Source organism: Pseudomonas sp. B21-012, from assembly GCF_024749305.1.
Lineage (GTDB): Bacteria > Pseudomonadota > Gammaproteobacteria > Pseudomonadales > Pseudomonadaceae > Aquipseudomonas.
This window is the reverse complement of sequence record NZ_CP087197.1, coordinates 759,388-817,058: the sequence shown is the minus strand read 5'-3', so window position 1 is coordinate 817,058 and position 57,671 is coordinate 759,388. Positions and strand designations below refer to the sequence as shown.

General features: G+C 62.8%; 46 protein-coding genes (2 of these 46 only partly in view). 17 read left to right on the top strand and 29 right to left on the bottom strand.

The genetic code is table 11. The features are described from left to right. Nucleotides 1-571 carry the 5' end (the start) of a Lon protease family protein gene (locus LOY37_RS03575; RefSeq protein ID WP_258716318.1) on the bottom strand. 1,868 nt of this gene lie to the left of the window's left edge, so only the first 571 of its 2,439 coding nucleotides appear in the window; it begins with the start codon at nt 569-571; the stop codon falls past the left edge of the window. A 277-nt stretch (nt 572-848) separates the two neighbouring features. Between LOY37_RS03575 and LOY37_RS03570 the strand changes: the two genes are divergently transcribed. The 3 genes from LOY37_RS03570 to LOY37_RS03560 all read left to right on the top strand — a co-directional run bounded on the left by LOY37_RS03570 (nt 849) and on the right by LOY37_RS03560 (nt 3,713). Next, nucleotides 849-1,337: a DUF3015 domain-containing protein gene (locus LOY37_RS03570; RefSeq protein ID WP_093387889.1), complete on the top strand. Its 489-nt coding sequence runs from the start codon at nt 849-851 to the stop codon at nt 1,335-1,337. A 77-nt stretch (nt 1,338-1,414) separates the two neighbouring features. Further along, nucleotides 1,415-3,268 (top strand): DUF4105 domain-containing protein, encoded by a 1,854-nt coding sequence (locus LOY37_RS03565; RefSeq protein WP_258716317.1) that lies wholly within the window; start codon nt 1,415-1,417, stop codon nt 3,266-3,268. Between the two features lie 88 nt (nt 3,269-3,356). After that, on the top strand, nt 3,357-3,713 hold the full coding sequence (locus LOY37_RS03560) for a lipoprotein (protein WP_045195929.1): 357 nt from the start codon (nt 3,357-3,359) through the stop codon (nt 3,711-3,713). A 39-nt stretch (nt 3,714-3,752) separates the two neighbouring features. Here the strand turns inward: LOY37_RS03560 and gdhA are convergent, their stop codons facing one another. Both gdhA and ettA read right to left on the bottom strand, forming a co-directional pair. Continuing rightward, a complete protein-coding gene (gene gdhA, locus LOY37_RS03555) occupies nt 3,753-5,090 on the bottom strand; it encodes an NADP-specific glutamate dehydrogenase (protein ID WP_045196574.1) in 1,338 nt (445 codons plus the stop codon). Between the two features lie 232 nt (nt 5,091-5,322). Then, nucleotides 5,323-6,987: an energy-dependent translational throttle protein EttA gene (gene ettA / locus LOY37_RS03550; protein ID WP_045195926.1), complete on the bottom strand. Its 1,665-nt coding sequence runs from the start codon at nt 6,985-6,987 to the stop codon at nt 5,323-5,325. Between the two features lie 267 nt (nt 6,988-7,254). On the opposite strand from ettA, the gene LOY37_RS03545 reads away from it, so the two are divergent. After that, a complete protein-coding gene (locus LOY37_RS03545) occupies nt 7,255-11,085 on the top strand; it encodes an EAL domain-containing protein (protein ID WP_093387881.1) in 3,831 nt (1,276 codons plus the stop codon). A 358-nt stretch (nt 11,086-11,443) separates the two neighbouring features. Beyond that, complete coding sequence (gene glyA / locus LOY37_RS03540; protein WP_093387878.1) at nt 11,444-12,697, top strand: serine hydroxymethyltransferase; 1,254 nt, start codon at nt 11,444-11,446, stop codon at nt 12,695-12,697. A 118-nt stretch (nt 12,698-12,815) separates the two neighbouring features. Here glyA and yjiA read toward each other — a convergent pair whose 3' ends face one another. The 3 genes from yjiA to LOY37_RS03525 all read right to left on the bottom strand — a co-directional run bounded on the left by yjiA (nt 12,816) and on the right by LOY37_RS03525 (nt 16,145). Then, complete coding sequence (yjiA, locus tag LOY37_RS03535; RefSeq protein ID WP_093387875.1) at nt 12,816-13,772, bottom strand: GTPase; 957 nt, start codon at nt 13,770-13,772, stop codon at nt 12,816-12,818. Nucleotides 13,773-13,862: 90 nt separating this feature from the next. Further along, entirely contained in the window at nt 13,863-14,060 is a 198-nt protein-coding gene (locus LOY37_RS03530; protein ID WP_010226397.1) for a YbdD/YjiX family protein, read from the bottom strand. Between the two features lie 18 nt (nt 14,061-14,078). Then, nucleotides 14,079-16,145 (bottom strand): carbon starvation CstA family protein, encoded by a 2,067-nt coding sequence (locus tag LOY37_RS03525; protein WP_045195915.1) that lies wholly within the window; start codon nt 16,143-16,145, stop codon nt 14,079-14,081. Nucleotides 16,146-16,327: 182 nt separating this feature from the next. Between LOY37_RS03525 and LOY37_RS03520 the strand changes: the two genes are divergently transcribed. Together LOY37_RS03520 and LOY37_RS03515 are read left to right on the top strand one after the other, a co-directional pair. After that, a complete protein-coding gene (locus tag LOY37_RS03520) occupies nt 16,328-16,693 on the top strand; it encodes a PilZ domain-containing protein (protein WP_045195914.1) in 366 nt (121 codons plus the stop codon). Nucleotides 16,694-16,956: 263 nt separating this feature from the next. Then, nucleotides 16,957-18,477: a nucleobase:cation symporter-2 family protein gene (locus LOY37_RS03515; RefSeq protein ID WP_045195912.1), complete on the top strand. Its 1,521-nt coding sequence runs from the start codon at nt 16,957-16,959 to the stop codon at nt 18,475-18,477. Nucleotides 18,478-18,538: 61 nt separating this feature from the next. Here the strand turns inward: LOY37_RS03515 and LOY37_RS03510 are convergent, their stop codons facing one another. The 10 genes from LOY37_RS03510 to radA form a co-directional block, all read right to left on the bottom strand. Further along, entirely contained in the window at nt 18,539-19,705 is a 1,167-nt protein-coding gene (locus LOY37_RS03510) for a Fic family protein (RefSeq protein ID WP_258716316.1), read from the bottom strand. Nucleotides 19,706-19,866: 161 nt separating this feature from the next. After that, nucleotides 19,867-21,213 (bottom strand): TolC family outer membrane protein, encoded by a 1,347-nt coding sequence (locus LOY37_RS03505; RefSeq protein WP_258716315.1) that lies wholly within the window; start codon nt 21,211-21,213, stop codon nt 19,867-19,869. A 5-nt stretch (nt 21,214-21,218) separates the two neighbouring features. Then, nucleotides 21,219-22,553 (bottom strand): HlyD family type I secretion periplasmic adaptor subunit, encoded by a 1,335-nt coding sequence (locus tag LOY37_RS03500; protein ID WP_093387869.1) that lies wholly within the window; start codon nt 22,551-22,553, stop codon nt 21,219-21,221. A 2-nt stretch (nt 22,554-22,555) separates the two neighbouring features. Continuing rightward, on the bottom strand, nt 22,556-24,331 hold the full coding sequence (locus LOY37_RS03495; RefSeq protein WP_258716314.1) for a type I secretion system permease/ATPase: 1,776 nt from the start codon (nt 24,329-24,331) through the stop codon (nt 22,556-22,558). Nucleotides 24,332-24,491: 160 nt separating this feature from the next. Next, nucleotides 24,492-25,109, bottom strand: coding sequence for a heme acquisition protein HasA (locus tag LOY37_RS03490; protein WP_093387863.1), 618 nt, complete (start codon nt 25,107-25,109; stop codon nt 24,492-24,494). Nucleotides 25,110-25,191: 82 nt separating this feature from the next. Then, nucleotides 25,192-27,882 carry a TonB-dependent hemoglobin/transferrin/lactoferrin family receptor gene (locus LOY37_RS03485; RefSeq protein WP_408980720.1) on the bottom strand — a complete coding sequence of 897 codons (2,691 nt, stop codon included), beginning with the start codon at nt 27,880-27,882 and terminating at the stop codon, nt 25,192-25,194. 178 nt (nt 27,883-28,060) lie between these two features. Next, nucleotides 28,061-28,519, bottom strand: a complete 459-nt coding sequence (locus tag LOY37_RS03480; protein WP_258716313.1) for a hypothetical protein — start codon at nt 28,517-28,519, stop codon at nt 28,061-28,063. A 75-nt stretch (nt 28,520-28,594) separates the two neighbouring features. Continuing rightward, the gene (locus tag LOY37_RS03475) at nt 28,595-29,593 is read right to left on the bottom strand and encodes a FecR domain-containing protein (protein WP_258716312.1); all 999 of its coding nucleotides are present in this window, start codon (nt 29,591-29,593) and stop codon (nt 28,595-28,597) included. 68 nt (nt 29,594-29,661) lie between these two features. Beyond that, nucleotides 29,662-30,165, bottom strand: a complete 504-nt coding sequence (locus LOY37_RS03470) for an RNA polymerase sigma factor (RefSeq protein ID WP_045195901.1) — start codon at nt 30,163-30,165, stop codon at nt 29,662-29,664. Nucleotides 30,166-30,268: 103 nt separating this feature from the next. Then, nucleotides 30,269-31,636: a DNA repair protein RadA gene (gene radA / locus LOY37_RS03465; RefSeq protein ID WP_045195900.1), complete on the bottom strand. Its 1,368-nt coding sequence runs from the start codon at nt 31,634-31,636 to the stop codon at nt 30,269-30,271. 175 nt (nt 31,637-31,811) lie between these two features. Here radA and mscL point away from each other — a divergent pair, with 175 nt between their 5' ends. Continuing rightward, entirely contained in the window at nt 31,812-32,225 is a 414-nt protein-coding gene (mscL, locus tag LOY37_RS03460) for a large-conductance mechanosensitive channel protein MscL (RefSeq protein WP_213602487.1), read from the top strand. Between the two features lie 48 nt (nt 32,226-32,273). Here the strand turns inward: mscL and LOY37_RS03455 are convergent, their stop codons facing one another. Beyond that, the gene (locus LOY37_RS03455) at nt 32,274-33,050 is read right to left on the bottom strand and encodes a ferredoxin--NADP reductase (protein ID WP_258716311.1); all 777 of its coding nucleotides are present in this window, start codon (nt 33,048-33,050) and stop codon (nt 32,274-32,276) included. 344 nt (nt 33,051-33,394) lie between these two features. Here LOY37_RS03455 and LOY37_RS03450 point away from each other — a divergent pair, with 344 nt between their 5' ends. Beyond that, a complete protein-coding gene (locus tag LOY37_RS03450) occupies nt 33,395-34,099 on the top strand; it encodes an autoinducer binding domain-containing protein (RefSeq protein ID WP_258716310.1) in 705 nt (234 codons plus the stop codon). A 94-nt stretch (nt 34,100-34,193) separates the two neighbouring features. Further along, nucleotides 34,194-35,318 (top strand): methyltransferase, encoded by a 1,125-nt coding sequence (locus LOY37_RS03445; RefSeq protein ID WP_258716309.1) that lies wholly within the window; start codon nt 34,194-34,196, stop codon nt 35,316-35,318. A 120-nt stretch (nt 35,319-35,438) separates the two neighbouring features. Here the strand turns inward: LOY37_RS03445 and LOY37_RS03440 are convergent, their stop codons facing one another. From LOY37_RS03440 to LOY37_RS03430, 3 genes are read right to left on the bottom strand one after another with little or no spacing between them, the layout of a single operon-like run. Beyond that, entirely contained in the window at nt 35,439-35,594 is a 156-nt protein-coding gene (locus LOY37_RS03440; RefSeq protein ID WP_045195893.1) for a DUF2474 domain-containing protein, read from the bottom strand. Nucleotides 35,595-35,606: 12 nt separating this feature from the next. Then, a complete protein-coding gene (gene cydB / locus LOY37_RS03435; protein ID WP_045195891.1) occupies nt 35,607-36,614 on the bottom strand; it encodes a cytochrome d ubiquinol oxidase subunit II in 1,008 nt (335 codons plus the stop codon). 3 nt (nt 36,615-36,617) lie between these two features. Beyond that, nucleotides 36,618-38,057: a cytochrome ubiquinol oxidase subunit I gene (locus LOY37_RS03430; RefSeq protein ID WP_045195889.1), complete on the bottom strand. Its 1,440-nt coding sequence runs from the start codon at nt 38,055-38,057 to the stop codon at nt 36,618-36,620. Nucleotides 38,058-38,418: 361 nt separating this feature from the next. Here LOY37_RS03430 and LOY37_RS03425 point away from each other — a divergent pair, with 361 nt between their 5' ends. Then, nucleotides 38,419-39,636, top strand: a complete 1,218-nt coding sequence (locus LOY37_RS03425) for an MFS transporter (protein WP_045195887.1) — start codon at nt 38,419-38,421, stop codon at nt 39,634-39,636. A gap of 32 nt (nt 39,637-39,668) precedes the next feature. Here LOY37_RS03425 and LOY37_RS03420 read toward each other — a convergent pair whose 3' ends face one another. Next, complete coding sequence (locus LOY37_RS03420) at nt 39,669-40,217, bottom strand: DJ-1 family glyoxalase III (protein ID WP_045195885.1); 549 nt, start codon at nt 40,215-40,217, stop codon at nt 39,669-39,671. A 39-nt stretch (nt 40,218-40,256) separates the two neighbouring features. After that, nucleotides 40,257-40,736, bottom strand: coding sequence for an N-acetyltransferase (locus LOY37_RS03415; protein ID WP_258716308.1), 480 nt, complete (start codon nt 40,734-40,736; stop codon nt 40,257-40,259). A 208-nt stretch (nt 40,737-40,944) separates the two neighbouring features. On the opposite strand from LOY37_RS03415, the gene LOY37_RS03410 reads away from it, so the two are divergent. Both LOY37_RS03410 and trmA read left to right on the top strand, forming a co-directional pair. After that, nucleotides 40,945-42,240 (top strand): NCS2 family permease, encoded by a 1,296-nt coding sequence (locus LOY37_RS03410; protein WP_045195880.1) that lies wholly within the window; start codon nt 40,945-40,947, stop codon nt 42,238-42,240. Next, nucleotides 42,237-43,322 (top strand): tRNA (uridine(54)-C5)-methyltransferase TrmA, encoded by a 1,086-nt coding sequence (trmA, locus tag LOY37_RS03405; RefSeq protein ID WP_045195878.1) that lies wholly within the window; start codon nt 42,237-42,239, stop codon nt 43,320-43,322. The genes LOY37_RS03410 and trmA overlap by 4 nt, the downstream gene beginning before the upstream one ends. A 68-nt stretch (nt 43,323-43,390) precedes the next feature. On the opposite strand, the gene LOY37_RS03400 is transcribed toward trmA, so the two are convergent. Beyond that, entirely contained in the window at nt 43,391-44,563 is a 1,173-nt protein-coding gene (locus LOY37_RS03400; protein WP_258716307.1) for an alkaline phosphatase family protein, read from the bottom strand. Nucleotides 44,564-44,734: 171 nt separating this feature from the next. On the opposite strand from LOY37_RS03400, the gene LOY37_RS03395 reads away from it, so the two are divergent. Beyond that, nucleotides 44,735-45,595: a shikimate dehydrogenase gene (locus LOY37_RS03395; RefSeq protein ID WP_371128688.1), complete on the top strand. Its 861-nt coding sequence runs from the start codon at nt 44,735-44,737 to the stop codon at nt 45,593-45,595. 58 nt (nt 45,596-45,653) lie between these two features. On the opposite strand, the gene LOY37_RS03390 is transcribed toward LOY37_RS03395, so the two are convergent. Together LOY37_RS03390 and quiC are read right to left on the bottom strand one after the other, a co-directional pair. Then, on the bottom strand, nt 45,654-46,322 hold the full coding sequence (locus LOY37_RS03390) for a TetR/AcrR family transcriptional regulator (RefSeq protein ID WP_045195875.1): 669 nt from the start codon (nt 46,320-46,322) through the stop codon (nt 45,654-45,656). Between the two features lie 77 nt (nt 46,323-46,399). Continuing rightward, nucleotides 46,400-48,310, bottom strand: a complete 1,911-nt coding sequence (gene quiC / locus LOY37_RS03385; protein WP_258716306.1) for a 3-dehydroshikimate dehydratase QuiC — start codon at nt 48,308-48,310, stop codon at nt 46,400-46,402. Between the two features lie 209 nt (nt 48,311-48,519). Between quiC and LOY37_RS03380 the strand changes: the two genes are divergently transcribed. Next, nucleotides 48,520-49,860 carry an MFS transporter gene (locus LOY37_RS03380; RefSeq protein WP_408980553.1) on the top strand — a complete coding sequence of 447 codons (1,341 nt, stop codon included), beginning with the start codon at nt 48,520-48,522 and terminating at the stop codon, nt 49,858-49,860. On the opposite strand, the gene LOY37_RS03375 is transcribed toward LOY37_RS03380, so the two are convergent. The 3 genes from LOY37_RS03375 to LOY37_RS03365 all read right to left on the bottom strand — a co-directional run bounded on the left by LOY37_RS03375 (nt 49,857) and on the right by LOY37_RS03365 (nt 52,448). Further along, nucleotides 49,857-50,735, bottom strand: coding sequence for a DMT family transporter (locus LOY37_RS03375; RefSeq protein WP_045195866.1), 879 nt, complete (start codon nt 50,733-50,735; stop codon nt 49,857-49,859). The genes LOY37_RS03380 and LOY37_RS03375 overlap by 4 nt on opposite strands. An 18-nt stretch (nt 50,736-50,753) precedes the next feature. Next, a complete protein-coding gene (locus LOY37_RS03370) occupies nt 50,754-51,560 on the bottom strand; it encodes a sugar phosphate isomerase/epimerase (protein WP_195885636.1) in 807 nt (268 codons plus the stop codon). A 111-nt stretch (nt 51,561-51,671) separates the two neighbouring features. After that, complete coding sequence (locus LOY37_RS03365; RefSeq protein ID WP_258716305.1) at nt 51,672-52,448, bottom strand: IclR family transcriptional regulator; 777 nt, start codon at nt 52,446-52,448, stop codon at nt 51,672-51,674. Between the two features lie 172 nt (nt 52,449-52,620). Between LOY37_RS03365 and LOY37_RS03360 the strand changes: the two genes are divergently transcribed. Both LOY37_RS03360 and LOY37_RS03355 read left to right on the top strand, forming a co-directional pair. Further along, complete coding sequence (locus tag LOY37_RS03360; protein WP_258716304.1) at nt 52,621-54,333, top strand: FAD-dependent oxidoreductase; 1,713 nt, start codon at nt 52,621-52,623, stop codon at nt 54,331-54,333. A gap of 107 nt (nt 54,334-54,440) precedes the next feature. Next, entirely contained in the window at nt 54,441-57,191 is a 2,751-nt protein-coding gene (locus LOY37_RS03355; RefSeq protein WP_258716303.1) for a beta-eliminating lyase-related protein, read from the top strand. Nucleotides 57,192-57,246: 55 nt separating this feature from the next. On the opposite strand, the gene pcaG is transcribed toward LOY37_RS03355, so the two are convergent. Next, nucleotides 57,247-57,671, bottom strand: the 3' portion of a protein-coding gene (pcaG, locus tag LOY37_RS03350) for a protocatechuate 3,4-dioxygenase subunit alpha (protein WP_258716302.1). 181 nt of this gene lie beyond the right edge of the window; 425 of the gene's 606 nt are visible here — the last part of the coding sequence; its start codon lies beyond the right edge, outside the window — the gene reads right to left on this strand; the stop codon is at nt 57,247-57,249.

Below are 57,671 nucleotides of genomic sequence, written 5' to 3'. Positions count from 1 at the left end.
TGCCGTCAGCCATCGGGGTGAAGGCAACGTTGCTGCTGTCGCGGTACAGGGCCACGTCCTTTTCCAGCGAGGCGCGCTCGATCACATCCAGGGCACGGTCGTATCGCTGGTTGAAGGCGCGGTCGATGGCGCTTTTTTTCTGCTGGTAGGACGGGTGCTCGAACACTGCCGGAAAGGTTGCCAGCAGGTTGTCGATCAGGCCACCGATGTCGCTGATGAACGCACCGGCGCTGCCCGGTGGCAACTCCAGCGCGCGCGGCTCGCGTGGCTCGTCGTAGTTGTTGACATAGACCCAGTCCGACGGCGTTTGCAGGCGCTTGCCTTCGGCCTTGAGGTAGCGTTTGACGAACGAGAAACGACCAGTGCCGGGCTCGCCCATGACGAAGACGTTATACCCGGGACGCGGCATGGCGACGCCGAACTGCAAGGCTTCGACTGCACGCTCCTGGCCAAGCACACCGCGAAAAGGCTCCAGATCATTGGTGGTGGAAAAAGCGAACTGTTCAGCGGAAAACGGCCGGGTCAGGGCTTCGGGCGCAAGACGCAGGCTCGCAGCGACAGGATCGGGCATCGGGCTTCCTTACTTCGGCGGGGCGGATGTCAGCATTCTGGCGCCGTGCGCGTGCACGTTGCAAGGCTCATCGCTGCTAATTGTCGCAGGGGCGAAAAGCCGATCTACGTCAATATTTTCAGGCAATCTTTCGCAATAAATCACGGAACCCTTAGATCGTGCCTAAACTCCAAACTGCGCGGCTGGGTAAATAACCGACCCGCCCTGGCAACTGGTCCTACAGATATGCCAGACAACCCTGACCTTTGGTATGTAATTCTAGAAAGAGAACAATGCTATGAAACGGATTCTTCTGGGTACTCTGTTCACCGCGGTCTCCCTCAATGCCATGGCCCAGGCCCCTGGCGGACCGGATTGCGGCTGGGGCAACATGCTGTTCGAGGGCCAACGCGGCACACCGGCCCACTTCCTTGCATCCACCACCAACGGCACCTCCGGCAACGCCACTTTCGGCATGACCTCGGGCACCAACGGCTGCTCGACCAACGCTGCGCTGACCTATGGCGGTAAATCATGGTTCGCCATGAACGGCATGATGAACGAACTCTCCGAAGACATGGCCAAGGGTCAAGGTGAAGCACTGACCACCTATGCCGTGGTGCTCGGTGTCGCACCGGAAGATCGCGCGCACTTCGCCGCGGTTACCCATCAACACTTCCAGGACATCTTCAAGACCGCCGATGTCACGGCTGAAGATGTACACAGCAACACCCTCGCAGTGCTGAAAAGCGATCCACGCCTGGCCAAGTACGTCACCCAGGCTTAAGCTCGGCCCACCCGCCCCTTCACCGGGGCGGGTTGTTGTCCGCCTCTATCGGCATCATTCAGACTTAGTTGCCCGACATGCTCAAACGCCTTGCCTACCTGGCGCTCTGTGCCTGCGCCCCGCTGCATGCTGCCCCTTCATTCGATGAAGCACGCCTCAAGCAACTGGCGGCCGACCGCTACTGGATCGCCCTCGGCCATTACGAGACGGCCAAGCTGGGCGGCTGGCGCAGCTATGTCGATGACCAACGCTTCTTTCTTGCCCAGGACGGTGCCCATCACCCCGACCAGGAGCTGCGCGCCACCGTCAAGGCGCTGTACGCACCGGCGAGCCTGGGCGACAAACATGCCCAGTGCGTGTTCCCGGCACGTACCCGCTGGCTGCGCGAGCAGTTGCAACTGAACGACCTGCCGAGCCCGGACTGCAAGGACTACACCCAGTGGTTCAAGGACGTCTCGCCGCACAGTGCGGTGATGATCTTCCCGGCCGCCTACCTCAACAGCCCCTCGTCGATGTTCGGCCATACCCTGCTACGCATCGACCAGGCCGACGTGCAGAGCAACGAAACCGCCCTGCTCAGCTACGCGATCAACTTCGGCGCCTATATCGAAGGCAGCGACAACAGCATCCTCTATGCCTGGAAGGGCCTGATGGGCGGCTACCCGGGCCTGTTCGCCCTGGTGCCCTACCAGGAGAAACTCTCCGAGTACCGTAGCCTGGAAAACCGCGACCTGTGGGAATACCGGCTGAACCTGACCCCGGAAGAAACCGGGCGCATGGTCGAGCACGTCTGGGAACTCAAGCAGATCCAGTTCGACTACTTCTTCTTCGACGAAAACTGCTCCTACCGCCTGCTCGAGCTGCTGCAGGTGGCGCGCCCGAGCCTGGACCTGACTTCGCAGTTCCCGCTGACCGCGATCCCCACCGACACGGTCAAGGCGGTCAAGCAGGCCGGCCTGGTCGAGCGTATCGACTACCGGCCGTCGCGCGAGCGCGAACTGCTGGAGCGCGCCAAGCCGCTGGAGGCCGAGGAACAGCAACAGGTGCTGGCCGTCAGTGCCGACACCGCGCAACTGCAAAGCCCCGCGTTCACCGCCCTGCCCCGCGAGCGCCAGGCCCTGGTGCAGGACGCCGCCTACCGCCTGGAACGTTACCGCGCCAACGGTCAGGAGCGCGACCCGGCGCGGACCAAGCGCAGCTTCGAGCTGCTACGGGCAATCAACCGCAACCCGCCGCCGGAGCTTGAGATCGAGCGCCCCGGCTTGCCTGAGGACGGCCACCAGTCACGTACCTGGCAATTGGGCCTGGGCAGCCGCGATGATCGCGCCTACGCCGAATATGGCCTGCGCATGGCCTATCACGACCTCAACGACAACGCCTACGGCTTCCCCCTTGGCGCACAGATCGAGATCCTCCAGCTCAAGCTGCGCCAGTACGAAGGCAACGACTGGCAGGTGCAGCGCCTGGACCTGGCGACCATCCGCTCGCTGACCCCGCGCAACGCCCTGCTGCAACCCTGGTCCTGGCAGGTCGCCGGGGGGCTTGAGCGAGTGCTGGGCAAGCACGGCGACGAGGTGCTGGTCAGCCACGTCAATGGCGGCGCCGGCGCTACCTGGCAGTTGGCCGATGACGTACTGGGCTTTGCCCTGGGCACGGTGCGCGTCGAGCACAACAATGACTTCGCCGGCTTCATTGCGCCGGCTGCAGGCTTCAATACCGGGATGCTGTGGCGCAACCCGCTGGGCAACCTGAGCGTCGAGGCCAAGGCCGACTACTTCACCAATGGCGAGGTGCGCCGTAGCCTGAGTCTGAATCAGCAGTGGGAGCTGTCCCGCGATCTGGGTGTACGTTTGAGTGCCAGCCGCGACTTCAGCAAGCTTGCGTCAGCGCAGAACGAGGTGATGCTGGAGCTCAAGTGGTATCACTATTAGCAAGGCCCCAATACCTTGATCACATCCTTTTGACACGCCGCCGACAATTGCCCGCCTAGACTTTCCCTGGCAAGCGGAGAGTCTGAACATGCGGCGGTACTGGCTGGTAATGGTGGTAATGGGTGTGCTCACAGGTTGCCAGACAACCCATGAGCAATTGATCAATCAAGGTTACCCACCGGCCTATGCCGATGGCTTCCAGGACGGTTGCAGCAGCGGTCGCCAGGCCGCCGGGGTGATGGCCGGGGACTTTCGCAAAGACGTGCCGCGCTACCTGCACAACCGCCAGTACGAGTCCGGCTGGGACGACGGCTTTCGCCAGTGCCACGCCATGCAGGAGAACCAGGACCTGCAGGAGTATCGCGCCCGTCACTGGGATGAGCGCGATGAGCAGTGGCAGGAAGAAAAGGATCGCGACGCCGCGCGCGCCTATCGACACAAATAGGCCGCAAGCACCCGAGGTCGTCGCCGTCGAGCCCGAGACTTAAACCACGCCCTGGGCCAGCATGGCATCGGCAACCTTGACGAAGCCGGCGATGTTGGCGCCTTTGACGTAGTTGATGCGGCCGTTCTCTTCGCCGTAGTGCACGCAGGCGTGGTGGATCGACTGCATGATGTTGTGCAGCTTGCTGTCCACTTCACCGGCGGTCCACAGCAGGCGCATGGCGTTCTGCGACATCTCCAGGCCACTGACGGCCACGCCGCCGGCGTTGGAGGCCTTGCCCGGGGCGAAGAGGATGCCGGCCTCGATGAAGATATCCACAGCCTCGAGGGTGGTCGGCATGTTGGCGCCTTCGGCCACGCAGAGGCAGCCGTTGCGCAGCAGGGTGCGGGCGTCTTCGGCGTCCAGTTCGTTCTGCGTCGCGCATGGCAGGGCAATGTCGCAGGCCAGGTTCCAGGGGCGCTGGCCCTTGCGGAACTCCAGGCCGAAACGTTCGGCCAGCTCGCTGATACGGCCGCGCTTGACGTTTTTCAGCTCCATCAGCGCATCCCACTGCTCGTCGCTCATGCCGGCTTCGCAGTACAGGGTGCCTTCGGAGTCGGACAGCGAGATCACCTTGCCGCCCAGGTCCATGACCTTGCGCGCCGCATACTGAGCAACGTTGCCGGAGCCGGAGATGGCCACCCGGCGACCGTCGATGCGCAGGTCCTGGCGCTTGAGCATTTCTTCGGCGAAGTACACGCAGCCGTAGCCGGTGGCTTCCGGGCGGATCAGGCTGCCGCCGTAAGTCATGCCTTTGCCGGTCAGCACCGAGGTGAACTGGTTGGCCAGGCGCTTGTACTGGCCGAACAGGAAGCCAATCTCGCGGGCGCCAACGCCGATATCGCCGGCCGGCACATCGAGGTCGGCGCCGATGTGGCGGTACAGCTCGCTCATGAATGCCTGGCAGAAGCGCATGACTTCGGCATCGCTCTTGCCCTTCGGATCGAAGTCCGAGCCGCCCTTGCCGCCGCCCATGGGCAGCGAGGTCAGGGAGTTCTTGAATACCTGTTCGAAGGCCAGGAATTTGAGCACGCCAAGGTTCACCGAGCGGTGGAAGCGCAGGCCGCCCTTGTACGGGCCGATGGCACTGCTCATCTGGATGCGGTAGCCGCGGTTGACCTGGACCTTGCCCTGGTCATCGACCCACGACACGCGAAACAGGATCGCCCGCTCAGGCTCGACCATACGCTCGAGGATACCGGCCTGCAGGTAGTGGGGATTGGCTTCGAGGAACGGCCAGAGGCTGCGCAGCACCTCTTCGACCGCCTGATGGAATTCAGGCTGGGCCGGGTCGCGTTGCTTGAGGCGGGCGAGGAAATCTTCGACAGATTCGATCATGTAGACATTCACCAGATGGAGTTGGACTTATGTTTTTTCCTCGACTTTACCAAGAAGCCACGGCACCGCAACAGGGCGCAATGTCGTTTTTATGAAATTAAATGGTGCATTTGTATAAGTGTATACATGTTAAGCCGTATCGCGAGGCGAGCCAGCTCCTACAGGGCCGGGTTAAATTTCGGGCAAAAAAAACGGGACCCGAAGGCCCCGTTTCAGTGCAAACCCCTGAGGGTCATGCCAGTTTTTTGTGCCGTACGCGGTGCGGCTGGGCAGCCGCTTCGCCCAGGCGTTTCTTGCGATCGGCTTCGTACTCGGTGTAGTTGCCTTCGAAGAACACCGCCTGCGAATCGTCTTCGTAGGCCAGGATGTGGGTCGCCACGCGGTCCAGGAACCAGCGATCGTGAGAAATCACGATAGCGGCGCCCGGGAAGTCCAGCAGAGCTTCCTCCAGCGAACGCAGGGTTTCGACGTCGAGGTCGTTGGACGGTTCGTCGAGCAGCAGGACGTTGGCGCCCTCTTTCAGGGTCAGGGCCAGGTGCAGACGGCCGCGCTCACCACCGGAGAGGTCCTTGACGAACTTCTGCTGGTCGCCGCCCTTGAAGTTGAAACGGCCAACGTAGGTGCGCGACGGAATCTCGTAGGTGCCGATGCGCAGCTGGTCGGAGCCGTCGGAGATCTGCTGGAACACGGTCTTGTTGCCGTCGAGGTCTTCGCGGCTCTGGTCGACGCAGGCCAGTTGCACGGTTTCACCGATCTCGATGCTGCCCGAGTCCGGTTGTTCCTTGCCCATCAGCATGCGGAACAGAGTCGATTTACCGGCACCGTTACCGCCGATCACGCCGACGATCGCACCTTTTGGCATGGAGAACGACAGGTTGTCGATCAGCACGCGATCGCCATAGCCCTTGCTGACGTTCTTGAACTCGATGACCTTGTCACCCAGGCGCGGACCGGCCGGGATGTAGATCTCGTTGGTCTCGCTGCGCTTCTGGAATTCCTGCGACTGCATTTCTTCGAAGCGTTGCAGGCGGGCCTTGGACTTGGACTGACGTGCCTTGGCGCCTTTGCGCACCCACTCCAGTTCTTCCTTCATGGCCTTTTCATGGGCCGACTGCTGCTTGGATTCCTGGGCCAGACGATCGGACTTGGCTTCCAGCCAACCCGAATAGTTGCCTTCATACGGAATACCGGCGCCGCGGTCGAGCTCGAGGATCCAGCCGGCAACGTTGTCGAGGAAGTACCGGTCGTGGGTAATCGCGACCACGGTGCCCGGGAAGTCGTGAAGGAAGTGTTCCAGCCAGGCGACGGAATCGGCGTCCAGGTGGTTGGTCGGTTCGTCGAGCAGGAGCATGTCGGGGGCCGACAGCAGCAGGCGGCACAGGGCCACACGGCGCTTCTCACCACCGGACAGGTGCTCGACCTTGGCTTCCCACGCTGGCAGGCGCAGGGCGTCGGCGGCCACTTCCAGCTGGCGCTCGAGGTTGTGACCGTCGCTGGCCTGGAGGATGGCTTCGAGTTTGGCCTGTTCGGCGGCCAGCTTGTCGAAGTCGGCATCCGGCTCGGCGTAGGCGGCGTAGACCTCGTCCAGGCGGGCCTGGGCGTCCTTGATCACGCTGACCGCTTCCTCGACCACTTCACGCACGGTCTTGGACGGGTCCAGCTGTGGCTCCTGTGGCAGGTAGCCGATGTTCAGGTCCGGCATCGGACGGGCTTCGCCGTCGAACTCGGTATCGACACCCGCCATGATTTTCAGCAGGGTGGATTTACCCGAGCCGTTGAGGCCGAGCACGCCGATCTTGGCGCCGGGGAAGAAGGACAGCGAAATGTTCTTGAGGATTTCCCGCTTCGGCGGGACAACCTTGCCCAGCCGATGCATGGTATAGACGTATTGAGCCATGGAAAAACCTAGCGTCAGAGACGAAAAAATAGAAACGAAACAGATGAAGGGCGCCGTGGCGCCCAGGAAAGGGCCAAAGCTACCGTAATGCGCCGGGTTGGGCAAACCGCCGACGAACAGGGCTGGCACTTTGCCACGTTTGCGGGCATGCTAGCCGCCCTTCGGGCGTCCGGCTTATAGTGCGCAACCGGAGCCGTCGCCAGGAACGCGGCACTTGCCAACCAGCAGCTCTAAACCTGCCATCCAGCCATACCGCAGGATCAACGTTTGACCAATCTCACTCAGCCGTCATCCCTGCGCAAGCCGGCCACTGCGTCAGGCTCGCCGCTGCGCGGCTCATTGAAAGGCGCGCTGGCCCTGTTGGTGCTGTTGCTGCTAGGCCTGCTGCTGTGGCAGTTGATCGCCCAGTTCCGTCATACCCAGGCTGACCAGTACCAGCACAGCCTGAACGCCAGCGCCGAGCTCGCCGACCACATGAGCCTGAACATGGCGCTCAAGGCCCAGGTGGCGCTCAACCAGATCCAGCCCTACCGCTCATCGCCTGCCCCTGAGCAACTGGCGCAGGTCATCGCGCAACTGCGCCAGCAGCAGCCCAAGCTGCTCAGCGTCGCCTGGATTGGTGCCGATGGCAGCCTGCAGGCCGACAGCCTGAAGGATACACCCGATTACCAGGCACTGGACGAACTGCTGCGGCTCAACCAGGGCCGCGACTTCTATTACAGCAACAGTGCCGACAACCAGCAGGTCTACCTGTTGCTACGCCAGCCGGGCGAGGCGCCCAGCGGCTACTGGTTCCTGCGCCTGGCCCCGGGTTACTACAGCGACCTGACCAACCACCTGGACCGCCCCAATCACCCGTTGTGGCTGCTGGAAAACAGCCGCACCGGCGAGATCATCAACCGCCACCAGCCGACCCCCGGCAGCGACGAGCCGCTGCAAAGCGTGATGCTGGCGTTCCTCGACAACAGTACCTGGCAACTGCGCGGCCTGTTCGATGCCGGCCTTGCCCGCCAGCAACTGCTGCCGGCGCTGATCGGCAAATGCATGCTCGGGCTGTTCTGCGCGCTGATCCCGCTGCTGGCGCTGATCAACATGCGCCGCCGCCATCGCCTGCTGCAGGAAAGCCGCCGACGCTATCACGATATCTTCGAAGGCACCGGGGTCGCCCTGTGCGTGCTAGATCTCTCGGGCCTGCCCGGCCAGCTCGAGCGCTATCGCCTGCGCAGCCGCCCGGCGCTGGAACAGCGCCTGGCTTTCGACCAGCCATTGCGGCGGATTTTGCTCCAGGAGCTGAAAGTCACCGAGGTCAACCAGGTGGCCTTGCAACTGCTGGGCGTCAACTGTTGCGACAGTGCCTGGCAACGCCTGGTCGAAGGCTCGCAGACCGGTAACGAAGGCATCGGCATCCAGCTCCTCGGGGCGATCCTCGACAACCAGCAGCAGCTGGAGCTGGAAGTGCGCCTGCCGGTGCCCGGTGGCGACGACCTGCACCTGTGGCTGATGGTGCGTTTCCCGCAGCAGCGCCGCGATTACCAGGCAGTGATCCTCAGCATAAGCGACATCACCAGCCGCAAGCAGGTCGAGCTGTCGTTGCTCGAGCGCGAAAGCTTCTGGTCGGATGTGGTGCGCACCGTGCCCGACCAGTTGTACGTCCAGGACGTGCATAGCCAGCTGATGATCTTCAGCAACCGCAACCTCGGCCAGACCCTGGGTTACAGCCGCACCGAGCTTGCGCAGATGGGCGACCATTTCTGGGAGGTGCTGCTGCACCCGGACGACGCCCAGCTCTATCACCAGTTGCGCCAGCAGCAACGCGATTCGGGCTACGTCGAGCAACTGCATTGCCAGCTGCGCTTCCGTCACCACGACCAGCGCTGGCTGCGTTTCGACATCCGCGAGCAGGCCCTGACCCGCGACAGCGCAGGTTGCGTGACGCGGATCATTGGCGTCGGCAAGGACGTTACCGAGCAGATCGAGGCCAGCGAGTCTCTGCGCGACAGCGAACAGCGCTACCGCATGCTCGCCGAAAGTATCAGCGACGTGATCTTCTCCACCGACAGCCAGTTGCAACTGAACTACGTCAGCCCGTCGATCCAGGCGGTGCTGGGCTTTGAAGTGGAGTGGATTTTCGAGAACGGCTGGCACTCGACCATCGCCAACCCGGCCCAGCTCACCGGTATCTACAGCCTGGTCGAGCGGGTCAACAAGGCCCTGGGCGACCCCGAACAGATGGAACTGCTGCGCACCCAGTTGCCGACCCAGCTGTTCCTGTTCGATTGCCTGCGCGCCGACGGCCGCAAGATCCCGATCGAGCTGCGCCTGGTGCTGGTCTGGGATGACCAGGAGCGCTTCGAGGGCATCCTTGGCGTGGGCCGCGACATCAGCCAGCAACGCCGCGCCGAGAAAGACCTGCGCATGGCCGCCACGGTGTTCGAGCATTCGACCTCGGCGATCCTCATTACCGACCCGGCCGGCTACATCGTCCAGGCCAACGAAGCCTTCAGCCGCGTCAGCGGCTATGCCGTGGCCGACGTGCTGGACCAGTTGCCGAGCCTGCTGACCGTCGATGAGCACCAGGATGCACACCTGCGCTACGTGCTCAAACAACTGCACCAGCGCGGCACCTGGGAAGGTGAAGTGTGGCTCAAGCGCCGCAGCGGCGAACATTACCCGGCCTGGGTCGGCATTACCGCGGTGCTCGACGATGAAGGCGACCTGGCCAGCTACGTGTGCTTCTTTACCGACATCAGCGAGCGCAAGGCCAGCGAACAGCGCATCCATCGCCTGGCCTACTACGACGCCCTGACCCACCTGCCCAACCGCACCCTGTTCCAGGACCGCCTGCACACTGCCCTGCAGCAAGCCGAGCGACAAAAGGCCTGGGTGGTGCTGATGTTCCTCGACCTCGACCGCTTCAAGCCGATCAACGACTCCCTCGGCCATGCCGCGGGCGACCGCATGCTCAAGGACATGGCCGAGCGCCTGCTCGACTGCGTCGATGACGACGACACCGTGGCGCGCATGGGCGGCGACGAGTTCACCTTGCTGCTGCAACCGCGCGCCACCCGCGAAATGGCCCTGAACCGGGCCATTCACGTGGCCGAGCAGATCCTTGGCAGCCTGGTGCGGCCATTCGTGCTGGAGAACCGCGAGTTTTTCGTCACCGCCAGTATCGGCATCGCCCTGAGCCCGCAGGACGGCAGCGAACTCAGCCAGTTGATGAAGAACGCCGACACCGCCATGTACCACGCCAAGGAGCGCGGCAAGAACAACTTCCAGTTCTACCAGGCCGACATGAACGCCAGTGCCCTGGAGCGCCTGGAGCTGGAAAGCGACCTGCGCCATGCCCTGGAGCAGAACGAATTCATCCTCTATTACCAGCCGCAGTTCAGCGGCGACGGCAAGCGCCTGACCGGTGCCGAGGCGTTGCTGCGCTGGCGTCATCCGCGGCGCGGGCTGGTACCGCCGGGGGATTTCATCCCGGTGATCGAGGAGCTGGGCCTGGTGGTCGATGTCGGCGACTGGGTACTCAAGGAAGCCAGCCGCCAGCTCAAGGCCTGGCACCAGGCCAAGGTGCGGGTGCCGAAGGTGTCGGTGAACATTTCGGCGCGGCAATTCTCCGACGGTCAACTGGGCGAACGCATCGCCACCATCCTCAAGGAAACCGGCCTGCCGCCGGCATGCCTGGAGCTGGAGCTGACCGAAAGTATCCTGATGCGCGAGGTCAACGAGGCCATGGTGATCCTCGACAGCCTGAAGAACCTCGGCCTGAGCATCGCCGTTGACGACTTCGGCACCGGCTATTCGTCGCTCAACTACCTCAAGCAGTTCCCCATCGACGTGCTGAAGATCGACCGCACCTTCGTCGACGGTCTGCCTGAGGGCGAGCAGGATGCACAGATCGCCCGGGCGATCATCGCCATGGCCCACAGCCTGAACCTGGCGGTGATCGCCGAGGGCGTCGAGACCCACGAACAGCTGGAGTTCCTCCGTGAACACGGCTGTGACGAAGTGCAGGGCTACCTGTTCGGGCGACCGATGCCGGCGCATCAGTTCGAGGCGCAGTTCAGCAACGAAACCCTGTTCATGTTCGAATAGGCAGGAAGCTGCAAGCCTTAAGCTACAAGCGGCAAGTTAGAAGCGTTACGCGTCCGGCCTTTGACTTGCCGCTTGAAGCTTGAAGCTTGTCGCTCATGGGCCCCATTTGTCTGCGACATGATGCCCTTTCATATGCCAGACAAATTAGGCAGGAAGCTGCAAGCCTTAAGCTACAAGCCTTAAGCTACAAGCGGCAAGTTAGAAGCGTTACGCGATCGGCCTTTGACTTGCCGCTTGAAGCTTGCAGCTTGTCGCTCATGAGCCCCACTTGTCTGCGACATGATGCCCTTTCATATGCCAGACAAAAGCTGATGAGGTAGAATGCCCGCCTATTTCAGCACGATCCTTGAGGACCGCCATGTTCAGCCGTGATTTGACCATTGCCAAGTACGACGCCGATCTCTTTGCCGCCATGGAGCAAGAAGCTCAGCGCCAGGAAGAACATATCGAGCTGATCGCCTCGGAAAACTACACAAGCCCCGCTGTCATGGAAGCCCAGGGCTCGGTGCTGACCAACAAGTACGCCGAAGGCTACCCGGGCAAGCGCTACTACGGCGGTTGCGAATACGTCGACGTGGTCGAGCAACTTGCCATCGACCGTGCCAAGGAGCTGTTCGGCGCCGATTACGCCAACGTCCAGCCGCACGCTGGCTCGCAAGCCAACAGCGCCGTCTACCTGGCCCTGCTGTCGGCCGGCGACACCATCCTGGGCATGAGCCTGGCCCACGGCGGTCACCTGACCCACGGCGCCAACGTCAGCTCCTCGGGCAAGCTGTACAACGCCATCCAGTACGGCATCGACGCCAACGGCCTGATCGACTACGACGAAGTCGAGCGCCTGGCGGTCGAGCACAAGCCGAAGATGATCGTTGCCGGTTTCTCGGCCTACTCGCAGATCCTCGACTTCCCACGCTTCCGTGAAATCGCCGACAAGGTCGGTGCCTACCTGTTCGTCGACATGGCCCACGTTGCCGGCCTGGTCGCTGCAGGCGTGTACCCGAACCCGGTGCCATTCGCCGACGTGGTCACCACCACTACCCACAAGACCCTGCGCGGTCCACGTGGCGGCCTGATCCTCGCGCGTGCCAACGCCGAGATCGAGAAGAAGCTCAACTCCGCAGTATTCCCGGGCGCCCAGGGCGGCCCGCTGGAGCACGTGATCGCCGCCAAGGCCATCTGCTTCAAGGAAGCGCTGCAGCCTGAGTTCAAGACCTACCAGCAACAAGTGGTGAAGAACGCCCAGGCCATGGCCGGTGTGTTCATCGAGCGCGGTTTTGACGTGGTCTCCGGCGGTACCCAGAACCACCTGTTCCTGCTGTCGCTGATCAAGCAGGAAATCTCCGGTAAAGACGCCGACGCCGCCCTGGGTCGCGCCTTCATCACCGTCAACAAGAACTCGGTACCGAACGACCCACGTTCGCCGTTCGTCACCTCCGGCCTGCGCTTCGGCACCCCGGCTGTGACCACTCGTGGCTTCAAAGAGGCCGAGTGTAAAGAACTGGCAGGCTGGATCTGCGACATCCTCGCCGACCTGAACAACGAAGCGGTGATCGACGCCGTTCGCGAGAAGGTCAAGGCCATCTGCGCCAAGCTGCCGGTATACGGCAACTAAGCTCAGTTGTGATGTGAAAAAGCCCGGCTCTAGAGCCGGGCTTTTTGTACCTGTAGGAGCGGGCTTGCCCCGCGATGCAATAGTGATCGCACCATCGCATCGCGGGGCAAGCCCGCTCCTACAGAGTCAAAGCCTCAAACCCTTCGCGAATCTTCGCCTCCGGCAAATCGTCGGCAATGAACACCATCACACTCTCGCGCACTTCCCCCTCTGCCCACTCGGTATCCCAATCAAAGCCATAAAGCTTGAGCACCCCCTGGAACACCAGGCGCCGATCCTCGCCGGCAATGTTCAACACGCCCTTGTAGCGAAGCAGTTGCTTGCCGTGCTCTTCAAGCAACTGGTTCATGAACTCGCTGAGGCGGTCGATATCCAGCGGCAGGTCGGTGCGCAGGACCATGCTGGAGATCCGGTCGACACTCGGCGCCGCTACTACCGGGCGCACGTTCAGACTGGCATTGAGGTTGAAACCCCGCACATCGAGCAACTCGGCCAGATCGATCTTGCCGTGTTCCACCACCCGGATCGGCGCACGGCGGTTGATCCGCCCCAGGCGCTCGCTCAAGGCCTGGAAGCTGGCGGCGTCGACCAGATCGGTCTTGCTCACCAGCAGGCGGTCGGCAAAACCGACCTGGGCCTGGGCAATGGCCTGGGTCAGGTGCTGATCGGCGTGCGCGGCATCCACCAGGGTGATGATGCCGTCGAGGATGTAGCGCTCGCGCAGCTCTTCATCGATGAAGAAGGTTTGCGCCACCGGCGCCGGGTCGGCCAGGCCCGTGCATTCGATCACCAGCCGGTCGAAGGCGATCTCGCCGCTGTCCAGGCGCTCGAGCAGCAGGAACAGCGCCTTGGTCAGGTCGGTGTGGATACTGCAGCACACGCAGCCGTTGGCCAGGGTCATGACCTGCACCGGCTCGTCGCCGAGCAGTTGGGTATCGATGCCGGCATCGCTGAATTCGTTTTCGATCACGGCAATCTTCAGGCCGTGCTCGGCCTTGAGCAGGTGGCGCAGCAAGGTGGTCTTGCCGGCGCCGAGAAAGCCGCTGAGCACGGTAACGGGAATTGGAGGTAACAAACCGAATACTCCTGAACGCTGAAAATGACTGTGGGAGCCCGGCGCGAACCGGGCTCCCACAGCTTTGTCACTGGCCTTGCATGCCGCTTTTCAACAGCACTTTGGCCCACCCTTGCCGCCGTAACGTGCCTCCTGGCGTTCGCGGAAGAACTCCTCGTAGGTCATTACCGGCTTGTCCGGGTGCTTGGTCTGCATATGCTCGACGTAGTTGTCGTAGTCGGGCATGCCGACCATCAGGCGGGCTGCCTGCCCCAGGTACTTACCCAGTCGACCGAGATCGTTGAACATCACTGCATTCCTCTTGGGTTACGCATCCGGCAGGGCCTGGAACGGGGACTCTTTGTCAGTCCGCTCTTTTTTGCCCAGGGCAGCGATGCCGACCTTGAGGGCGAAGAACAGAATGCTGAAGACCACGAACAGGAACAGGCCGGTCAGGGCCGCGTTGGTGTAGGCGTTGAAGATCACGTGCTGCATCTGCCCGATGTCCTTGGCCGGGGCCAGCACCTGGCCGGCGTCGAGCGCGGCGCTGTACTTGTTGGCCAGGGCCAGGAAGCCAACCGCCGGGTTCGGGTCGAACAGCTTGATGAAGCCGGCGGTGGTGGTGCAGATCAGCAGCCATACCGCAGGCAGCAAGGTGACCCAGATGTAGCGCTGGCGCTTCATTTTGATCAGCACCACCGTGCCGAGCATCAGGGCGATACCGGCGAGCATCTGGTTGGAGATGCCGAACAGCGGCCACAAGGTGTTGATACCACCTAGCGGATCGATCACGCCCTGGTACAGCAGGTAGCCCCAGAGCGCCACGCAACCGGCGGTGGCGAGCAGGTTGGCGCCCCACGATTCGGTGCGTTTGAGCGCAGGCACGAAGCTGCCCAGCAGGTCCTGGAGCATGAAGCGCCCGGCACGGGTACCGGCGTCCACCGCTGTGAGGATGAATAGCGCCTCGAACAGGATCGCGAAGTGGTACCAGAAGGCCATGGTGTTTTCACCCGGCAGCACCTGGTGAAGGATCTGCGCGATACCCACTGCCAGGGTCGGCGCACCGCCGGCACGGGCCAGGATGGTGTGCTCGCCGATGTCCTTGGCGACCGCTTCGAGGGCATCAGGGGTGATGGCAAAGCCCCAGCTGCTGACGGTTTGCGCTACCGAGACGACATCAGAGCCGACCACCGCGGCCGGGCTGTTCATGGCGAAGTACACGCCAGGCTCGATCACCGAAGCGGCAACCATGGCCATGATCGCCACGAACGACTCCATGAGCATGCCGCCGTAGCCGATGTAGCGGGCGTTGACTTCGTTATCCAGCAGCTTGGGCGTGGTCCCTGAGGAAATCAGCGCATGGAAGCCCGATACCGCGCCGCAGGCAATGGTGATGAACAGGAACGGGAACAGGGTGCCCTTCCACACCGGGCCGGTACCGTCGGTGAACTGAGTCAGCGCCGGCATTTTAAGCTCCGGGGCGATGATCAGGATGCCGATGGCCAGGCCAACGATGGTGCCGATTTTGAGGAAGGTCGACAGGTAGTCACGCGGCGCCAGCACCAGCCAGACCGGCAGCACGGCGGCGACGAAACCGTAGCCCACCAGCATCCAGGTGATCTGCACGCCGGTAAAGGTGAACGCCGGGCCCCAGACCGGGTCGGCGGCAACCTGGCCCCCCAGCCAGATCGACAGCAACAGCAGCACCACGCCGATCAGCGAGATCTCGCCGATATGGCCCGGGCGGATGTAGCGCATGTAGATGCCCATGAACATCGCGATCGGGATGGTCGCCATCACCGTGAACATGCCCCACGGGCTCTCGGCCAGGGCCTTGACCACGATCAGCGCCAGCACCGCGAGGATGATGATCATGATCAGGAAGCAGCCGAACAGGGCGATGGTGCCCGGGATCCGGCCCATTTCTTCACGGACCATGTCACCCAGCGAGCGGCCGTTGCGGCGGGTGGAGAGGAACAGGATCATGAAGTCCTGTACCGCACCGGCCAGCACCACCCCGGCAATCAGCCAGAGCGTACCGGGCAAGTAGCCCATCTGCGCCGCCAGCACAGGACCGACCAACGGGCCGGCGCCGGCAATCGCGGCGAAGTGGTGGCCGAAAAGAATGTGTTTGTTGGTCGGCACGTAGTCCAGACCGTCGTTGTTGACCACCGCCGGGGTGGCCCGACGCGGGTCCAGCTGCATCACCTTGGTGGCGATGAACAGGCTGTAGTAGCGGTAGGCGACCAGGTAGATGGCCACCGAGGCGACGACGATCCACAAGGCGTTGATGGCCTCGCCACGACGCAGGGCAACCACACCCAGCGCACAGGCTCCTATGACTGCCAGCGCCAGCCACGGAATGTGGCGTAGCAGGCTATTATTGTTGTTCATGGTTTGCTTCCAGCTAGTGGATAAAAGACAGCCTTTCGAGTCTAGCGATACTGGCAGGAAAGGCCAGCCCCCACGTTGGTCTAGAGCCCTCCAGCGTGGTTGAACAAATCTCGTTATGCGCCCTTGCGCGGGCCTTGGCAAGTGCTGAGCTATAGTCAGGAAGAACCCCGGAGTGCCTGAACATGAGCGACCACCAAGAACGTCGACGTTTCAAACGCATTGCCTTCGACGCCCCCACCGAACTGGTGCAAGGCGAACACCGTTGGCAGGTCAGCCTGCTGGACATCTCCCTCAAGGGCATATTGATCGAATACCCCGAACCCTGGGACGCCGACCTCGAAGAGCTGTTCGATGCGGTGATTCACCTGGGTGAAGGCGCGCAGGTCGAGATGCAGGTGCAACTGCGCCATATCGATGAACAGCAGCTCGGCTTTATCTGCCTGCACATCGACCTGCCTTCGCTGGAGCATCTGTGCCGCCTGATCGAGCTTAATCTGGCCGATCGCACCGAACTGGAGCGCGAGTTCCACCAACTGATCGAAGTTTAGAAACTCTTAGCTTCCTACCTACCTTCCCCCAAATACCTTTCTTGTCCGTTTGGACAGCTTTATAGCCAGCCCCACGGTGCCCGCACGAGGCCCTGTGGCGCTGGCCTGTGGCTCTTGGAACAGAATCTGCATCCAGCCCTGAAGCCAAACCATGGGTAGGACTGTTCCTACGCAAATCTAAAAATTGTATACAATTGTTCTGGCATTCACGTGTAGGACTTGTCTACAGTAGCGCCACAACAATAAAACTGAGAACTTGCCCCATGAATACGTCCTCCCCTAGCACGTCTTCAGCCCAGCGTCCCGAAGACGAGAACCTGGGCCTTGGCGCCAACCTGGCTTATGGCCTGCAGCATGTTCTGACCATGTACGGCGGTATCGTCGCCGTGCCGTTGATCCTCGGCCAGGCGGCCGGCCTGGGCCCTGCCGACATCGGCCTGCTGATCGCCGCCTCGCTGTTTGCCGGTGGCCTCGCCACCCTGCTGCAAACCCTCGGCCTGCCGTGGTTCGGTTGCCAGCTGCCGCTGGTGCAGGGCGTGTCGTTCGCCGGTGTAGCAACCATGGGCGCAATTCTCAGCAGTGAAGGTGGCGGTGGCTTGCCCGGGGTACTGGGCGCGGTCATGGCGGCGTCGCTGATCGGTTTTCTGATTACCCCGGTGTTCTCACGGATCACCAAGTTCTTCCCGCCGCTGGTGACCGGCATCGTCATCACCACCATCGGCCTGACCCTGATGCCAGTGGCCGCGCGCTGGGTCATGGGCGGCAACAGCAAGGCCCCGGATTTCGGTAGTATGGCCAACATCGGCCTGGCCGGGCTGACCTTCGTCATCGTCCTGGTGCTGAGCAAGCTGGGCAGCGCGACCATCTCGCGGCTGTCGATCCTCCTGGCCATGGTCATCGGCACCCTGATTGCCTGGTCGCTGGGCATGGCTGACTTCAGCAAGGTCCTCGACGGCCCGCTGGTGGCGATGCCGACGCCGTTCCACTTCGGCATGCCGACCTTCCACATCGCCGCCATCCTGTCGATGTGCATCGTGATCATGGTGACCCTGGTGGAAACCTCGGCGGACATCCTCGCAGTCGGTGAAATCATCGACACCAAGGTCGACTCCAAACGCCTGGGCAACGGCCTGCGCGCCGACATGGCCTCGAGCATCCTGGCGCCGATCTTCGGCTCCTTCACCCAGAGCGCCTTCGCCCAGAACGTCGGCCTGGTGGCCGTGACCGGGGTCAAGAGCCGCTACGTGGTGGCCACCGGCGGGGTGATCCTGGTAGTGCTCGGCCTGCTGCCGATCATGGGCCGGGTGATTGCCGCGGTGCCGACCTCGGTACTCGGTGGCGCCGGCATCGTGCTGTTCGGCACCGTTGCCGCCAGCGGTATCCGAACCCTGTCCAAGGTCAGCTACAAGAACAACGTCAACCTGATCATCGTCGCCGCCTCCCTGGGCTTTGGCATGATCCCGATCGCTGCGCCGAACTTCTACGCGCAGTTCCCCAACTGGTTCGAGACCATCTTCCACTCCGGCATCAGCTCGGCAGCGATCATGGCTATCGTCCTCAACCTGGTGTTCAACCACTTCACCACCGGCAACTCCGACCAGCAGTCGGTGTTCGCTGCCGCTTACGAACGCACCATCCACTACTCGGACATCTCCGCCCTGCGCGATGGTGACTACTTCGAAGATGGCAAGCTGTTCAACGCCGAGGGCATAGAAGTGCCGGTGATGAGCGAGGGCGAGCATGGAGAACCGCCGGCGCGACGAGAGACGGTTTCGGAACACTGAATGAGTTAGCGGTTGAATCTTCGGGGCCGGTGCACATGCACCGGCCTTTTCTATCGAGTCGCTAGTGTTGCGCCGATGACAGCTGCTGGGTAATGAATCCCTCGTTAGTCAACGCACGTATTACTCCGCGCAATAGATAGCTGTGCGAAAAGCCCAATGTGTATTGTCGTGCGCTGGGCTTGATGGGGACAAGCATGCCACGCTCAACCAGTTTTTTGATCTGGTACGTGCGTTGAGGGCCCTTGAGCCCTGGCATTGCTGCGGCCAGATCACTCGACCTGGCAATTGCACCGTCACTGTCGAGCAACAAGCGCAGGACTCCGTATTCAAGCTCGGTAAGTAATGTCCGCTCACGGGCGTGGGCCAGGGCTGGTGCCAGGATGGCCTGTTTCAGATAGCTGTAGTCCAACAATCGATCCAGCTTCCTGAGTTCGTCGAGAATGCCCCTCAGAACATACTCGCACCAGCGCTCCAACCCTTCGGCGGTGCCTGAATCTGCCTCGCCAAGCATCTCGTAATAGCGTTCACGGTCATTGCAGAACACCGCCGTGGGGTTGAGCAAACGCCCGCCAGCAGCGACGTTGAATCCGTACTTGATCAACATCACATAGGTCAGCAATCGCACCACACGGCCATTGCCATTACTGAACGGGTGAATCCAGCCGAATCGATGATGAGCGATTGCCACCTTCATCAGGTCGTACTTTTGCGGATCCCTACGATTGATGAAGGCAACCAGCTCCTCCATGTAACCTTGAACCTGCACTGCATCGGGCGGGAAATGCTTCGACTGGGCAATACGTACCTGGTCCGAGCGAAAACTCCCTGGGGTTCGATCGCCTTCTCTGTCGAGATCGTCGACGGTAATGGCATGCAACTCACGCAGCAGGTGCAGGCCTACGTCATCTGCCTCACTGAAATGATCCTCAACGAAAGTCATCGCCTTTTCGATATTGGATACTTCGCGAAGCTGGTCCGATGCTGAATCAGTCCCCTCCACTTTGCTTTCGACGTAATCCGCAAGTGTCGTGTGATTACCTTCGATTCGTGCCGAACCCAAGCTTTCCAGAAGGTGGAAAATGCTCTTGAGCTGAAAGAACAGACTGGGAGGCGTGGTGCCCGCAAGCTGATAGCGGCGTAAGTGCTCAAGCTCCGTCAAGACATCCACCAACGGCGAATCGAAGGACGGGTTGAGCAGTTCCAGTTCGTGGTGTTTGAAAGTCGGCATGTCAAATTATCTCTAGAGCGCTTCCACAGCAAGTCAAAACATAGCACATGAAAGCCCCGTTTTTATTGGACATACCAACAAAGCAGCTAAGCAATTATGTCAAAACCTGGCGAACGACAAGTCAAACACCTGATTGCTGCATGTCAAACGGCAAGCTGATCTCAGCGTCCCGCCAGGCCCTGCGAGCGACTCTTAAAATAGCCATTCAATTGCTGCAAATCCTGCGCCTCCAGCACCCCGGCCAGATAACGTAACTGCAGCCAGGCGCGCAGGTAGTCGTAGCGCGCCTGGGCCAGGTCGCGGCGGGCGCTGTAGAGCTGCTGCTCGGCATCGAGCACGTCGAGGTTGACCCGCTCACCGCCGGCCACGCTTCTGCGCGTAGCGCTAATCAAGCCGCGGGCGGATCTGACTGCCAGTTCATAGGCACGGATCTTCGCCGTGCTGCTGGCGCAGAGATTGAATTGCTTGCGCAGCTGGTTGACGGTATCGGCGATCTGCCCGTCGAGGCTGAAACGCGCACTGTCACGCTCGGCAGCTGCCTGGCGGGTCGCGGCCGACACCCCGCCGCCGGCGAACAGCGGCAGGCTGATCTGGATGCCGATGCTGTCGGTATCATAGCGCTGGTCGTAGCTGCTTTCCGAGCTTGAGCTGGATTTGCCGTTGCTGGCGTAGGCGCTCAACGTTGGCAGGTGACCGGCGCGCTGGCGCTCGACGGCGTAGTCGGCGGCAACCAGGGCGTGTCGTTGGGAGGCCAGCTCGGCGTTGTGGGCAACCGCCAGGTCGCGCCAGCTTTCAAAACCCAGAGGCTGCAAAGGTTGAACGCGAAATTCGCCACTCAAGGGCGCCAGGTCGGCGACTTCCAGCGGTTCGCCAATGATCGCCTGCAGGCTCCGCAAGGCCGCATCGAGGTTGTCGCTGGCTTCGATTTCCTGGGCCTGGGCCAGTTCGTAACGGGCCTGGGTTTCCAGCAGGTCGGTGCGGGTGCCCTCGCCGCCCTTGAGCAGGCGCCGGTTCAATTGCAGTTGCTCGGCATAAGCGCGCCGCTGGGCCTGGGCCAGGGCGATCTGTTCGTCGGCGAACAGTGCTTCGCTGTAGGCGGCGAACACCCGCACCGCCAGTTCCTGGCTGCGGCTGCGAAAGCGCTCGTCGGCCAACAGCGCCTTGGCCACGCCCTGGCGGTACTCGGCCCAGGCGCCATAGTCGAACAGCGGCTGTTGCAAGGTCAGGGTCGAGGAATAGCTGCGGTAGTCACGCTGGCTGGTGACGTTGCCGCGGGCGTTGGTCTGGGTCACTTCGGAGTCGTTGCGGGCATTGTTGTAGCGGTAGGACAGGTTCGGCAGCAGCGCCGCGCGGCCAATGGCGCGGCTCTCAAGGCCGGCATCGCGTTCGGCGATGGCGGCATGGAAGACCGGATCGTTACGCACCGCCAGGGCATAGGCATCGCCCAGGTCGACGGCGGCGGCCGAAAGGCTGGCACCCAGCAACAGCAGGCAGCACATCGCACGCATCGACATCATTCCTCCGCCAGGGCGACATGCACCCGGTCGGTCAACGGCTTGAACAGATAATTGAGCATCGAGCGCTCGCCGGTACGCACGAAGGCTTGCACCGGCATGCCGGGGCGAATGTCCTGGCCGGCCAGTTGCTGCAAGCCGGCATCGCTGACCTTGGCGCGCACCTGGTAGTAAGGTTGCTGGGTTTGCTCATCGACCAGGCGATCGGCCGAGACCAGGGTCAGTTCGCCATCGACGCGCGGAGTTTTGCTCTGGTTGAAGGCGACGAACATGATCTCTACCGGCAGGCCCGGATGCAGGCGATCGACCAGCTCCACCGGGGCGCGCGCATCGATCAGCAAGGGCGCGTCCATCGGGACGATCTCCATCAGTTGCTGACCACGGGCAATCACCCCGCCATTGGTGAACACGCTCAGGCCCACCACCGTGCCGCTGGCCGGGGCGCGCAGCTGGGTGTTGGCCAGTTCGAAGGCGGCGCTGCGCAGGCGGTTGCCGAGGTCTTCAGCACTGGACTGCATGTCGCTCAGCTGCTGGCCGACTTCGCGCTGGTATTCCTGCTGACGTTGGGCCATGCGCAGTTTCAGCTCCAGGACCTGGCGGCGGCTGCGGCCGATATTGCCCAGGTCTTCGGAAATCGCGCCGTTGATCTGCGCGTACAGGCGTTCGCTGTCGAGCAGGCGGTTGCGCGGGATATAGCCGTCACGGGCCAGTTCGCGCAGGCCCTGCAATTGCTCGGCAAGCGCGGCGCGCTGTTCCTGCTTGTGGCTCATCGAGCCCTGCACGCCAGCCAGCATGGCCTCGGCGCCGGCGATGTTTTCGCGCAGGCCGGCCAGTTCCATGTCCAGCGACTGGCGGCGGCTGCTGCGCAACTGGCGTTGCAGTTCCAGGGCGGTGGCGACCCATGGCTCGCTGACCAGTGCCTGCAACTCGGCCGGGAAAGTGATGCTTTCCAAGCCGTCACGCTCAGCTTGCAGGCGCGCCTCGCTGGCCCGGGCGTTGACGTATTGCACCCGCAACGAATCATGCTGGGCCTGGGCCTGGGTGGCGTCCATCTGCACCAGCACCTGGCCGGCGCTGACGCTGTCGCCATCGTGCACCAGCAGGCGTTCGATAGTTCCGCCGGTGGGATGCTGCACCGCCTGGCGGCTGCCGGCGACCACCACGTTGCCCGACACCGGCACGCCTTTGTCCAGCGGCGCCAGGGCTGCCCAGAGGATGAAACCGCCAAAGCCGCCGATCACCAGCCAGCGGCCCAGGCGGCTGTGACGGCGGGCATCGAGGCTCAGCAGGTTGTCGGGAATGGCTTGAGCGTGAAGCGACTGAGGGGCGGTCATGATCAGGATCTCGGGGTGCCATAGCTCATGCTGACGCTGGCCGCGCTGCGCAGCGCCGGAGTCGGAGCAGGCGTGGGAATGCCGGCTGGTTTGTGGCTGCGCTGCAAATCCTGCAGCACCCGCGCAGTCGGGCCGAAGGCCTGCATCTGGCCGTTCTGCAGCACCAGCAGCTTGTCTACTGCGGCCAGCAGGCTGGATTTGTGGGTAATCAGGATCAGCGTGCGCTGTTGCGCCTTGACCTGGCGGATCGCCTCGAGCAAGGCGCGTTCGCCGAAGTCATCGAGGTTGGAGTTGGGTTCATCGAGCACGATCAGTGCGGGTAGGCCGTAAAGCGCCCGGGCCAGGCCGATGCGCTGGCGCTGGCCACCGGAGAGCCCCGCCCCGCCTTCACCAAGCTGGGTGTCATAGCCATTGGGCAGTTTCAGGATCAGCTCGTGGACACCGGCCAGTTGCGCAGCAGCCACCACCTGGTGCGAATCGACTTCACCCAAGCGGGCGATGTTCTCGGCAATGCTGCCGGCGAACAACTGCACGTCCTGGGGCAGGTAACCGATGTGCGCGCCGAGCAGGCCCTTGTCCCATTGCTGTAGCTCGGCGCCATCCAGACGCACCTTGCCGGCAGCCGGAGGCGCCGCGCCAACCAGCAAGCGCGCCAGGGTCGACTTGCCCGAGCCCGACGCACCAATGATGCCCAGGCTGTCGCCGGCCGCCAGTTCGAAGCCGAGGTTGGCCAGGCACGGCTTGCGCGTGCCCGGCTGCAGGGCGCTGAGTTGCTCCACCAGCAAGCGCCCGCTGGGTGCCGGCAACGGCATGCCGAGCGCACGCGGCGGTTGCTCGCTGAGCAAGCTGTGCAAGCGCTCATAGGCCTGGCGGGCCGAACCCCACTGGCGCCACACGGCAATCAATTGGTCGATTGGCGCCAGCACCCGGGCCATAAGGATGGAGCCTGCGATCATCATCCCCGGGGTAATCAGTTGCTCGATCGCCAGCCACGCGCCCAGGCCCAGCACCAGCGATTGCAGGGTCAGGCGCAGGCTCTTGGACACCGCAGTCACTGCCGCCGTGCGCTCGCTGCCCAGGTTCTGGCGCAGGAGAAAACCATGGTGCAAGCTGGCCCAGCGCTGGCGCACCGCCGCCAGCATGCCCATGGCTTCCATCACTTCGGCATTGCGCAGGTTGGCGCCAGCCTGTTGCCCGGCCTGCTGCGCCAACTGCCCGGCTTCGGCGAACGGCGCCTGAGTCAGGCGCTCGTTGACCCAGGCGAGGATCGTCAACAGCACCGCGCCCACCAGCGCCATCAAGCCCAGCCATGGGCTGAACAGAAACATCACCAACAGGTACACCGGGAACCACGGCGCATCGAAAAAGGCGAACAGCGCCTGGCCGGTGGCGAACTGGCGCAAGGTGGTCAGGTCGCTCAGCACCTGGTTCGCCGCGCCCTTGTGGCCGGCCAGACTGGCTTGGTAAGCGGCCTCGAACACCCGCGGGTTCAAGCGCATATCCATTTGCGTGCCAAGGCGGATCACCACCAGGCTGCGTACCCATTCCAGCAGGCCCATGAAGGCGAACAAGCCCAGCACCATCAGGCTGAGCATCAGCAGGGTCATCTCGTTGCCCGAGGACAGCACCCGGTCGTAGACCTGCAGCATGTACAGCGCCGGCGCCAGCATCAGCAGGTTGATCACCGCAGTGAACAGGCCGATGTTGGCAAAGCCGGCGCGGCAGGCCTTAAGCGCCTGCAACACTTCGTTGGCAGGGCGGGAGCGGGTGGCTTTCATGAACGTCCTCGACAGGGCAAGCCTGCGGGCGATTGACCTCGCCGGCGCAGGCTCGCAGAATTCGCACCACCGCCACCTGGGCCCGGCAAAGACGCAGGCGGCGGGGTAAGCAAGCAGCGAATGGAGGAGTGATCTTCCATTCGCTTTTTTTTACCTGGGGTCAGGCGGCCAGGGCGAAGTCGTCAGCCAGGGCCTGGACACCCACGACATCGGCCGAGGCCACGCTCAGCGGGCCGGCAGCCAACGCAGCACTGACCACGTCGAAGCTGTCGTCGGTAGACACGCCGTAGCCGGCCAGCAGGTTGTCCAGCACGCCTTCCAGGGCCGAGGTGTTGCCCTGCATCAGGCCGTAGATCACGCTCTGTACTTCGTTGCCGGCACGACCGGCGCCCAGCGCCGCATCCAGATCCAGGCCGTTGAAGCTGACCACGTAGTTGCTCAGGGTGAAGTCGCTACCGCTACCGCCGCCCAGCACCTGGCCCAGGGAAACGTTGTCCAGTTCGCCCCACAGGTAGTGGTTGAGGTTGTCACCGGCTGGCAGGCCGCGGTCGAACACATAGTGCAGACCATTGGCAGTGTTGCTGTCGGCGATGAATGCGTAGTCGGAGCCCTGGCTACCATGGGTAGCGTACTGGTCGCCGCTCAGGCTGCCGTTGCTGAAGCCGCCGGTATTGCTTTGTCCATGACCTGCAGTGACGAAGCCCGAAGTCCAGAACGCCAGGTAGTCATCGATCGACGAGCTGGAGAAGGCGGCATCGTAAGTAACGGAAAGAGTCATAACGGTTCCTCGTTGCATTGCATGATTGCGAAGGCGTATTCCCTGCCTTCGTGTCGCCCGACATGGGCAAACCCGGTGTGGATCAGAATTTGTATTCGAGCATTGCGCTCAAGGTCCGGCCGCGGGCCAGCGACAGGTTGTCGGTGTCGCCCATGGCCACGAAGTAGGCTTCGTCGGTGGCGTTCTCCAGCGACAACGCGAGGTTCAGGCTCGGCGTCATCCAGTAGCTGGCGTACAGGTCGTAGACCTTGTATTTGGGCCACTGCGCCTGGTCGATCAGGCGGTAGCCGTGGTCATTGAGGTTCTCGCCGTTGCCTTTGCTGTAGCGCAGACGGGCGCCGACATCGAGGGTGCGGTCAAGAAAGCGCATGCCGACCGTCAGCGAGCCGCGATCTGCCGGCATGTAGCTGGCGTTGCCCATGATGTGCCCGCAGCTGACTGTCTGATCGAGGTCGGCAGCGTCCTCGGCCCGCGAAACGCGCACTGGCAACATGATCACGCGGCTGCCGACCCGCACCGGGCGCAGCACCGTCCCGGCGCTGACCAGGCGCTGCCCTCCCCCCATGTACAACTGCTTGGAGCAGAAATCGTTGCTGCCAATCATGTGGGTATAACTGAGCTGGCTGTAGTAACGCCCGGCGTCGTAGTCGAGGCTGTATTCGACCCCGCGAAAACGCGTCTGCTCCAGGTTGTTCTGATAGGCCGAGCGCCCGAGTGAAGTCCCCAGTGCAGAGGCGCCGGGCACATCGGCGTTGACATCCATGAACGAGAAATTGTCGATGCGGGTGTCGAAATAGGCGACCTTGGCGCCAAAGCGATCACCTTCCTGCAGCAGCGACTCCTTGAACAGGTTCACCCCCAGTTCCCAGTTGTGCGACTCCTCGGGCTTGAGGAAGGGGTTGGGATAGAGCATCTCGCTACCGCCACCATGGGGACGGCCACTCATGAATACTTCAGTTACTGACGGTGGACGCCAGCCACGTCCCCAGCGGGTGTAGACCTGCATCCAGTCGACACCGGGCTTCAGCGCAATGCCGAAGGTGGGCGAGAAACGGCCCTGCTCCTGTTCTTCGTCAAAGATCAGGTGAGTCTGCACGCGCTGAAGGTTTTCACCCGTGACACCCCTTGGGTACATCCAGGTGGTGATACCGGTTACGCCGGTGAGGCGGTAACGGTCGTAGCGCAATCCGGCATCGACCGTCAGCCAGTCGCCATGCTCGTACTGCACATCGCCGAACAGGCTGGCCATGATGCGCTTGCCTTCAGGCGTGGCCCCCTGAACGTAAGGCAAAGCCTGTTCGTTGAGTGCCGGGACCCGATCGGTTTTCGGTTTGAAGCGATCCTGGAAGAGTTCGGTGCCGTAGTTAAAGGTGAGCTTGTCGGCGTCCCCCAAATAGAAGCGCGAAGTATTTTCCAGTTGCAGGCCCCAGGTATCAGTCTGAAAACGATCGTCATACGCCTCGACGCGGTTGTTGCTGCTGGCCGAGGCGTCATTACCGGCGTTCCAGCGATCCTGGCGGGTCGAAACGAAATACAGCTTGGCCTTAAGATCGACCAGGTCGTTGTCCGGGCTGTAGCTGTAGTCGAGCGAGGCGTTGCGGGCGTTGAAATCACTGCTGCCGGTGCGCTTGTAGTAGAACTGGCGGGTCTGATTGTCGTAATAGGTCCAGGCGTCTTTGCTGTCCGTGTCGGTTTCCATGTAGTTGAGCTGCAGGCGCTGGTCGTTGGGCAGGTTCAGGCCCAGCTTGAGCAGTTGCGAGCGCGTGACGCTACCGGTCTCGCCGACCTCGGAGTGCAACCAGTCCTTCCAGGCTTCGGGGTAGCTGGTCTTGCCGCGGATCTGGGTGCCGAGGTTGTCAGCGTTGTTGGTGCCGGCGCGGTAATCACCGAAGTGCCGCTCACTGACGCCCAGCAGTACATCGCCTAGCTCATTGCCGAAGGCAAACAATGCGCTGCCATTGAAGTGGGTGCCATTGCCCAGCTCACCGATGCCGTTGCCGGCGCGCAGGCGGCCACCGTACTCCTTGTCGGGGCCGAGAAAATCACGGGCCTGGACCGTGTTGAAACTGGCGATACCGCCAATAACACCAGCACCGCCCATGCCCGCCTGAGTACCTTTTTCGATCTCGATGGAGCTGATGAACTCCGGGTCGATAAACATCACCCCGTTGCGCTGCTGGTGGCCGTTGACGTTGAAGTTCTGGCGCATGCCGTCGATGTTCATGTTGACCCGGCCATAGTCCTGCACGCCGCGAATGTTCACCGACAGCCCGGGGTCGCGTTGGTTGACCGCGGTGTAGACGCCGGCGGTTTCTTCGAGCATGTCAGCGGCGTGGCGCGGTGGGCGCTTGTCGATCTGCTCGCGGGTGATGACGCTGACCGAACGCGGCGTCTGGTAGACCCAGTCGGCATCGCTGTTGGAGTCGACATGGGTGGTACCCAGCTCGAGGGTCTGGCCATCATCACTGACCCGCTCCAGGCCGACCCGGTCAGTGCCGCTGAAGCGATAGCGCACGGGCGAACCGCGCAACAACAGGCCAAGCCCTTGCTGAGCCGAGTGCTCGCCGCGCAAACCCTCACTGCGCAGGCCAGCCAGTTTGCGGCTGTCGAAAAACACCTGGACCCCAGCCTGTTCGGCGAAGGCCAGCACGGCGCTGTCCAGCGCCTGGGCGGGAATGTCAAAGCGGATCAGGGCAGTAGTTTGGCTCGGGTGAGCGGGCTCGGCGGCCTGCACGCTACCGATCCCCATCGGCAAGGTCCAGGCCGCCAGCATCAGGCTGCTGGCAAGGGCTACCCGACCGAACGGCCGGGTGCGTCGTTGTTGTTGATTGCTCACGTCTGTTGCTCGCTGTGTTGGCGTTTTCTAGTAATGAAAATCAATCTCAACAAACAGACGTGCAACGCGGGAAAAGTCAGTAACGAAAATTCAAAAGAATTTCAGGGTGCTTGTTTCAGACGCCGCAGGTGAGCGCCGACAGCCCTTGTTGGCGGGCCTTGTCGCTGGTTTCGATGATCGATGCGGTGACCGCGACCTCATCACTACTGGCCGACATGTCACCGTCTTCGGCCACGCGGTAGCCCAGTTGGCGAAACAGCGAACGCACATGCTCGGGCGGCGCATCAAAGTAGATCCCGTGCCATTCATAGCCGATGAACACCGCTGTGACCTTGATGCCGTGGAAGGGCAGATCGACCGGGTAGCTCACCTCCTCTTCCTGCGCCTGGGCAGGCAACGCCTGACGTTTGGCGATGGCCTTGTCGTAGTACGGCTCAAGCTGTGCGCCGAACTCGCACGTAGCGGGATCGAATTGCACCAGGTCGTCGGCCGCCAGCACGTGAGTGCTGGACACTCCGAACAGCAAGGCGCCACAGATGGATGAAGCAACACACGCGAGAAAACCACTGGCCATATCCCTGCCTTGAGATCGTCGTCAAAACGCCAGTTTCGTGGAAAACAGCGCAACCGACAATCGCCGGCGCAGCGATCAATAGATCAGCGTCAGCCCGGGCAGGTCGAGGCGGCTGGCCTTGAGCTCTTCAGTCAGCATGGCCAGCGCGGCATCGAGGTTATCCAGGCGAAACATGCCGCTGACCTCACGCCGGGCCAGGGCCTGGTCGCTGATCAGCACATGACCGCTGCGATAGCGATTGAGCTGTGCGGCCACCTCGGCCAGCGGTTCGCGCTCGAACACCAGCACGCCGCGCTGCCAGGCGCTGGCACGACGCACGTCCTGCTCAGGCCATGGGCGAATGCCATGGGCGGCGTCGTAGCGCAGGCTTTGGCCTTCCTTGAGCACCTGCTCGGAACTGCCCGCTTGCGGGCTGGCCTGCAAGGTCACGGCAACACTGTGTTCGAGCATGCCGACCCAGGTGCCGCCGTCAGGCTCGGGGCCCACCACGAAACGCGTGCCCAGGGCGCGACTGCTGCCACCTGCCCGCTCGACCACAAAGGGCCGTTGTTCAGCGCCAGAAACCGCTGCAACGGTGAACACTGCTTCACCCGCCAACAGGCGCACGCGGCGCTCACTGTCGTTATAGGCCAGCTCGATGCCACTCTGGCTGTCGAGGTCGACCTGGCTGCCATCGGGCAGCGTCACCTGGCGAACCTCACCCTTGGCCGTGGCGTAGTCGGCGCGCAATGCCAGCGCCAGGCTCGGCGCCTGCTCCACGCCCACTACCGCCAGCACCAGCAGCGCCGCCGTACTCAGCGCCCAGCGCAGGCGTGAACGGCGCCGACGCCCGGCCAGTGGCCGAGCCAGCGCCGGGGCTGCCTTTGGCGCGGACTGGTGCATGCGCCCAAGACGGCCGAGATCAGCCCAGGTCGCCTGGGCAAAATCCAGCGCCTGGGCATGGCGCGGATCACAGGCCAGCCAGCGCGCCAGCGCCTGCGTCTGCTCGGAATTCAACGGGCCGGCGCTGCGCAGCACCGCCCACTCGGCGGCCTGCTCGCGAATGGCTTGCTCTGGCGAGTTCTGGCTGGTCACACGGTTCTCTCGAATTCTGGTTATGTGAGTGCTGACGTCTGAAGGCGCATTTCCCAGTAAACCGTTCGTCATCCTGGTTCCTGCAGACACTGCATCACATAGGCCAGGGCCTTGGCCAGATGCTTCTGTACCGAGCTGTCGGAAATATCCAGCGCCCGCGCCACCTCGGCGTGGGTCATGCCCTCAAGGCGGTTCAGACGAAACACTTCCTGGGTGCGGGGCGGCAAGTCGGCCAGGGCCCGGCGCAGGCGGCGCATGTGCTGCTCGGTGGCGGCGTTTTCGTCCAGGCCCGGGCTGTCTTCGACGATGGTTTCCAGTGCTTCGTGGGGCACCGAATCGGTCTTGCGCCGTTGCTGCTGGCGCACATGATCGATCATCAGGTTGTGCGCGGTGCGATACAGGTAGGCCGGGGTGTTGTCGATCCGTTCGCGGCCCTGTTGCTCGGCCAGGCGCAGGAAACTTTCCTGCACCAGGTCGGCAGCCAGTTGCGGGTCACGCACCTTGCGCGTCAGCAACCCCTGCAAGGTTTTCGCGTGTTTGAGGAACAGCCGCTTCAAGTCGGACTCCGCCACGCGAACTCCCTGTGGATGGCCGGAAAGGGCGGTATGCTACTCGCTAGTGAGAATCAGTTGCAACTTCACCCCGGCACGCCTTGCACGTGCCGGGACGCGAAGATCACTCGAACAGCGCGTCCAGCGCCTGTTCAAGGCGGGTCACGGCAATCACCTGCAGCCCAGGCGGCGCTTCCTTCGGGGCGTTGCCCTTGGGCACGATGGCGCGCTTGAAGCCATGCTTGGCCGCTTCCTTCAAACGCTCCTGGCCGCTCGGCACCGGGCGCACTTCGCCAGACAAGCCAACCTCGCCAAACACCAGCAGGCCGTTGTCCAGCGGGCGGTTGCGCAGGCTGGACATGATCGCCGCCATCAGCGCCAGGTCGGAGGCCGTCTCCAGCACCTTGACCCCGCCGACCACGTTGAGGAACACGTCCTGGTCATGGGTAGGGATGCCGCCATGGCGATGCAGCACCGCCAGCAGCATGGCCAGGCGGTTCTGGTCCAGGCCCAGGGTGACCCGCCGCGGGTTGGACAGGTGGCTGTCGTCGACCAGGGCCTGGACCTCCACCAGCATCGGCCGGGTACCTTCCCAGGTGGCCATGACCACGCTGCCCGGTACTTCTTCCTGGGCACGCGTAAGAAAGATCGCCGAGGGGTTGGAGACTTCCTTCAGGCCACGGTCGGTCATGCCGAACACGCCCAGCTCGTTGACCGCGCCAAAACGGTTTTTCACCGCGCGCAGCAAACGCAAGCGGCCGTCGGATTCGCCCTCGAAATACAGCACGGTATCGACCATGTGCTCGAGCACCCGTGGCCCGGCCAGCGCGCCTTCCTTGGTCACGTGACCGACGAGGAAGATCGCCGTGCCGCTCTGCTTGGCATAACGCACCAGCAAGGCTGCGCTTTCGCGCACCTGGGAAACACCGCCAGGCGCCGACTGCAACTGCTCGGTGAAGATGGTCTGGATCGAGTCGATGACCATCACCTTGGGCTTCTCCAGCCGGGCGGTGGCGATGATGGTCTCGATACAGGTTTCGGTCATCACCCGCAGCTTGTCCTGGGGCAGGCCCAAGCGCCGGGCGCGCATCGCCACCTGCTGCTGGGACTCTTCGCCGGTGACGTACAGCGCCGGCATGCGCGTAGCGATGTTGCACAGGGTCTGCAGGAGGATGGTCGACTTGCCGATGCCCGGATCACCACCGATCAGCACCACCGAACCGTCGACCAGGCCGCCGCCGAGTACCCGGTCGAGTTCGGCACTGGCGGTAGTAAAGCGCGGGATTTCCTCGACACTGACTTCGGCCAGGGTCTTGATCTGCGCCTGCTGCCCGGCCCAGCCGGTGCGCCCGCTCGGTGCTGCGGCCGCGCCACTCTCTAGCACGGTCTCGACCAGGGTGTTCCAGGCGCCGCATTCAGCGCATTGCCCGGCCCATTTCGGAAAGGTCGCGCCGCACTCGGTGCAGCCGTACATGCGCTTGGCCTTGGCCATGGGGACGGTCCTCTGGAAAAAGGCACCATCATAGCCGACCTCGGGCGCCCCGGCGGGCAGAGAAAACGACAAAACTATTCGGTATAACCGCAGTCTGTTGCAGCAGCGCGGAGCATGAAGCGCATAGCTGAATTACACTGCGTTTACCCAACTCATCTGTTACAAGGAATAAACCATGGGCGTGCTCAATGAATTCAAGGCCTTCGCGGTCAAAGGGAATGTCGTCGATATGGCCGTCGGTATCATTATCGGCGCCGCCTTTGGCAAAATCGTTTCATCTTTTGTAGGTGACGTGATCATGCCACCGATCGGTTTGCTGATCGGCGGCGTCGATTTCAGCGACCTGGCGGTCACCCTCAAGGCCGCCGAAGGCGACATACCGGCGGTGGTGCTGGCCTACGGCAAATTCATTCAGACTATCCTCGACTTCATCATCGTCGCCTTCGCGATTTTCATGGGCGTCAAGGTCATCAACCGCCTGAAACGCGAAGAAGCCGCCGCGCCGACCCTGCCGCCGGTGCCGACCAAAGAAGAAGAGCTGCTCACCGAAATTCGCGACCTGCTCAAGTCGCAGAATCGGCAACCCTGAACCCAGGGCTAAAAAAACGGCGCCTGCGGGCGCCGTTTTTGTTGGCGCTTACCAGTAGGTCTCGACCGCGACCTGACCGGGGCGGCGGCTGAGGCTGAGGTTCATGTCGCGCTGCTTGAGCACTTTGCGGGTGTCGTCGATCATCTGCGGGTTGCCACAGAGCATTACCCGCGAATGTTCCGGAGTCAGCGCCAGGCCCGCCGCGCACTCAAGCTCGCCGTTCTCGATCAGGGTGGTAATGCGCTGGTTCAACGCCCCCGGATGCTGCTCGCGGGTGACGATCGGGATGAACTGCAGCTTGCCGGCGTACTCGGCCAGGTAGTCGCGCTGCTCCAGGCCGGCGATCAAATCCAGGTAGGCCAGCTCGCGGGCCTCGCGCACCGAATAAACCAGTTTGATCGACTCGAATCGCTCCCACACTTCGAAGTCCTGGAGGATCGACAGGAACGGCGCGATACCGGTGCCGGTCGCCAGCAGCCAGAGGTCACGGCCATCAACGAAGCGGTCGAGGGTCAGGTAACCGAAGGCCTGGCGATCGATCAACAGGCTGTCGCCGGTGCCCAGGCGGCTCAGCTCACTGGTGAATTCGCCGCCCGGCACTACGATGGAAAAGAAATCCAGATGCTCGTCGAACGGTGAGGACACCATCGAATAGGCGCGCCAGACCACACTACCGTCTGCCTTGGTCACCCCAAGACGGGCGAACTGCCCGGCACGAAAACGAAAGCCCTGGTCGCGGCTGGTCCGCAGGCTGAACAGGCTGGGGGTCAGCGGCTGGACGTCGAGCAGCGTCTGGCGGGTGAACTTTTCAGCACTGGCAGTCATGGCTTGCTCCAAAAAACAGATGCCCCAGTGTCGCGCAAACGCCGAGGGATAAACACCGTTGGTTTGTAGTGGCATCAACCGCGGGCGCGGTACCAGCCGCACAAGCGACGCCGAAGGGAGAAAAACCCCTTGTCACAACACTTCAACAGCGACAGGAGAAAATCACTGCACGATGCCGGTAATAGCCCAATGATTTCGAACTGATATCAAGAAGATCGCTAAAGAACAGGCCTGCCAAAATGTTCACATTTCTATAGCCAAAAAACCCAACAAAACCGTGGGACATTTCCTACACTACTTTGCACCCTGCCAGATCTTGGATCCACCCCCTTGAGATCTCCCCCATGCCGCACTGGAAAGAACAGCAACTCGAGCAGTTGCTAGCCGAAACCGATGAACAACGGATGTTTGACCTGGCGGTTTCCCTGGCCCAGCAACTGGGCATGGAGTACCTGTGTTTCGGCATGCGCGTGCAGATCGCCACTTTCGCGCCGCAAATGCGATTCTTCAACAACTATCCCGACGCCTGGAACGAACGCTACCAACGTTGCAACTACGTGGACATCGATCCCACCGTCGCCCATTGCCACCACTCCCTGATGCCGTTGCTGTGGTGCGATGATGTGTTCCGAGAGACACCGGAATTTCGCGAAGAGGCAAAATCCTTCGGCTTGCGCCACGGCTGGAGCCAGTCGGCCCACGACATGCGTCACAACGAAAGCATCCTCAGCATCGCCCGCAGCCAGGGCGCAATCAATCTAGACGAACTCTATGACAAGGCCGGCCAGACCATCTGGCTGTGCAACCTGCTGCACACGCTGATGATTGACCGCCAACCCGGGCAAGCAACCCCGGCGTACAACCTTTCGGAGCGGGAAACCGAAGTGCTCAAATGGTCGGCCGCCGGCAAGACCGCCGCCGACATCGCCTGCATCCTCTCGCTGTCGCAGAGCACGGTGAACTTTCACATCCGCAGCATCATCACCAAAACCAACGCCAGCAACAAAGCCGGCGCAATCGCCATTGCGGCGATGCGTGGCCTGATCTGAGCCAACGCCCCCGTACCTTCGCAAAGCACGGTAGAATCACGGCCCTGTAAAGCGCGCCGCGCGCACGCACATCAATGCCCCAGAGCCTTACACCATGCCCCTGCTGACCAGCCCCTTCGCCGAACTCGACCTGCTTCGCCAGCCCGAACAAGCCAACGATCCCCTGCAAGCCTTCGATGCTGCCGACGAGTATCTGCTGGAGCACCTGGCCGAACAGGCACCTACCGCGACCAGCCGGGTTTTGGTGCTCAACGACAGTTTCGGCGCCCTGGCCATCAGCCTGGCAGCGCATGTGTCGGTGCTCAGCAGCGGCGATTCGCACCTGGCGCATCTGGCCCTGGAAAAGAACCTGGTGCGCAATGGCCTGGCCTTCGACGCGGTGCCCTTCGTGGCGGCCAGCAATACCTGGCAAGGCCCGTTCGACCGGGTACTGGTACGCGTGCCAAAGACTCTTGCCCTGCTCGAAGAGCAACTGATTCGCCTGCAGGGCCAGCTGGCGCCCGGCGCACAGGTGGTGGCTGGGGCCATGATCAAACACTTGCCGCGCGCCGCCGGTGACTTGCTGGAGAAATACATCGGCCCGGTGCAGGCATCGCTGGCGCAGAAAAAGGCCCGGCTGCTGATTGCCACCTTCGAGCCGAAGCCGGCGTTCGTTTCGCCCTACCCGACCCGCTACCAACTCGACGCGCCCCCCCTGGTGCTGCTCAACCACGCCAACGTGTTCTGCCGCGAAGGCCTGGACATCGGCACCCGGGCGTTCCTGCCGCACCTGCCCAAGGACCTCGGCGATGCACGTGTCGCGGACCTCGGTTGCGGCAATGGCGTGCTGGCCATCGCCAGCGCCCTGGCCAACCCGCAGGCGCAGTACACCCTGGTCGACGAGTCATACATGGCCGTGCAGTCGGCACTGGAAAACTGGCAGGCGGCGTTGGGCCCGCGTGAAGTCACGGTGCGCGCCGACGACGGCCTGGCCGGGCAGCCAGCGCAGTCGCTGGATGTGGTGCTGTGCAATCCGCCGTTCCATCAACAGCAGGTAGTCGGTGACTTCCTCGCCTGGCGGATGTTCCAGCAAGCGCGCGAGGCGCTGGTGGTCGGTGGTGCGCTGTATATCGTCGGCAATCGTCACCTGGGTTATCACAGCAAGCTGGCGCGCTTGTTCCGTGGGGTCGAGCAGGTGGCGGCGACGCCCAAGTTCGTGGTGCTCAAGGCGCGTAAATAGGCCAGTACCGCGTCGCCTGAATCACGGGTCAAGCCGCCCCCACAGGGCAAAAAAAACCCTCCGCAGCTGACGCTGCGAAGGGCTGTAAATCCGCCGCAAGGCGGGATGGGAAATTTCGTTTCAGTGCGTGCTCAATCCGGCCGCACTCATGAACAGACGCATCAGCCAGGCGACCAGGGCCAGGCTCACCACGCTGCCGACCCAGATCGCTACCAACCAGCCCAGGCGCTGCCAGAGCGGTTTCTTCTCTTCGTCCATCGTGCCTTTGCCAGTCATTGCCATGCTCCCCTAGTGGTAGCCATCTTCGTGGGTCACCTTGCCGCGGAACACGTAATAGCTCCAGAAGGTGTAACCGAGGATGAACGGGATGATGAACAAGGTCCCGACCAGCATGAAGCCCTGGCTTTGCGGCGGCGCGGCAGCGTCCCAGATCGAGATCGACGGCGGAATGATGTTCGGCCACAAGCTGATGCCCAGGCCGCTGTAGCCGAGGAAGATCAGCACCAGGGTCAGCAGGAACGGGGTGTAGTGTGCGTTACGCGCCACCGCCCGGAGCAAACCGTAAAGAGTTACCAGGACCAGGATCGGTACCGGCAGGAACCAGAACAGGTTGGGCAGGCTGAACCAGCGCTCGGCAATGTCCGGGTGGGCCAGCGGCGTCCAGATACTGACGATGCCGGTCACCGCCAGCAGCACCAGGGCCAGCGGCCGCGCCAGGTCGTGCATCTGCAGTTGCAGCTTGCCTTCGGTCTTCATGATCAGCCAGGTGCAGCCGAGCAAGGCGTAGGCCACGATCAGGCCCAGGCCGCAGAACAGGCTGAACGGGGTCAGCCAGTCGAGGCTGCCGCCAGCGTAGCTGCGATCGACCACCTCAAAGCCTTCGATGAAGGCGCCCAGGGCCACGCCCTGGAAGAAGGTAGCCGCCAGCGAGCCGCCGATGAAGGCCTTGTCCCACAGGTGACGCTTGGCTGCAGTGGCCTTGAAGCGGAACTCGAAGGCCACGCCGCGAAAGATCAGCCCGATCAGCATCAGCATCAACGGCAGGTACAGCGCTGAAAGCACCACGGCGTAGGCCAGCGGGAAGGCGCCGAACAGCGCCGCGCCACCGAGCACCAGCCAGGTTTCGTTACCGTCCCAGACCGGGGCGACGGTGTTCATCATCACATCGCGGTCCTGCTCGCCCTTGACGAACGGGAAGAGGATGCCGATGCCAAGGTCAAAGCCGTCCATGACCACATACATCATGATGCCGAAGATGATGATGATGGCCCAGATAAGCGGAAGATCAACACCCATGGTTCAGTTCCCCTTGTTCAGGCTGGCGTGCTCGCCATTGTCATGATCGTCATCGGCGGCAGACAGCGGCCGTGCCGGGGTGCGTTGCTGGCCGGGGCCACCCGGGTTGGTCTCGTCGCCTTCACCGGTTTTCGGCCCTTTGCGCACCAGGCGCATCATGTAGCCAAGGCCGGTACCGAACAGCGCGAAGTAGACCACCACGAACATCACCAGGGTCAGGCCGAGCTGGCCGTAGCTGTGGTTCGAGGCGCCATCGGCGGTACGCATCAGGCCGTAGACCACCCAGGGCTGGCGGCCGATCTCGGTGGTGAACCAGCCGGCGAGGATCGCGATCAGGCCGGAGGGGCCCATCCACAAGGTCAGGTACAGGAACGGCCGCGAGCTGTAGAGCTTGTCGCTCTTGCGCAGCCACAGGCTCCAGAGGCCGACGAAGATCATCAGCATGCCAAGGCCGACCATGACCCGGAACGACCAGAAGACGATGGTCGAGTTAGGCCGGTCTTCTTTCGGAAACTCCTTCATCGCCGGCACTTGCTTGTCCAGGCTGTGGGTCAGGATCAGGCTGCCCAGCGCCGGGATTTCCACCTTGAAGCGGGTGGTCTCGGCTTCCATGTCGGGGATACCGAAGAGGATCAGCGGGGTCGGTTCGCCTGGCTTGTTTTCCCAGTGGCCTTCGATAGCAGCGATTTTCACCGGCTGGTGCTTGAGGGTATTGAGGCCGTGGAAGTCGCCGATCACCGCTTGTACCGGGGCGACGATCAGGGCCATCCACATGGCCATCGAAAGCATCTTGCGAATCGCCGGGTTATCGCGGCCGCGCAGCAAGTGCCAGGCGGCCGAGGCGCCGACGAAGAACGCTGTAGCAACAAAGGCGGCAGTCGCCATGTGCGCCAGGCGGTAAGGGAACGACGGGTTGAAGATCACCGCGAACCAGTCCACCGGCACGACGACGCCGTTGACGATTTCGTAGCCCTGGGGGGTCTGCATCCAGCTGTTGGAGGCGAGGATCCAGAAGGTCGAGATCAAAGTGCCGATGGCTACCATGACCGTGGCGAAAAAGTGCAGGCCACGGCCCACGCGGTTCCAGCCAAAGAGCATGACGCCAAGGAAACCGGCTTCAAGGAAGAAGGCGGTGAGAACTTCGTAAGTGAGCAGCGGCCCGGTGACGGAGCCAGCAAAATCGGAGAACTTGCTCCAGTTGGTGCCGAACTGGTAGGCCATGACCAGGCCGGAGACCACCCCCATGCCGAAGTTGACGGCAAAGATTTTCGACCAGAAATGGTAAAGGTCACGGTAGACGCTGTTGTTGCTCTTCAGCCACAGCCCTTCGAGAACAGCCAGGTAGCTCGCCAGGCCAATGGTGATGGCCGGGAACAGGATGTGAAAGGACACGGTAAACGCGAACTGAATTCGGGCGAGATCTAGAGCCTCTAATCCGAACATAGTGCTTCCTCTGTCAGGTAATCCGGCGTCAGGCGGTGGCCTTGGCGCCAACTGCCCCCACGGTAGTTGAGTGCGGCAAGTTGGAATTGTTCTGTAAACATCACATCGCAGGGAATTCGGCCGTCTGGCCATGCCGTTGCAAATGAAACAATTGATCCAGATCAACGGATGCCTGAAAGGATAGTCCTGAACGGGCTGTGCGCTTGTGTGGTTGATTGCCGCGTGACCGGTTGTCTCACCCCCTTTACCGCGCCCCAAAACAGTGCGCTTACCGCACACAGGTGCCATTCCTCGCAACCTGCTGTTACAAAGTGGTGATAACCTGCAGCGTCGATCCCTGCGCCGAGGCTCTGTTTCGCCGATGTCAGACCCCGTTTTGCTGCTGCGTCATCACCGTCCCTTCCTGGCCTTCTGGCTGGCCCGGGTATTTACCGCCAGCGGCTTTCAGATGCTTACCGTGGCGATCGGCTGGCACCTCTACCAATTGACCGGCAATGTCCTCGACCTGGGCCTGGTGGGCCTGGTGGAATTCGCCCCGCGGGTGCTGTTCATGCTGCACACCGGACACGTCGCCGACCGCTATGACCGGCGCCGGGTCGCCGCCCTGTGCCAGAGTGCCCAGGCCATGATCGCCCTGGTGCTGGTGGTCGCCAGCAGCACCCACAGCGTCAGCCGCGAACTGATCTTCCTGCTGGCGTTCTTGCTCGGTAGCGCACGCTCCTTTGAAATGCCGGCGACCCAGGCGCTGCTGCCCAATGTGGTGCCCTCCGAGCTGTTTCCACGTGCCGTGGCTGCTTCTGCCTCGGCGATGCAGGCGGCGACCATCGTCGCGCCGGCGGTGGGCGGTTTTCTCTATGCCTTTGGCAGCGTCTGGGTGTACGGGCCGACGGTAGCGTTGTACCTGATTGCCTGCGTGTTGACCCTGGGCCTGGTGTCGCGCCAGCAACCAGGCAACCAGGGCCGCGCCAGCCTCGAATCGCTGATGGCCGGCATTCGCTTTATCCGCAGCCGCCCGGACATCCTCGGGGCGATCTCCCTGGACCTGTTCGCCGTGCTGCTGGGCGGTGCCACCGCGCTGTTGCCGGTGTTTGCCAAGGACATCCTGCTGACCGGCCCCTGGGGCCTGGGCCTGCTGCGCTCGGCGCCGGCGGTGGGCGCCCTGCTGATGTCGCTGTGGCTGGCGCGTTTCCCGGTGGAGCGCAAGGTCGGGCGGGTGATGTTTACCGCTGTCGGCGTGTTCGGGGTGGCGACCATTGCTTTTGGCCTGTCCACTTCGTTCTGGTTTTCCCTCGCCGTGCTGGCGGTGCTGGGCGCCGCCGACATGATCAGCATGGTAATACGCGGTGCCTTCGTGCAACTGGAGACGCCGGATGAAATGCGCGGCCGGGTCAGCGCGGTGAACGGGCTGTTCATCGGCGCCTCGAACCAGCTCGGTGAGTTCGAGTCAGGAGTGACCGCACACTGGTTCGGCACGGTACCGGCGGTAGTGCTGGGCGGGGTCGGCACGCTGCTGGTGACCGGGGTGTGGATCAAGCTGTTTCCGACCCTGGCTGGGCGCGATCATATGCATAAGCAGTGAGGGCCTGTGGGAGCGGGCTTGCCCCGCGATAGTCACACCCGCAGCTCAGCCGCCACCCGCTTGCGCAGCACCCTGCCCGCCAGTTGCTCGACCAACACCAAGGCAAATTCCAGCGCCGCCGCCGACCCCTGGGCGGTGATGCAATTACCGTCCACCACCACCGGCTGATCGACAAAGCTGCACCCGGACAACCCCTGGCTGACAGCCGGGTCACAGGTCATGCGTCGCTGGCGCAACACACCATAGGCCTGCAGCGCCAACGGCGCTTCGCCGATCGCGGCAAAAAACTTGCCGGCCCTGGCCTGATCCTTGACCTGCTGCGCCAGTGGTTGGTGCGCGGCCATGTGCTGTGCGCCTTTTTCGCCCCCGGGTAAGACCATCAGGTCGAACGGCTGGGCCAGCAGGTCGACCAGCATGCCGTCGGCGGTCAAGCGCGTGCCGCGGGCACAGGTGAGCATCCGCCGGCCTTCGATACTGGCCACCACCACTTCGATCTCGGCGCGGCGCAGCACGTCGATCAGGGTCACGCTCTGCAGGTCATCCACGCCTTCGGCGACTACGATCAGGGCTCTGTGGGTCATCAACTGCTCTCCGCCGGGGTATCCCACAAGCTTAGTCGCTCACAGCAACAGGGTCAGTTGACGCTCGTGGCCCTGGCGTGTGCGGTAGCCGTCGCCGCTGTCGACCCAGCCGCTGGCCAGGTACAGCGCCAGGGCGGCGTGGTTGTCCCGGTCTACAGAAAGCTGCAGGCAACACACCTCGGGCCACGCCTCGCGCACCAGGCCCGGCAACGCCTGCATGAAAAATCGCCCCAGGCCCTGGCCCTGCAAGCGCTGATCGACTTGCAAGGCATTGATCGTCGCCGCATCGGCCCGGGCCCAGGGCGCCAGGAACACCCCGCGCTGAAGCAGCAAGAAGGCCCGCGGCAGGTTGTCCAGCAGCAGCGCCACGCCACGCCGGTCGGGGCTGTCGCCACTTTGCAGGGTGTACAAGGCGCTAGCCATATCGCCGGCAAAGCGCACTTGCTCAGGCCGCACCTGGATGTCGAGCAGTTGCTCGCGCTGGGCCGGGTTAAGGTCGCGGTAGTCGGTCAGGTGCATAGCATGGTCAACTCGGGATGGGGGGAACGGCGCAGAACCTGCAGATATCTGCAGTGTATCGCGACATTAATTACCGCTGCCCGAGCATGCTGGTATGATGCGCGGCTTTTTTCCGACCCAGGGAAAAACCACAGTCTCCCGGTACAGTCTGTGCTTTGCTAACTGGGTCGATACATTCACGGCGCCGGGAGCGCCACGGGGAGCAGGCATGCTGGAAAGGCTGTTTCAACTAAAAGCACACGACACCAATGTCCGCACCGAGATTCTCGCGGGCGTGACCACCTTCCTGGCCATGGCCTACATCCTGTTCGTCAACCCGAGCATTCTCGGCGAGACCGGCATGGACAAGGGCGCGCTGTTCGTCGCCACCTGCCTGGCAGCGGCCATCGGCTCGACCACCATGGGCCTGATCGCCAACTACCCGATCGCTCTGGCACCGGGCATGGGCCTGAACGCCTTCTTCACCTACACCGTGGTCCTGCACATGGGCCACACCTGGCAGGTGGCATTGGGCGCGGTGTTCATCTCGGCGGTGTGCTTCTTCCTGCTGTCGATCTTTCGCATCCGCGAATGGATCGTCAACAGCATCCCGTTGCCGCTGCGTTCGGCAATTGCCGCCGGTATTGGCCTGTTCCTGGCGCTGATCGCCCTGCATAACGCCGGCATCGTCGTCGATAACCAGGCCACCCTGGTGGGCCTCGGTGACCTCAAGAAACCGGCGCCGATCCTCGCCACCCTGGGCTTCTTCCTGATCGTCGCGCTGGAGGCCATGAAGGTCCGCGGCGCGGTGCTGATCGGCATCCTGGCGGTGACCGTGGCCTCGATCGCCCTGGGCGTGACTCCATTCAACGGCGTGGTGTCGATGCCGCCGTCGCTGGCGCCGACCTTCCTGCAGCTGGACATCAAGGGCGCGCTGGACGTCGGCCTGATCAGCGTGATTTTCGCCTTCCTGTTCGTCGACCTGTTCGACAACTCCGGCACCCTGATCGGCGTCGCCAAGCGCGCCGGCCTGATGCGCAAGGACGGTCACATGCCGAAAATGGGCCGGGCGCTGATCGCCGACAGCACCGCGGCGATGGCCGGTTCCCTGCTGGGTACCTCGACCACCACCAGCTACATCGAATCTGCAGCCGGCGTCAGCGCCGGTGGCCGCACCGGCCTGACCGCCATCGTGGTAGCCATTCTGTTCCTGCTGGCGCTGTTCTTCGCACCACTGGCCGGCAGCGTGCCAGCCTTCGCCACGGCACCGGCGCTGTTGTTCGTCGCCGTGTTGATGGCTTCGGGCCTGGCTGAAATAAACTGGGACGACATTACCGAAGCCGCGCCGGTGGTGGTCACTGCCCTGGCCATGCCGCTGACCTACTCGATCGCCAACGGCATCGCCTTCGGTTTCATTGCCTGGACCGCGATCAAGCTGCTTTCCGGCCGCGCCCGTGACCTCAACGCGGCACTGGTGATCCTCTCGGTCCTGTTCGTCATCAAACTGGGCTGGTTCAACGCATGAGTGCTGTCTTCGACCCTTCGACCTACACCCAGCAGCTCGACGCCAAGGTCGCGCGCCTGCGCGAGCTGCTGGCGCCGTTCGCGGCGCCCGAGCCTGCGGTATTCGACTCGCCGCGCGAGCACTATCGCCTGCGCGCCGAGTTCCGCCTGTGGCGCGAAAACGAGCAGCGCTTCTACGCGATGTTCGCCCCGGGCGAGAAACACACGCCGATCCTGATCGAAGACTTCCCGATTGCCAGTCTGCAGATCAACGACCTGATGCCACGGCTCAAGGCCGCCTGGCAAGCCAGCTCGGCGTTGAGCTTCAAGCTGTTCCAGGTGGAGTTCCTCACCACCCTGGCAGGCGATGCAATGATCACCCTGTGCTATCACCGTCCGCTGGACGAGCACTGGGAGCGCGCCGCGCAGCAACTGGCCAGCGACCTGGGCGTGAGCATCATCGGCCGCTCCAAGGGCAAGCGCGTGGTGATCGGCCGCGATTACGCGGTCGAAGAGCTGCAGATTGCCGGGCGCACCTTCCGCTACCGCCAGCCCGAAGGCGCCTTCACCCAGCCTAACGGCGCGGTCAACCAGAAGATGCTCAACTGGGCGTATGAAGCCCTGGGCGAGCGCCAGGACGATCTGCTCGAGCTGTACTGCGGCAACGGCAACTTCACCCTGCCGCTGGCCACCCGGGTGCGCAAGGTACTGGCCACCGAGATCAGCAAGACCTCGGTCAATGCCGCCCTGCACAACCTCGACGACAACGCTGTGGATAACGTGCGCCTGGTGCGTCTGTCGGCTGAAGAGCTGACCGAAGCGCTGAACGAAGTGCGACCGTTCCGCCGCCTCGAAGGCATTGACCTCAAGAGCTACCAGTTCGCCAGCGTGTTCGTCGACCCGCCGCGCGCCGGCATGGACCCGGATACCTGCGAGCTGACCCGGCGCTTCGACAACATCCTGTACATCTCCTGCAACCCGCAAACCCTGGCGGCGAATATCGCCCAGTTGCACGACACCCATCGCATCGAGCGCTGTGCGTTGTTTGACCAGTTCCCGTATACCCATCACATGGAGAGCGGGGTGTTGCTGGTTCGGCGTTGAAGCTATCGCGGGTCAAGCCCGCTCCCACAGGTTTTGTGGGAGCGGGCTTGACCCGCGATCAGGGCCCTTCAGCCGAGCCCCGAACACATCAACAACGGCACCAGTTGATCCTCATCGGTCAACGCCCCATGGTGCCCGCGCCATTGGCTGGCGTGCTTTTCCACCTCGCTGCGAATAATCCCGCCCGCCCCGTTCGGAACCACGATCAGATCGCCAATCCGCGCCTCCGCCTGGCTTAGCAGCACATCGCCGAACAGCCCCTTGGCAATCGCCTGGGCCTTGCTCAACACGTGATAGCCCTCCCCCAGACGATTCTGCCAGCGCTCGTGCACGCGGTCCTGCTGGTGCGCGTGGGTGTACAGGTAGCGCGCGCGAATATCTCCGGCCATTGCCCGCACGCCCTCCTGCAGCACCGGATCCTGGTCAAAGTCGCGCACCTGTTCACTGTCCAGCGCCAGCATGCCGTGGTCGGCAATCACCATCAGCCGCGCCTGCTCAGGCAAGGATTGGGCGATGGCCCGGGCCAGCTGGTCGGCAATCTGCAGTTGCTTAAGCCAGCCCTCGGAGCCTGGGCCGAACAGGTGCCCGGCAAAATCCAGGTCGCCGAAATAGGCAAAGCAGAACGCCGGCCCCGGCACGGCCAGGGCGGCATTGACCAACTGCGGATAAGCGTCATAGGCCGGCGCAGGGAGGATCTTGCCGGCCCGGTAGATCGCCCGAGTGAAGTCGGAACTGGCATAGCGCCCGAGCATCACCGTGCTGATGGCGATGCCCTGGGCCGCCGCCTGGCCCCAGGCATCGGCGGGCACGATAAAAGTCTCCGGCGGCGGCGCGCCACTGGCCTGCGCCTCGACCTGCAAGGGCGAGGTGGTCCAGGTCAGTGGCGACAGTTCAGTGTGTTCATCCAGGGCAAAACCACAGCCGACGATACCGTGGGCGCCGCTGCCCAGCCCGCAAGCCACAGAGGCCAGGCTGGTCGCCGTGGTGGCTGGAAAGCCTACCTTGAAGTGGCTGTCCGGCTGCATCAGCGAAGCAAGAAACGGCGCATGCCGGGCGTGGGCCTGCAGCAGGTTCCAGCCCAGGCCGTCGATCAGCAGCAGGCAGGTGCTGCGCGAATGGTCGAGGCGAAAGGCATTGCGAAAACCGTGGCCACCCAGGGCCGCGAAAATCGACTGGGTGAGGTTAGCCAGGCCCGGCCAGGTTTCACCCAGCGACTGCAGGTCGTTGATCGGCGTTGCCATGTTGCCCTCCGTGGTCAGGTGCAAAGCAACAGGTGTAGCACAGGCTGTGCGATCAGCGCACAGAAAACACCCCTGCGGCCTTGCGCCCGATTGACCAAATTAACCATTCGGTACATTTTTAAGCGAAGGCACTCCCGCTTCATCACCAAGAATAACAACGGAGTTTTCAACATGGCTTTGGCCTCTTCTTCCGGCATTCTTGCCGGCCTTATCGGCGCGGGCATCCAGGCTTCGCGCACCCCGGCGCTGCACGAGCACGAAGGCGCCGCGCAAGGCCTGAACTACCTGTACCGGCTGATCGACCTGGACCAGCTCAAGCTCGACAGCAGCGCCCTCGAAGAGCTGCTGACCGCGGCCGAGCACATGGGCTTCACCGGCCTGAACATCACCTTCCCCTGCAAGCAGGCGATCCTGCCGCTGCTCAACGAACTGTCACCGCAAGCGCGCGGTATCGGCGCGGTGAACACCGTGGTACTCAAGGACGGCAAGCGCATCGGCCACAACACCGACTGCCTGGGTTTTGCCGAGGGCTTTCGCCGTGGCCTGAGCGACGCGCCGCGCCGCCAGGTGGTGCAGATGGGCGCCGGTGGCGCCGGCGCTGCGGTAGCCCACGCGCTGCTGGAAGAAGCGGTCGGGCAACTGAGCGTGTTCGATGTCGAACCGGCCCGTGCCCAGGCCCTTGTGGACAACCTCAACCAGCACTTTGCCGGCAGCCGCGCCAGGGTCGGTCATGACCTGCAAAGCGCCATGGCCAGCGCCGACGGCCTGGTCAACACCACGCCCATGGGCATGGCCAAGCTGCCGGGCATGCCGGTGCCCAAGGCGCTGCTACGGGCGGATCTGTGGGTGGCGGAGATTGTTTACTTTCCGCTGCAAACCGAACTGCTGCGCGAAGCCCGGGCCCTGGGCTGCCGCACCCTGAGCGGGGCGAACATGGCGGTGTTCCAGGCGGTGAAGGCGTTTGAACTGTTCAGCGGGGTGAAGCCTGATGCGGCGCGGATGATCGAGCACTTCAACAGTCTGGGTGACTGAAAAGCATCGCGGGGCAAGCCCGCTCCTACGGTGGGAACGGGCTTGCCCCGCAAAATACTCAGGCCTGCAAAAATCTAAGCACCGACTCGCAAATCATCTGCCGATGCCGGTCCTTGACCGCCTTGTCCTCGAAGTCCACCTGGAAGATCTCGCCAAAGGTGTGCCGGTTCGACACCCGGTAGAAGCAGAACGAGCTGATCAGCAGGTGCACATCCAGCGCCTCCAGCCCCTGGCGGAATACCCCCTCGCCAGCACCGCGCTTGAGCACTTCATCCAGCGCCGTGAGTACGGTCTTGTTCATCGAGCGAATCGCCGCCGAGCGCTTCACGTACTCGCCGTGGTGCATGTTCTCGTTGCAGACGATGCGCACAAAATCGACGTTGCGATCATGGTGATCGAAGGTGAATTCCACCAGCCGGCGGATGCCCAGGCGCGGCTCGAGTTCGGCCAGGTGCAGGTTGCTTTCAGTGCTGCGAATATCGCCGTAGAGCTTCTCCAGCACTTCTACGTACAACTGCTCCTTGCTGTTGAAGTAGTAGTAGATCATGCGCTTGGAGGTTTGCGTGCGCTCGGCGATCGCATCGACCCGGGCGCCAGCCAGCCCCTGCTGGACGAACTCGCTGATCGCCGCCTGGAGAATGTTCTCGCGGGTCTTTTCCGGATTGTTCTTGCGGCCCTTGCGCGGCGCTTGTTCGGGGGCTGCGCAGAGTGCTGGGGTAGTCGTCATACGGGACTCATGGCCATCGGTTAACCCGGCAATTATGAGCCCCGGGTGCTGAGTAAGGAAGCCTCGGCGCCTGCGCCCTACAACTTGGCCTGGGCCGGCGCGCCGGCGCGGGCCTTGGCCATGGCGGCCAGGCGCACGGCGACGTTGGCCGCGCCATAGCCGCTGTAGCCGTTACGCCGCTGCAGCACCTCGAAAAAGAAGCGCTCCTCAAACGGCTCGGTGTACACATGAAACAGCTCACCGCCCTGGGCATCGCGGTCGTAGAGCACGTTGTAGTAGGCCAGCTCGCTGAGGAACTCGTCGTCGAAATCAAAGCGTGCGGCAAGGTCGTCGTAGTAGTTGAGCGGAATGTCGAGCAAAGCCACCCCCGACTCCTTGGCCTGTTTGACCGCAGTAAAAATGTCCTCGCAGTCAAAGGCAATGTGGTGCACGCCGGAACCGCGGTAATGCGACAGGGCATGGGCAATCGCCGTATTACGGTTTTCCGAAATATTCAGCGGCAGGCGGATCGAGCTGCAACGGCTGCGCAAGGCGCGACTCTTGACCAGACCATAAGGGTCGGGCAACACCACTTCGTCGTCGGCAGTAAAGTCCAGCACGCTCTTGTAGAACAGCGCCCAGCTGTCCAGGCCGTCGGCCGGCAAGGCCAGGGCCATATGGTCGATGCGGGTCAGGCCCAGGCTGCTGCCCGCTTGCGGCTGCAGGCTGAAGTCGGTGTCATAGATAGTCCGGCCCTGGGCATCCTGGTCGACCAGGTAGATCAAGCTGCCGTCCGGCGCACGCACCGCCGCCAGCTCGCGCTCGTTGGGGCCGACCAGGCCGCGATAGGGCTGGCCATGGTAGGCCACGGCACGGGCCAGGGCCTGGGCGCTGTCCTTGACCCGGATCGCCGTGGCGCACAGCGACGGGCCATGGCTCTCAAAGAAGTTATGGGCGAAGGAATAAGGCTCGGCGTTGAGGATCAGGTTGATGTTGCCCTGGCGCAGCAGGCTGACATTCTTCGAACGGTGCACCCCGGCGCGGGTAAAGCCCAGGCGCTCCAGCCAGTTGCCGAGCTTGGCCCCCAGGGCGTCGTCGACGGCGAACTCGAGAAACTCGACGCCATCGTAGGCGCTGGCACGTGGTGGGGCGAACAGCAGGTCGTCGCTGGCCGGCGCTACGCGGTCTTGCTCAAGGCGCTGGCGGGTTTTCTCTTCCAGGTACAACAGCGAGCGCAGGCCATCGGCGGCATTGGCCCGAGGCGGTGCGGCGCGAAAGCCATCGTTGAAGATCTCCAGCGACAGCGGGCCGCTGTAACCGCTGGCCAGGATCGGCGCGAGAAAACCCGCCAGGTCAAACTCGCCCTGCCCCGGGAAGCAGCGAAAATGCCGGCTCCACTCCAGCACGTCCATGGCCAGGAGCGGCGCGTCGGCCATCTGCACGAAAAAAATCTTGTCCCCCGGCACCTGGGCGATAGCCCGTGGGTCGCCCTTGAGCGACAAGGTGTGGAAACTGTCGAGGATCATCCCCAGGCTTGCGTGGTCAGCCGTTTTGACGATGTCCCAGACCTGCTCCCAGGTGTTCACGTGGCGGCCCCAGGCCAGGGCTTCGTAGCCGATGCGCAGGCCACGGGCCCCAGCGCGCTCGGCCAGCAAGCGCAGGTCGTCGATCAGCACCTGGCGCTCACCCAGGGAATCGGCGGCGACATTGCTGCACACCAGCACCAGATCGGTGCCCAGTTCCTGCATCAAATCGAATTTGCGTTCCGCGCGTTCCAGGTTGCGCGCCAGGCGATCGCGGCGGCAGCCCTCGAAATCGCGAAACGGCTGGAACAGGGTAATCGCCAGGCCCAGATCGGCGCAGCGCTGGCGAATTTCGCGCGGGCTGCCGGCGTAGTACAGCAGGTCGTTCTCGAAGATCTCGACCCCATCGAAGCCCGCGGCGGCGATGGCTTCGAGTTTTTCTGGCAAAGTACCGCTCAAGGATACGGTGGCGATCGAACGCTGCATTATTCTGGCTCCGATGGGCAGGCAAAAACCGGTGGAGGAATTATTGGTGTTGAGCAAATTTTGCTCAACGCAAAAGGTACGAACTAGTTAGTTTTGTGTTCGATTATCGCCCAATATAGCGTTCAGTCAATTGACCCTTTTTTGACCACAGGCGCACCATTTCGACACCAAGGCTTGACCCATAAACATAAAAATACGGGTAACCCGCGATGATCCACTCTCAATCCACCCGCATGGCCCAGCCCCTGGGTACTACTGCGCACGCCGGCATCGGCGACAAGCTGCGTGGCGCCATGGCCGTCGGCAAGACCCGCTGGGTCATGCTCGCGCTGGTGTTCTTCGCCACCACCTTGAACTACATCGACCGCGCCGCCCTCGGGGTGATGCAGCCGATTCTGGCCAAGGAGATGAGCTGGACGGCGATGGACTACGCCAACATCAACTTCTGGTTCCAGGTCGGTTACGCCATCGGCTTCGTGCTGCAAGGCCGGCTGATCGACCGGGTCGGCGTCAAGCGCGTGTTCTTCTGCGCCGTGCTGCTCTGGAGCCTGGCTACCGGCGCCCATGGCCTGGCCACCTCGGCGGTGGGCTTCATGGTCTGCCGGTTCATTCTCGGCCTGACCGAAGCGGCCAACTACCCCGCCTGCGTCAAGACCACCCGCTTATGGTTCCCGGCCGGTGAGCGCGCCGTGGCCACCGGCATTTTCAACGCCGGCACCAACGTCGGCGCCATGTTCACGCCGATGCTGTTGCCGTTGATCCTCACCGTCTGGGGCTGGCAAGCGGCGTTCATCGGCATGGGCGCCCTGGGCCTGGTCTGGGTAGTGTTCTGGGGCCTGAAATACTTCAACCCGGAAGATCACCCGAGCGTCAGCAAAGAAGAACTGGCCTACGTGCAAAGCGAAGTGGAACCGGAACAAGCCCGCGTGCCGTTCTCACGAATCCTGCGCATGCGCGGCACCTGGGCCTTCGCCCTGGCTTACTCGATGACCGCGCCGGTGTTCTGGTTCTACCTGTACTGGCTGCCACCGTTCCTCAACCAGCAGTACAGCCTGGGCATCAGCGTCACGCAGATGGGCATCCCGCTGATCGTCATCTACCTGAGTGCGGATTTCGGCAGTGTCGGCGGGGGCATTCTTTCGTCGTTCCTGATCGGCCGTGGCATGGCCCCGGTCAAGGCGCGGCTGCTGTCGATGCTGCTGTTCGCCACCACCATCATCGGCGTAATCTTCGCCGCCGGCGCCAGCAGCCTGTGGGTCGCGGTGCTGGCGATTTCCCTGGCCATCGCCGCGCACCAGGCCTGGACCGCCAACATCTGGAGCCTGGTCATGGACTACACGCCCAAGCACATGATGAGCACGGTGTTCGGTTTCGGCGGCATGTGCGCGGCCATCGGCGGCATGTTCATGACCCAGCTGGTCGGCTACATCCTGACCACCACCCACAACAATTACACCCTGCTGTTCACCATGATCCCGGCCATGTACTTCATCGCCCTGACCTGGATGTACTTCATGGCCCCACGCAAGGTGCCGAAGGTCGAGGCCTAACGCCGCCGTTGCAACCAGGCGGCGCCCAGGCCGCTGAGGCAGATCAAGGCAATCCCCACCAGCCCGGCCATGTCCGGGCTGTGTCCGAACAACACCAGGCCGAGAACACCGGCGAACACGATCTGACAGTAACTGAACGGCGCCAGCATGGCCGGTGGCGCATGCCGGAACGCCTGGGTCAGGAACAGGTGCGCGGTCATCCCGCAGGTGCCCAGGGCCACGGCCATCAGGCCATGGATGAAGCTTGGGGTCTGCCAGAACATCGGTACCACGGCGCTCATCACCAAGGTGTTGAGCAGGCCGGTGAAGAAGTTGCTGGTGGTCGGGCTGTCGGTGCCGCTGAGCTTGCGCGTCAGCAACTGGTAGAAGCAGAAGCACAAGGCCGAGCCAAATGGCAGCAACACTGCCGGGGTAAACAAGGCCCCGCCCGGGTGGATGATCACCGTCACCCCGACAAAACTCACCAGCACCGCCACCCATTGCCCGCGTGTGACCTTCTCGCCCAGCAGCGGCAGCGACAGCGCCGTGACCAGCAACGGCGCGAGGAAGTTGACCGCCGTCGCCTCGGCCAGCGGTATGTACTGCAGGGCGGTGGTGAACAACAGGCTGGTGCCCAGCAGGCACAGCGCGCGCAAGGTCTGCAGCCCCGGTCGCCGGGTGCGCAACACGCGCAGGCCCGACTGCGGCAGGAAGATCACCATCATCAGCAGGGTGTGCACCAGGTAACGCGCCCACACCACCCAGAGAATCGGATAGAACCCCGCCAGGTACTTCGACAAGGCGTCGTGGCTGGCGAACAGAAAGGTCGCCAGCACCACCAGGGCAATGCCCTTGAGCGGTTGGCTGACAGCGTCGAGCGCAGTAGGACGGGGCATCGATAAAAGCTCGCAGGTTCAGAGTTGACGGAGCAACTGACAGGTCTTGTCCAGGGCCATCTGTGCCCGCTGCAAGGCGCTCAGGCCCTGGTCGCGAACAGGAATTTCCAGGCTCAGCGCAATGTTCTGCGGCAGGCTACGCAACAAGCCGGGCAAATCGCAATTGCCATCGCCGGGAAACCGCCGCTCGTTGCGCGCCTGACGCAAGATCTCGGCCATATCGTGCGGGCGCGGTCCGGCCACGTCGCACAACTGTGCATAGCGTAGCCGCGAGGCCGGCACCTGGCGCAACTCATCCAGCGACGAGCCGGAGCGGTCAAAGTGAAAGGCATCGACCAGCACCCCGCCATTGTCGCGCCCGGCCTGCTCGACGATGCGCCAGGCCTGGGTGAGGTTCTTGGCGTCGGTCCAGGGCATGAACTCCAGGTGCGGATGCAGGCCGTAATCTGCGGCCAGGTCGCAGAGGGCCGCAAAGTTGTCGCTCTGGCGTTGCTCGTCAGGATCGTTGCCGGCCACCAGCAACTCGCTGGCGCCGAACTCGGCGCCGACCGCCAGCAGGGCTTCGAAGTCGGCCACGCAGGTCTCGGGCTTGAGCCGCAAAATCTCCACATCCAGCACCTGGATGCCGGTATCGCGCAGGCGCGCGGCGGTCTGCCGGCGCAGGCCGGCGTCGGCCACCAGCGGGAAGTGATGCTCCTCGGCCGTGGCCGGTTCCAGGCGCAGGCCGACATGGCTGTAGCCTGCGCGGGCAGCAACCTCGACCATGTCGACAGGCGACAGCTCGAGTACCGTCAGGGCGGCAAGGGACATCACGCGTTGGCTCATTGTTGTTTTCTCGGCGAATTGAATTTGGAAATATTTAGAACTTAGTTCCAATTTCAATGCAAGCGAAAAAACGGATCGCGAGTGCAGGAGCGGGCTTGACCCGTGATGCTTCTAGACAAACAACTCAGAAGCAGGACTTGCCGCCGACAACTCCGCCACCGCCGCCAGCAACACCGGCGCCAGCTCGTGCATGCGTGCCTCGCTCATCCGCGCACTGGGCCCGGCAACGCTGAGCACGCCAACCGCATGGCCATCCAGCGGGTGCCGCACCACCGCCGCCAACGCCGACATCCCCACTGCCGAACTCTCCACCACCCAGGCATAGCCATGCTCGCGGGCAATACGCAGACGTTCGAGCAGCTCGGCATTGGACTTCGGCGCGTTGGGGCCGAACTGCGCCGGGTCGGCGATGCCCTGGCGCTCCACCAGCAACAAGGCCTGGGCATCGCTCAGGCTCGACAGCCACGCATGCCCGGAGGCGGTGTAGAACAACGGCGCATCACGGCCCATGTCCGGGTCGTAGCGCAAGCCGGAGCGGGCGCCCTGGGCCTTGGCGATCCAGGTCTGGCGTTCGCCGTCGATCACCCCCAGGCGCACCAGCTCGCCGGTCTGCTGGGCCAGTTGATCAAGAATCGGCTGGACGATATCGGCGCCACTGCTGGCCAGATAGCGAAAACCCATGGCCACCAGGCGAGTGCTCAGGTGATAGCGGCTGCTCTCGGCGTTCTGGCGTACATAGCCCAGGCGCATCAGCTCGGCGAGCATGCGATGGGTGGCGCTCTTGGGGATGTCCAGCTCTTCGGCCAGGGTCTGCAGGGGCAGCCCGCGCGGGTCGCTGGTGAGGCGTTCGAGAAGGCTGAACGCGCGTTCGATCTGACTGCCGGCCATGGTCATGGTCCCTGAAATTTGTGCCGATTCTAAAGAGCCCCGGCGAAAGCGCAAATCACTGTCCGATCTTCGCCCACTTTGTCGTGGCACGCCTTGGCTGGGCGACAGATCAAATCATAAAATATGGAATACAGTTCCAAAATATAACAAAACTGCCTGGAGGATACTGCTCATGCCCGTCGATACCCCGCTGGTCGAATGCGATGTACTGGTCATCGGCTCCGGCGCCGCCGGGCTGGCCGCCGCCGTGACCGCCGCCTGGTATGGCCAGAAGGTCATCGTGGTCGAAAAGGACCCGGTGTTCGGCGGCGCCACGGCCTGGTCCGGTGGCTGGATGTGGGTACCGTGCAACCCGCTGGCGCAGCGCGCCGGGATCATCGAGCAGCGCTCGCAGCCGCGCACTTACCTGGAGCATGAACTGGGCGAACGTTTCGATGGGCCGATGATCGATGCGTTTCTCGACGCGGCGCCCAACATGGTGTCGTTCTTCGAGCGCCATACCGCCCTGCAATTTGCCGACGGCAATGGCATCGCCGACATTCACGGTAATACCCCTGGCGCCGGCACCGGCGGGCGTTCGGTAATTGCCGCCCCCTACGATGGCCGCCAGCTGGGCAAAAAGCTGCTCAAGCGCCTGCGCAAAACCATGCGCGAAACCTCGTTCATGGGCATGCCGATCATGGCCGGCAAGGACCTCGGCGCCTTCCTCAGCCTCACCCGTTCCTGGCGCTCGCTGCTGCATGTGAGCAAGCGTTTGAGCCGCCACCTGCTCGATCTGGCAACCCACGGCCGGGCCCTGCAACTGGTCAACGGCGTCGCCCTGGTCGCGCGGCTGGCCAAGTCGGCTGAAGACCTTGGCGTGTTGCTCTGGGAATCGGCAGCGGCTCGGCAGTTGCTCCGCGAGCATGGCCGGGTCAGCGGTGCGCTGATTGAAACCGCGCGCGGGCCGATCCAAATAAATGCGCGCAAGGCCGTGGTGCTGGCCGCCGGCGGCTTTGCCAACGACATCGAACGGCGCAAGGCGCTGTTCCCGCGTACACCCACCGGCCACGAACACCTGGCGCTGCCGCCGCTGGGCGCCAATGGTGACGGCCTGCGCCTGGGCGAAAGCGTTGGCGGCCAGGTGGCTGACGACCTGCACAGCCCGGTGGCCTGGGCGCCGGTATCGCGGGTGCCTTACAAGGACGGCAGCAGCGGGCATTTCCCGCACATCATCGAACGGGCCAAGCCCGGCATCATCGGCGTGCTCGCCGATGGCAAGCGCTTCGTCAACGAGGCCGACGGCTACTACGACTATGTCAGCGCCATGGTCGCCAAGGCGCCGGGGGACAAGGTCGAATCGTGGCTGATCTGCAGCCATGCCTTCCAGCGCCGTTATGGCCTGGGCATTTCACGGCCGTTTCCGTTGCCGCTGCAGCCGTTGATCAAATCCGGCTACCTGAAGACCGGCGACAGTATCGAAGCCCTGGCGCGGGCCTGCGGCATTGACCCTCAAGGCCTGGTGGCAACGGTCGCCGAGTACAACCGGCATGCCCGCAACGGCGAAGACCCGCACTTCGGCCGCGGCTCCACCCCTTACAACCGCAAACAGGGCGATGCCTTGCACGGACCAAATCCGTGCGTGGCGCCGATCGAGAACGGGCCGTTCTATGCGGTAAAGGTCGAACCGGGCTGTTTCGGCACCTTCGCCGGGCTCAGGACCAACACCCATGCGCAGGTGCTGGATGAAAAGCGTGAGGTGATTGCCGGGTTGTATGCGGTGGGCACCGACATGGCCAGCATCATGGGCGGGCACTATCCGGCGGGCGGGATCAACCTGGGACCGGCGGCGACGTTCGGCTATATCGCCGGCCGGCATATTGCCGGGGTAACAGACTACGAGTAAGGCGTACCTTGCAGCATTGCATCACAGGGAAAGCAGACAGGCTGCTCACGATTATCCGCCACGCGAATACTTCACGGCCCCGGCGACCGTTCAAAAGGAATTGAACCGTGAACAACCTGACCCTGCCCGATGGCGACGCAAAGCCAATCGATCAACTGTTTTCCTGTACCACTGCCCGCGTTGACTTGTGGCGTGAACTCAACGCCCTGTGTCGCCGCTGGCGCAACTGCAAAGATCAGCCCGCTAGCGCGAAGGTCCAGCAGCAATGCCTTGCCCAACTCGAGCAGCTTGCGCAATTGGAGGCTTACCAGGCCTACCCGGGCCCTCGCCTGCTGGCCCTGCTGGTCGAACGCGTAGCAGCGGGCAATGCCATCGGAGCCCTGCATCTGGCTCAGCGCATCAGCAGTTCGCTGCTCGACCGCAGTTACAAGCAAGACGCAAACGACTGGGAGGCCAGCGAAGACCTGCCCGACGCACCCGCGCCCCGTAGTTTCGCCGCTGCGTCCGCACATCGTCCGTATTTCGAAACACTGATTGTCAGCCCCGCGCCAATCTCGACATGGCCGCAGCACCTTCAGGCCATTCGCCAGTTGCGCCGCCACCAGGACCCCTTCATCTACGAGCCCGTCATGACCGGCTCCTTCGAGGATGCGTTGCTCGCGGTGATACTCAACGTCAACCTGCAAGCGGTGGTGATCTACGAAGGTTTCGCTTTTACATCGAGCTGTTGCGCCGCCTGGGTGCGTGAGCTGCTGGCGCCACACCTGGGCAACAGCCCGGACGACGAAGACTCCACGAACCTGGCCTTGCCACTGGCCCGAGCGATCAAGTCCATCAGGCCGGAGCTCGATATCCTGCTGCTCAGCGATCGTCAGGTTGAGCGAATTGCCGGTGATGAAGACTACGCGTTCATCAGCCGGGTGTTCTACGAAGTCGAGGAGCCGCTGGAGATCCACCTGAGCCTGCTGCAAGGCGTTGCAAAGCGCTATGAAACGCCGTTTTTCAACAACCTGAAACACTATGCTCAACGTCCTATCGGCACCTTCCATGCGCTGCCCATTGCCCGCGGAAAATCGATATTCAAGTCGAACTGGATCCGCGACATGGGCGAATTCTATGGCATCAACCTGTTTCTGGCCGAAAGCTCCGCCACCACGGGCGGGCTCGACAGCCTGCTAGAGCCCACCGGTAACATCAAAAAGGCTCAGGACCGGGCAGCCCATGCGTTCGGCGCACAGCAGGCGTTTTTCGTCACCAATGGCACCTCGACCTCGAACAAAATCGTTGAACAAGCCCTGCTTGCGCCCGGTGACATTGTCATTGTCGATCGTAACTGCCACAAGTCACACCACTACGCCATGGTGCTGACCGGCGCCTATCCGCTGTATGTCGAAGCCTACCCGCTGCCCCGATACTCGATGTACGGCGCAGTGCCACTGAGCGCTATCAAGCAAGCGTTACTCGACCTGAAAAAAGAAGGAAAACTGCATCGGGTCAAACTGCTGGTGTTGACCAACTGCACCTTCGATGGGCACGTCTACAACACCTTCCGGGTCATGGAAGAATGCCTGGCAATCAAACCGGACCTGGCCTTTCTCTGGGATGAAGCCTGGTTCGGTTTTGCACGCTTTTCACCCCTGCTGCGTCGTCGAACCGGCATGGGCGCCGCCGCACAACTCAAGCAGGCGCTCAGTTGCCCGCAGTACCGGCACGCCTTCGAATGCCAGCGCGAACGGCTGCAAGCGCTTGCTGGCGATGACCCTGCGCTGCTGCAGGAGCACCTGCTGATGGACCCGGACACCACCCGCGTGCGCGTCTACCAGACCAACTCCACCCATAAGTCTATGTCGGCGCTGCGCCAGGGCTCGATGATCCTGGTCGACGATCAGGACTTCCATCACGTCGAAGCATCGTTCCGCGAGGCGGTATTTACCCACACGTCCACCTCCCCCAATCAGCAAATCATTGCGTCCCTGGATGTTGCCCGCCGGCAAATGGAGCTGGAAGGCTATGAACTGGTGATGTCGGCAACCCAGTTGGCCTTCGACATCCGTCGGGAGGTCGGCCGCCACCCGCTGATATCCAAGTATTTCAAGATACTCACGATCGAGGACCTGGTGCCAACGGTCTATCGGGCTTCAGGGCTGCAGGATTACCTGGCCAAGGGTACTGCGTGGTCCACCGTCGTCGATGCCCTGAACACCGATGAAGTCGCCCTGGATCCTACCCGCCTGACGCTGGTTTGTGGCCATGCAGGCTTTGACGGCACCACGTTCAAGAATTTGCTGACCAACCGCTACGATGTTCAGTTGAACAAAACCTCTCGCAACAGCGTGCTGCTGCAAACCAACATCAACAACACTCGCAGTGACGTAGCACACCTGATCCGGGTGCTGGTACGTATCAGCCGCGAACTGGAGGATCGCCTGGGCACCAGTGACGACAACCTGCGTGAAGCCTTTAATGCACGCGTCACGTCACTTATGGAAGATGTGCCGGACCTGCCCGACTTCAGCCATTTCTACCCCGCTTTTCGTGAGTCGGCGAACAGCAGTACGGCAGAAGGAGACATTCGCAGTGCTTACTACAAAGCCTATGACAGTGCAGCGTGCGAGCATATTCGTCTGTTCGACAAAACCATCGACGAACGCCTGGAAAATGGCCCGCCGTTGATTTCAGCAAACTTCGTGATCCCTTATCCGCCGGGGTTTCCGATCCTGGTACCAGGCCAGGTAATCACTGCTGAAACGCTCTCGTTCATGCGCAAGCTCGACGTGAAAGAGATTCATGGCTACAACGCCGATGAAGGCTTGAAACTGCTGAAGTCCGAATCCATTGGCGTTACGACACCACGCTGATCCGAACAAAAAGCCCGCCAATGGCGGGCTTTGCTCATGTCACTCGCTTCGACATTCAAAAATCGAAGAACACCGTCTCGCCTTCACCCTGAATGCGGATATCAAAGCGATACGCCAGCTTGCCATCGACCTCGCAACGGGTCGCCACCAAGGTCTCGCGCCGCTGCGGCTGCTCGATCAGGTTGAGCACCGGGCACTGGGCATTGGCCTGGGCTTCGTCATCGAAGTACAGGCGCGTCTGCAGGTGGATATTGATACCCCGGGCAAACAGGCTGACGTTGATGTGCGGCGCCATCGGCACGCCGGCGGCGTTCTTGGCCACGCCCGGCTTGATGGTGTGCAGGGTCCACTCACCGGCATCGAAGGTGGTGGCGGTACGGCCAAAGCTGTTGAAGGGTTTTTCCAGGTTGAAATCGCCCTGGTAATTGCCGTTGTGGTCGGCCTGCCAGAACTCCAGGAACGAGTCGCGCACCAGATGGC

Excerpts from the sequence above, each read along its gene's own strand:
- LOY37_RS03570 (WP_093387889.1), top strand. The coding sequence starts at position 849 with ATGAAACGGATTCTTCTGGGTACTCTGTTCACCGCGGTCTCCCTCAAT.
- LOY37_RS03565 (WP_258716317.1), top strand. The coding sequence starts at position 1,415 with ATGCTCAAACGCCTTGCCTACCTGGCGCTCTGTGCCTGCGCCCCGCTG.
- LOY37_RS03560 (WP_045195929.1), top strand. The coding sequence starts at position 3,357 with ATGCGGCGGTACTGGCTGGTAATGGTGGTAATGGGTGTGCTCACAGGT.
- gdhA (WP_045196574.1), bottom strand. The coding sequence starts at position 5,090 with ATGATCGAATCTGTCGAAGATTTCCTCGCCCGCCTCAAGCAACGCGAC.
- ettA (WP_045195926.1), bottom strand. The coding sequence starts at position 6,987 with ATGGCTCAATACGTCTATACCATGCATCGGCTGGGCAAGGTTGTCCCG.
- glyA (WP_093387878.1), top strand. The coding sequence starts at position 11,444 with ATGTTCAGCCGTGATTTGACCATTGCCAAGTACGACGCCGATCTCTTT.
- LOY37_RS03530 (WP_010226397.1), bottom strand. The coding sequence starts at position 14,060 with ATGTTCAACGATCTCGGTCGACTGGGTAAGTACCTGGGGCAGGCAGCC.
- LOY37_RS03525 (WP_045195915.1), bottom strand. The coding sequence starts at position 16,145 with ATGAACAACAATAATAGCCTGCTACGCCACATTCCGTGGCTGGCGCTG.
- LOY37_RS03520 (WP_045195914.1), top strand. The coding sequence starts at position 16,328 with ATGAGCGACCACCAAGAACGTCGACGTTTCAAACGCATTGCCTTCGAC.
- LOY37_RS03515 (WP_045195912.1), top strand. The coding sequence starts at position 16,957 with ATGAATACGTCCTCCCCTAGCACGTCTTCAGCCCAGCGTCCCGAAGAC.
- LOY37_RS03510 (WP_258716316.1), bottom strand. The coding sequence starts at position 19,705 with ATGCCGACTTTCAAACACCACGAACTGGAACTGCTCAACCCGTCCTTC.
- LOY37_RS03505 (WP_258716315.1), bottom strand. The coding sequence starts at position 21,213 with ATGCGTGCGATGTGCTGCCTGCTGTTGCTGGGTGCCAGCCTTTCGGCC.
- LOY37_RS03500 (WP_093387869.1), bottom strand. The coding sequence starts at position 22,553 with ATGACCGCCCCTCAGTCGCTTCACGCTCAAGCCATTCCCGACAACCTG.
- LOY37_RS03495 (WP_258716314.1), bottom strand. The coding sequence starts at position 24,331 with ATGAAAGCCACCCGCTCCCGCCCTGCCAACGAAGTGTTGCAGGCGCTT.
- LOY37_RS03490 (WP_093387863.1), bottom strand. The coding sequence starts at position 25,109 with ATGACTCTTTCCGTTACTTACGATGCCGCCTTCTCCAGCTCGTCGATC.
- LOY37_RS03485 (WP_408980720.1), bottom strand. The coding sequence starts at position 27,882 with ATGCTGGCGGCCTGGACCTTGCCGATGGGGATCGGTAGCGTGCAGGCC.
- LOY37_RS03480 (WP_258716313.1), bottom strand. The coding sequence starts at position 28,519 with ATGGCCAGTGGTTTTCTCGCGTGTGTTGCTTCATCCATCTGTGGCGCC.
- radA (WP_045195900.1), bottom strand. The coding sequence starts at position 31,636 with ATGGCCAAGGCCAAGCGCATGTACGGCTGCACCGAGTGCGGCGCGACC.
- mscL (WP_213602487.1), top strand. The coding sequence starts at position 31,812 with ATGGGCGTGCTCAATGAATTCAAGGCCTTCGCGGTCAAAGGGAATGTC.
- LOY37_RS03455 (WP_258716311.1), bottom strand. The coding sequence starts at position 33,050 with ATGACTGCCAGTGCTGAAAAGTTCACCCGCCAGACGCTGCTCGACGTC.
- LOY37_RS03450 (WP_258716310.1), top strand. The coding sequence starts at position 33,395 with ATGCCGCACTGGAAAGAACAGCAACTCGAGCAGTTGCTAGCCGAAACC.
- LOY37_RS03445 (WP_258716309.1), top strand. The coding sequence starts at position 34,194 with ATGCCCCTGCTGACCAGCCCCTTCGCCGAACTCGACCTGCTTCGCCAG.
- LOY37_RS03440 (WP_045195893.1), bottom strand. The coding sequence starts at position 35,594 with ATGACTGGCAAAGGCACGATGGACGAAGAGAAGAAACCGCTCTGGCAG.
- cydB (WP_045195891.1), bottom strand. The coding sequence starts at position 36,614 with ATGGGTGTTGATCTTCCGCTTATCTGGGCCATCATCATCATCTTCGGC.
- LOY37_RS03430 (WP_045195889.1), bottom strand. The coding sequence starts at position 38,057 with ATGTTCGGATTAGAGGCTCTAGATCTCGCCCGAATTCAGTTCGCGTTT.
- LOY37_RS03425 (WP_045195887.1), top strand. The coding sequence starts at position 38,419 with ATGTCAGACCCCGTTTTGCTGCTGCGTCATCACCGTCCCTTCCTGGCC.
- LOY37_RS03420 (WP_045195885.1), bottom strand. The coding sequence starts at position 40,217 with ATGACCCACAGAGCCCTGATCGTAGTCGCCGAAGGCGTGGATGACCTG.
- LOY37_RS03415 (WP_258716308.1), bottom strand. The coding sequence starts at position 40,736 with ATGCACCTGACCGACTACCGCGACCTTAACCCGGCCCAGCGCGAGCAA.
- LOY37_RS03410 (WP_045195880.1), top strand. The coding sequence starts at position 40,945 with ATGCTGGAAAGGCTGTTTCAACTAAAAGCACACGACACCAATGTCCGC.
- trmA (WP_045195878.1), top strand. The coding sequence starts at position 42,237 with ATGAGTGCTGTCTTCGACCCTTCGACCTACACCCAGCAGCTCGACGCC.
- LOY37_RS03400 (WP_258716307.1), bottom strand. The coding sequence starts at position 44,563 with ATGGCAACGCCGATCAACGACCTGCAGTCGCTGGGTGAAACCTGGCCG.
- LOY37_RS03395 (WP_371128688.1), top strand. The coding sequence starts at position 44,735 with ATGGCTTTGGCCTCTTCTTCCGGCATTCTTGCCGGCCTTATCGGCGCG.
- LOY37_RS03390 (WP_045195875.1), bottom strand. The coding sequence starts at position 46,322 with ATGACGACTACCCCAGCACTCTGCGCAGCCCCCGAACAAGCGCCGCGC.
- quiC (WP_258716306.1), bottom strand. The coding sequence starts at position 48,310 with ATGCAGCGTTCGATCGCCACCGTATCCTTGAGCGGTACTTTGCCAGAA.
- LOY37_RS03380 (WP_408980553.1), top strand. The coding sequence starts at position 48,520 with ATGATCCACTCTCAATCCACCCGCATGGCCCAGCCCCTGGGTACTACT.
- LOY37_RS03375 (WP_045195866.1), bottom strand. The coding sequence starts at position 50,735 with ATGCCCCGTCCTACTGCGCTCGACGCTGTCAGCCAACCGCTCAAGGGC.
- LOY37_RS03370 (WP_195885636.1), bottom strand. The coding sequence starts at position 51,560 with ATGAGCCAACGCGTGATGTCCCTTGCCGCCCTGACGGTACTCGAGCTG.
- LOY37_RS03365 (WP_258716305.1), bottom strand. The coding sequence starts at position 52,448 with ATGGCCGGCAGTCAGATCGAACGCGCGTTCAGCCTTCTCGAACGCCTC.
- LOY37_RS03360 (WP_258716304.1), top strand. The coding sequence starts at position 52,621 with ATGCCCGTCGATACCCCGCTGGTCGAATGCGATGTACTGGTCATCGGC.